Source organism: Curtobacterium sp. GD1 (assembly GCF_020882855.1).
GTDB lineage: Bacteria > Actinomycetota > Actinomycetes > Actinomycetales > Microbacteriaceae > Curtobacterium.
Genome location: NZ_JAFEVQ010000024.1, coordinates 1 through 56858, shown reverse-complemented (window position 1 = coordinate 56858; position 56858 = coordinate 1). Strand labels below are relative to the sequence as shown.

Annotated in this window: 54 protein-coding genes and 1 tRNA gene (1 of these 55 running past the window's edge); 34 read left to right on the top strand and 21 right to left on the bottom strand. The window is 70.8% G+C overall.

Going from position 1 to position 56858, the window contains the following annotated elements:
- From JSX79_RS13670 to scpB, 9 genes are all read left to right on the top strand, one after another.
- Positions 1–362, top strand: partial view of a LysM peptidoglycan-binding domain-containing protein gene (locus tag JSX79_RS13670; protein WP_070416501.1) — the 3' portion only. It extends 4 nt beyond the left edge of the window; the window shows 362 of its 366 coding nt (coding positions 5–366); its start codon lies beyond the left edge, outside the window; the stop codon is at positions 360–362.
- Between the two features lie 52 nt (positions 363–414).
- Positions 415–1539 carry a histidinol-phosphate transaminase gene (locus JSX79_RS13665; protein ID WP_070416500.1) on the top strand — a complete coding sequence of 375 codons (1125 nt, stop codon included), beginning with the start codon at positions 415–417 and terminating at the stop codon, positions 1537–1539.
- Positions 1536–2138, top strand: a complete 603-nt coding sequence (gene hisB / locus JSX79_RS13660) for an imidazoleglycerol-phosphate dehydratase HisB (protein WP_071301667.1) — start codon at positions 1536–1538, stop codon at positions 2136–2138. The genes JSX79_RS13665 and hisB overlap by 4 nt, the downstream gene beginning before the upstream one ends.
- A complete protein-coding gene (gene hisH / locus JSX79_RS13655; protein WP_070416498.1) occupies positions 2135–2776 on the top strand; it encodes an imidazole glycerol phosphate synthase subunit HisH in 642 nt (213 codons plus the stop codon). The genes hisB and hisH overlap by 4 nt, the downstream gene beginning before the upstream one ends.
- A gap of 63 nt (positions 2777–2839) precedes the next feature.
- Entirely contained in the window at positions 2840–3586 is a 747-nt protein-coding gene (priA, locus tag JSX79_RS13650; protein WP_229086688.1) for a bifunctional 1-(5-phosphoribosyl)-5-((5-phosphoribosylamino)methylideneamino)imidazole-4-carboxamide isomerase/phosphoribosylanthranilate isomerase PriA, read from the top strand.
- Positions 3587–3590: 4 nt separating this feature from the next.
- Complete coding sequence (locus tag JSX79_RS13645; protein WP_229086687.1) at positions 3591–4427, top strand: SseB family protein; 837 nt, start codon at positions 3591–3593, stop codon at positions 4425–4427.
- Between the two features lie 71 nt (positions 4428–4498).
- The gene (locus JSX79_RS13640; RefSeq protein WP_070416496.1) at positions 4499–5377 is read left to right on the top strand and encodes a ParA family protein; all 879 of its coding nucleotides are present in this window, start codon (positions 4499–4501) and stop codon (positions 5375–5377) included.
- Complete coding sequence (locus JSX79_RS13635) at positions 5361–6299, top strand: ScpA family protein (RefSeq protein WP_229086686.1); 939 nt, start codon at positions 5361–5363, stop codon at positions 6297–6299. The genes JSX79_RS13640 and JSX79_RS13635 overlap by 17 nt, the downstream gene beginning before the upstream one ends.
- Entirely contained in the window at positions 6289–6978 is a 690-nt protein-coding gene (gene scpB / locus JSX79_RS13630) for an SMC-Scp complex subunit ScpB (protein WP_229086685.1), read from the top strand. The genes JSX79_RS13635 and scpB overlap by 11 nt, the downstream gene beginning before the upstream one ends.
- 85 nt (positions 6979–7063) lie before the next feature.
- Here scpB and JSX79_RS13625 read toward each other — a convergent pair whose 3' ends face one another.
- Entirely contained in the window at positions 7064–7870 is an 807-nt protein-coding gene (locus JSX79_RS13625) for a hypothetical protein (RefSeq protein WP_229086684.1), read from the bottom strand.
- 234 nt (positions 7871–8104) lie between these two features.
- Here JSX79_RS13625 and JSX79_RS13620 point away from each other — a divergent pair, with 234 nt between their 5' ends.
- The 6 genes from JSX79_RS13620 to JSX79_RS13595 all read left to right on the top strand — a co-directional run bounded on the left by JSX79_RS13620 (position 8105) and on the right by JSX79_RS13595 (position 13794).
- Positions 8105–8860 (top strand): pseudouridine synthase, encoded by a 756-nt coding sequence (locus tag JSX79_RS13620; RefSeq protein ID WP_229086690.1) that lies wholly within the window; start codon positions 8105–8107, stop codon positions 8858–8860.
- Between the two features lie 19 nt (positions 8861–8879).
- Positions 8880–10004, top strand: coding sequence for a prephenate dehydrogenase (locus JSX79_RS13615; protein ID WP_229086683.1), 1125 nt, complete (start codon positions 8880–8882; stop codon positions 10002–10004).
- Positions 10005–10171: 167 nt separating this feature from the next.
- Positions 10172–10855, top strand: a complete 684-nt coding sequence (gene cmk / locus JSX79_RS13610) for a (d)CMP kinase (protein ID WP_267484435.1) — start codon at positions 10172–10174, stop codon at positions 10853–10855.
- 68 nt (positions 10856–10923) lie between these two features.
- Positions 10924–12444, top strand: a complete 1521-nt coding sequence (gene der, locus JSX79_RS13605) for a ribosome biogenesis GTPase Der (protein ID WP_229086682.1) — start codon at positions 10924–10926, stop codon at positions 12442–12444.
- 20 nt (positions 12445–12464) lie between these two features.
- Positions 12465–13118 carry a hypothetical protein gene (locus tag JSX79_RS13600; RefSeq protein WP_229086681.1) on the top strand — a complete coding sequence of 218 codons (654 nt, stop codon included), beginning with the start codon at positions 12465–12467 and terminating at the stop codon, positions 13116–13118.
- Between the two features lie 136 nt (positions 13119–13254).
- A complete protein-coding gene (locus tag JSX79_RS13595; protein ID WP_229086680.1) occupies positions 13255–13794 on the top strand; it encodes a hypothetical protein in 540 nt (179 codons plus the stop codon).
- 127 nt (positions 13795–13921) lie between these two features.
- Here the strand turns inward: JSX79_RS13595 and JSX79_RS13590 are convergent, their stop codons facing one another.
- Complete coding sequence (locus tag JSX79_RS13590) at positions 13922–14842, bottom strand: helix-turn-helix domain-containing protein (protein ID WP_229086679.1); 921 nt, start codon at positions 14840–14842, stop codon at positions 13922–13924.
- Positions 14843–14944: 102 nt separating this feature from the next.
- Here JSX79_RS13590 and JSX79_RS13585 point away from each other — a divergent pair, with 102 nt between their 5' ends.
- Both JSX79_RS13585 and JSX79_RS13580 read left to right on the top strand, forming a co-directional pair.
- Positions 14945–15814: an oxidoreductase gene (locus JSX79_RS13585; RefSeq protein ID WP_229086678.1), complete on the top strand. Its 870-nt coding sequence runs from the start codon at positions 14945–14947 to the stop codon at positions 15812–15814.
- Between the two features lie 108 nt (positions 15815–15922).
- Entirely contained in the window at positions 15923–16264 is a 342-nt protein-coding gene (locus JSX79_RS13580) for a hypothetical protein (protein WP_229086677.1), read from the top strand.
- Between the two features lie 8 nt (positions 16265–16272).
- Here the strand turns inward: JSX79_RS13580 and JSX79_RS13575 are convergent, their stop codons facing one another.
- Together JSX79_RS13575 and JSX79_RS13570 are read right to left on the bottom strand one after the other, a co-directional pair.
- On the bottom strand, positions 16273–18411 hold the full coding sequence (locus JSX79_RS13575) for an ATP-dependent DNA helicase RecQ (protein ID WP_229086676.1): 2139 nt from the start codon (positions 18409–18411) through the stop codon (positions 16273–16275).
- A 77-nt stretch (positions 18412–18488) separates the two neighbouring features.
- Entirely contained in the window at positions 18489–19997 is a 1509-nt protein-coding gene (locus JSX79_RS13570; protein WP_229086675.1) for a hypothetical protein, read from the bottom strand.
- 188 nt (positions 19998–20185) lie between these two features.
- Here JSX79_RS13570 and JSX79_RS13565 point away from each other — a divergent pair.
- From JSX79_RS13565 to JSX79_RS13535, 7 genes are all read left to right on the top strand, one after another.
- A tRNA-Pro gene (locus tag JSX79_RS13565) sits at positions 20186–20259 on the top strand.
- A gap of 257 nt (positions 20260–20516) precedes the next feature.
- Positions 20517–20939, top strand: a complete 423-nt coding sequence (locus JSX79_RS13560; protein WP_229086674.1) for a hypothetical protein — start codon at positions 20517–20519, stop codon at positions 20937–20939.
- Positions 20940–21443: 504 nt separating this feature from the next.
- Positions 21444–23384, top strand: coding sequence for an ATP-dependent endonuclease (locus JSX79_RS13555; RefSeq protein WP_229086673.1), 1941 nt, complete (start codon positions 21444–21446; stop codon positions 23382–23384).
- Positions 23381–25036, top strand: coding sequence for a UvrD-helicase domain-containing protein (locus tag JSX79_RS13550; RefSeq protein ID WP_229086672.1), 1656 nt, complete (start codon positions 23381–23383; stop codon positions 25034–25036). The genes JSX79_RS13555 and JSX79_RS13550 overlap by 4 nt, the downstream gene beginning before the upstream one ends.
- Before the next feature lie 117 nt (positions 25037–25153).
- Positions 25154–25798, top strand: coding sequence for a GIY-YIG nuclease family protein (locus JSX79_RS13545; RefSeq protein WP_229086671.1), 645 nt, complete (start codon positions 25154–25156; stop codon positions 25796–25798).
- 380 nt (positions 25799–26178) lie between these two features.
- Positions 26179–27543, top strand: coding sequence for an ATP/GTP-binding protein (locus JSX79_RS13540; protein ID WP_229086670.1), 1365 nt, complete (start codon positions 26179–26181; stop codon positions 27541–27543).
- 1 nt (position 27544) lies between these two features.
- Positions 27545–28177 carry an RloB family protein gene (locus JSX79_RS13535; protein WP_229086669.1) on the top strand — a complete coding sequence of 211 codons (633 nt, stop codon included), beginning with the start codon at positions 27545–27547 and terminating at the stop codon, positions 28175–28177.
- Between the two features lie 402 nt (positions 28178–28579).
- On the opposite strand, the gene JSX79_RS13530 is transcribed toward JSX79_RS13535, so the two are convergent.
- Both JSX79_RS13530 and JSX79_RS13525 read right to left on the bottom strand, forming a co-directional pair.
- Positions 28580–29614, bottom strand: coding sequence for an LLM class flavin-dependent oxidoreductase (locus tag JSX79_RS13530; RefSeq protein WP_229086668.1), 1035 nt, complete (start codon positions 29612–29614; stop codon positions 28580–28582).
- A 57-nt stretch (positions 29615–29671) separates the two neighbouring features.
- Complete coding sequence (locus tag JSX79_RS13525; protein WP_229086667.1) at positions 29672–30517, bottom strand: hypothetical protein; 846 nt, start codon at positions 30515–30517, stop codon at positions 29672–29674.
- Positions 30518–30751: 234 nt separating this feature from the next.
- Here JSX79_RS13525 and JSX79_RS13520 point away from each other — a divergent pair, with 234 nt between their 5' ends.
- Positions 30752–31861 carry an acyl-CoA desaturase gene (locus JSX79_RS13520; RefSeq protein WP_070416482.1) on the top strand — a complete coding sequence of 370 codons (1110 nt, stop codon included), beginning with the start codon at positions 30752–30754 and terminating at the stop codon, positions 31859–31861.
- A gap of 14 nt (positions 31862–31875) precedes the next feature.
- Positions 31876–32088 (top strand): cold-shock protein, encoded by a 213-nt coding sequence (locus JSX79_RS13515; protein ID WP_070419121.1) that lies wholly within the window; start codon positions 31876–31878, stop codon positions 32086–32088.
- A 22-nt stretch (positions 32089–32110) separates the two neighbouring features.
- On the opposite strand, the gene JSX79_RS13510 is transcribed toward JSX79_RS13515, so the two are convergent.
- Positions 32111–33067, bottom strand: a complete 957-nt coding sequence (locus JSX79_RS13510; RefSeq protein WP_229086665.1) for a zinc-binding dehydrogenase — start codon at positions 33065–33067, stop codon at positions 32111–32113.
- A 49-nt stretch (positions 33068–33116) separates the two neighbouring features.
- On the opposite strand from JSX79_RS13510, the gene JSX79_RS13505 reads away from it, so the two are divergent.
- Positions 33117–33758, top strand: coding sequence for a TetR/AcrR family transcriptional regulator (locus tag JSX79_RS13505; RefSeq protein ID WP_229086664.1), 642 nt, complete (start codon positions 33117–33119; stop codon positions 33756–33758).
- Here the strand turns inward: JSX79_RS13505 and JSX79_RS13500 are convergent.
- The 4 genes from JSX79_RS13500 to melA form a co-directional block, all read right to left on the bottom strand.
- Positions 33751–34629, bottom strand: coding sequence for a carbohydrate ABC transporter permease (locus JSX79_RS13500; RefSeq protein ID WP_229086663.1), 879 nt, complete (start codon positions 34627–34629; stop codon positions 33751–33753). The genes JSX79_RS13505 and JSX79_RS13500 overlap by 8 nt on opposite strands.
- On the bottom strand, positions 34629–35588 hold the full coding sequence (locus JSX79_RS13495; RefSeq protein WP_229086662.1) for a carbohydrate ABC transporter permease: 960 nt from the start codon (positions 35586–35588) through the stop codon (positions 34629–34631). Before JSX79_RS13495 ends, JSX79_RS13500 begins: the two co-directional genes overlap by 1 nt.
- Positions 35572–36876, bottom strand: coding sequence for a sugar ABC transporter substrate-binding protein (locus JSX79_RS13490; RefSeq protein WP_071303648.1), 1305 nt, complete (start codon positions 36874–36876; stop codon positions 35572–35574). The genes JSX79_RS13495 and JSX79_RS13490 overlap by 17 nt, the downstream gene beginning before the upstream one ends.
- A gap of 127 nt (positions 36877–37003) precedes the next feature.
- Positions 37004–38428 (bottom strand): alpha-galactosidase, encoded by a 1425-nt coding sequence (melA, locus tag JSX79_RS13485; RefSeq protein WP_229086661.1) that lies wholly within the window; start codon positions 38426–38428, stop codon positions 37004–37006.
- Between the two features lie 163 nt (positions 38429–38591).
- Here melA and JSX79_RS13480 point away from each other — a divergent pair, with 163 nt between their 5' ends.
- Positions 38592–39416 carry a helix-turn-helix domain-containing protein gene (locus JSX79_RS13480; RefSeq protein ID WP_229086660.1) on the top strand — a complete coding sequence of 275 codons (825 nt, stop codon included), beginning with the start codon at positions 38592–38594 and terminating at the stop codon, positions 39414–39416.
- Positions 39417–39438: 22 nt separating this feature from the next.
- Here the strand turns inward: JSX79_RS13480 and arr are convergent, their stop codons facing one another.
- Genes arr through JSX79_RS13465 form a run of 3 tightly spaced genes read right to left on the bottom strand, consistent with a single transcriptional unit; the run spans position 39439 to position 41653 of the window.
- A complete protein-coding gene (gene arr, locus JSX79_RS13475) occupies positions 39439–39849 on the bottom strand; it encodes an NAD(+)--rifampin ADP-ribosyltransferase (RefSeq protein WP_229086659.1) in 411 nt (136 codons plus the stop codon).
- A 38-nt stretch (positions 39850–39887) separates the two neighbouring features.
- Positions 39888–41111 carry an MFS transporter gene (locus JSX79_RS13470; RefSeq protein WP_308061386.1) on the bottom strand — a complete coding sequence of 408 codons (1224 nt, stop codon included), beginning with the start codon at positions 41109–41111 and terminating at the stop codon, positions 39888–39890.
- Entirely contained in the window at positions 41108–41653 is a 546-nt protein-coding gene (locus tag JSX79_RS13465) for a helix-turn-helix domain-containing protein (protein WP_229086657.1), read from the bottom strand. Before JSX79_RS13465 ends, JSX79_RS13470 begins: the two co-directional genes overlap by 4 nt.
- Before the next feature lie 146 nt (positions 41654–41799).
- Between JSX79_RS13465 and JSX79_RS13460 the strand changes: the two genes are divergently transcribed.
- From JSX79_RS13460 to JSX79_RS13450, 3 genes are all read left to right on the top strand, one after another.
- A complete protein-coding gene (locus JSX79_RS13460; protein ID WP_070419118.1) occupies positions 41800–42717 on the top strand; it encodes an ABC transporter ATP-binding protein in 918 nt (305 codons plus the stop codon).
- Positions 42714–43559 (top strand): ABC transporter permease, encoded by an 846-nt coding sequence (locus tag JSX79_RS13455; RefSeq protein ID WP_229086656.1) that lies wholly within the window; start codon positions 42714–42716, stop codon positions 43557–43559. Before JSX79_RS13460 ends, JSX79_RS13455 begins: the two co-directional genes overlap by 4 nt.
- Positions 43560–43629: 70 nt before the next feature.
- Positions 43630–44112, top strand: a complete 483-nt coding sequence (locus JSX79_RS13450; protein WP_229086655.1) for a hypothetical protein — start codon at positions 43630–43632, stop codon at positions 44110–44112.
- On the opposite strand, the gene JSX79_RS13445 is transcribed toward JSX79_RS13450, so the two are convergent.
- Positions 44113–44715 (bottom strand): dihydrofolate reductase family protein, encoded by a 603-nt coding sequence (locus tag JSX79_RS13445; RefSeq protein WP_070416472.1) that lies wholly within the window; start codon positions 44713–44715, stop codon positions 44113–44115.
- Positions 44716–44804: 89 nt separating this feature from the next.
- Between JSX79_RS13445 and JSX79_RS13440 the strand changes: the two genes are divergently transcribed.
- Together JSX79_RS13440 and JSX79_RS13435 are read left to right on the top strand one after the other, a co-directional pair.
- Entirely contained in the window at positions 44805–46685 is a 1881-nt protein-coding gene (locus JSX79_RS13440) for a family 43 glycosylhydrolase (protein ID WP_229086654.1), read from the top strand.
- Between the two features lie 76 nt (positions 46686–46761).
- Positions 46762–48150, top strand: coding sequence for a serine/threonine-protein kinase (locus JSX79_RS13435; protein ID WP_229086653.1), 1389 nt, complete (start codon positions 46762–46764; stop codon positions 48148–48150).
- Between the two features lie 13 nt (positions 48151–48163).
- Here the strand turns inward: JSX79_RS13435 and JSX79_RS13430 are convergent, their stop codons facing one another.
- The 6 genes from JSX79_RS13430 to JSX79_RS13405 all read right to left on the bottom strand — a co-directional run bounded on the left by JSX79_RS13430 (position 48164) and on the right by JSX79_RS13405 (position 55539).
- Positions 48164–48649 carry a tetratricopeptide repeat protein gene (locus JSX79_RS13430; protein WP_229086652.1) on the bottom strand — a complete coding sequence of 162 codons (486 nt, stop codon included), beginning with the start codon at positions 48647–48649 and terminating at the stop codon, positions 48164–48166.
- Complete coding sequence (locus JSX79_RS18720) at positions 48646–50598, bottom strand: DUF6807 family protein (protein ID WP_229086651.1); 1953 nt, start codon at positions 50596–50598, stop codon at positions 48646–48648. Before JSX79_RS18720 ends, JSX79_RS13430 begins: the two co-directional genes overlap by 4 nt.
- A complete protein-coding gene (locus JSX79_RS13420) occupies positions 50595–52286 on the bottom strand; it encodes a hypothetical protein (RefSeq protein WP_229086650.1) in 1692 nt (563 codons plus the stop codon). Before JSX79_RS13420 ends, JSX79_RS18720 begins: the two co-directional genes overlap by 4 nt.
- Complete coding sequence (locus JSX79_RS13415; RefSeq protein ID WP_229086649.1) at positions 52286–53206, bottom strand: carbohydrate ABC transporter permease; 921 nt, start codon at positions 53204–53206, stop codon at positions 52286–52288. The genes JSX79_RS13420 and JSX79_RS13415 overlap by 1 nt, the downstream gene beginning before the upstream one ends.
- On the bottom strand, positions 53203–54177 hold the full coding sequence (locus JSX79_RS13410) for a carbohydrate ABC transporter permease (protein ID WP_229086648.1): 975 nt from the start codon (positions 54175–54177) through the stop codon (positions 53203–53205). Before JSX79_RS13410 ends, JSX79_RS13415 begins: the two co-directional genes overlap by 4 nt.
- Before the next feature lie 78 nt (positions 54178–54255).
- The gene (locus tag JSX79_RS13405) at positions 54256–55539 is read right to left on the bottom strand and encodes an extracellular solute-binding protein (RefSeq protein WP_229086647.1); all 1284 of its coding nucleotides are present in this window, start codon (positions 55537–55539) and stop codon (positions 54256–54258) included.
- Positions 55540–55787: 248 nt separating this feature from the next.
- Between JSX79_RS13405 and JSX79_RS13400 the strand changes: the two genes are divergently transcribed.
- On the top strand, positions 55788–56828 hold the full coding sequence (locus JSX79_RS13400) for a LacI family DNA-binding transcriptional regulator (RefSeq protein ID WP_070416467.1): 1041 nt from the start codon (positions 55788–55790) through the stop codon (positions 56826–56828).
- Positions 56829–56858 lie beyond the last annotated feature (30 nt).

The window sequence follows — 56858 nt, the reverse complement described above, 5'->3', positions numbered from 1 at the left end:
GCACCATCGCCATCGCTGACATCCAGCGCACCGCGCCCGCCGTGCGTACGCGCCTGCGCCTCACGCGTCGCGGCCGGGTCGTCCTGACGACGCTCGCCGCGATCCCGCTGCTGATCGGTGTGGCACTCGCCGTGCTGAACGGCGGACAGGCATCGGCCGGCAACACCGAGTCGCACGCCCACTTCGAGACCGTGACCATCCAGCCGGGCGAGACGCTCTGGCAGCTGGCGGAAGAGACCGCCCCGAACGCCGACCCGCGCGACTTCGTGCAGGACGTCGTCAGCCTGAACGCGCTCGACGGCTCCGGGCTGCAGGCCGGGCAGGAGATCTCGATCCCGGCGCAGTACACCGCCGCGCACTAGCACCGTCCGGACGGCCGGTCACCATACCGTTCGAGCGGCCTACGATGGATCGGTGGCATTCACGCTCGAAGACCTCCCGATCCGAGACGACCTGCGCGGGCAGAGCCCGTACGGCGCCCCGCAGAAGCACGTGCGCGTGCAGCTCAACGTCAACGAGAACACGCATCCGGTGCCGGCCGACGTCGCCGAGGACATCGTGTCGTCGATCCGCCAGGCGCTGACGACCGTGAACCGCTACCCCGACCGTGAGTTCACCGAGCTGCGGCAGTCCCTCGCGGACTACCTCCAGCGCGACCTCGCGCCGGGGCAGGCGCTCGGTCCGGAGCAGATCTGGGCGGCCAACGGCTCGAACGAGGTGCTCCAGCAGCTGCTCCAGGCCTTCGGTGGGCCGGGCCGCACCGTGCTCGGGTTCCCTCCGACCTACTCGATGCACTCGATCCTCGCGTCGGGCACCGGCACGACCTGGATCCCGGCGCAGCGCGACGACGAGTTCCGCATCGCGCCCGAGACCGTGGTGGCCGCCATCCGTGAGCACCAGCCGGACATCGTGTTCCTCTGCGGGCCGAACAACCCCACGGGTACGCCGCTCCCGATCGAGACGATCGAGGCCGCCTACGCCGCGACCGACGGCATCGTGATGGTCGACGAGGCCTACGCCGAGTTCATGCCTGCCGACGCCCCGAGCGCACTCACCCTGTTGCCCGGGCGGGAGCGTCTCATCGTGTCCCGCACGATGAGCAAGGCGTTCGCGTTCGCCGGTGCCCGCGTGGGCTACATGGCCGCCCACCCGGCCGTCATCGACGCGATCCGACTCGTCCGGCTGCCGTACCACCTCTCCGCGCTGACCCAGGCGGCAGCGGTGGCGGCGCTCCGGCACGCCCCCGCGATGCTCGCGATGGTCGACGACATCACGCAGCAGCGCGATCGCATGGTGACCGAACTCCGGGCGATGGGCTACCGCACGTACGAGACGTGGTCGAACTTCGTCCTGTTCGGCGGCGTCGCCGACCCGCACGCCGCGTTCGAAGCGCTGCTCGAGCAGGACGTCATCGTGCGCGACCTCGGCATCCCGAACCACCTGCGGGTGAGCGCCGGCACGGAAGAGGAGACCACCGTGTTCCTCGACGCCATGCGCCGCGTCGCCGCCGATCAGCCGCCGGTTAGGGTTGCAGCATGACCGCGCGCACCGCCACGATCAGCCGGAGCACGAGCGAGTCGAGCATCGAACTCGAACTCGACCTCGACGGCACCGGCACGTCCGACATCTCGACGAGCGTGCCGTTCTTCGACCACATGCTGACGGCGTTCAGCAAGCACTCGCTCATCGACCTCCGCGTGCGGTCGACCGGCGACACCCACATCGACGTCCACCACACCGTCGAGGACACCGGCATCGTCCTCGGCCAGGCGCTCAAGCAGGCCCTCGGCGACCGTGCCGGCATCGGTCGGTACGGGGATGCCCTCGTGCCGCTCGACGAAGCGCTCGCCCAGGCCGTGGTCGACGTCTCCGGCCGGCCGTTCCTCGTGCACTCCGGCGAGCCCGCGGGCTTCGAGTTCCACCGGATCGGCGGCCACTTCACCGGCTCGATGGTCCGCCACGTGTTCGAGGCGATCACCTTCAACGCCGGCATCACGGTGCACGTCCGCGTGCTCGAGGGCCGCGACCCGCACCACATCGCCGAAGCCGAGTTCAAGGCGTTCGCCCGGGCGATGCGCACGGCGGTCGAACTCGACCCCCGCGTGGACGGCATCCCGTCCACCAAGGGCACGCTGTGACCGCCGGGGCGAAGCCGAACGTCGTCGTCCTCGACTACGGGTCGGGCAACGTCCACTCCGCCGCCAAGGCCCTCGAACGCGCCGGCGCCGACGTCACCCTGACGTCGGACAAGCAGGCGGCGCTCCGGGCCGACGGACTGCTGGTCCCCGGCGTCGGGGCGTTCGGAGCCGTGGTCGAGCAGCTCGAGGGCGTCCGGGGCGGCGAGATCGTCGACCACCGTCTCGCCGGCGGCCGTCCGGTCCTCGGGATCTGCGTCGGCATGCAGGTGCTCTTCTCGCGCGGCATCGAGCGCGGTGCCGACGTCGAGGGGCTCGGTCAGTGGCCGGGCACGGTCGAGCAGATCCAGGCCGACGTCCTGCCCCACATGGGGTGGAACACGGTCGACGCTCCTGCGGACTCGGTGTTGTTCGAGGGCCTGCACGACGAGCGCTTCTACTTCGTGCACTCGTACGGCGTGACCGACTTCCCGCTCGAGGCGTACGGGCCGTTCCGGGCGCCGCGCCTGACCTGGGCCGAGCACGGGCAGCGCTTCGTCGCCGCGGTCGAGAACGGTCCGCTCACCGCCACCCAGTTCCACCCCGAGAAGTCCGGCGAGCCGGGCATCCGACTGCTCCGCAACTGGGTGCAGTCGCTCTGAGACCCGCGGCGACACGTCGCGAACGACGACGCGCCCGACGACCCCCGCAACGAAGACAGGACCATGACCGAGCTCTCCACCACCACGCCCCTCGTCCTGCTGCCCGCCGTGGACGTCGTCGACGGTCAGGCGGTGCGCCTCACCCAGGGCGAGGCCGGCAGCGAGACCTCCTACGGCGACCCGGTGACGGCGGCCCGGACGTGGCGTGACCAGGGTGCCGAGTGGATCCACCTCGTCGACCTCGACGCGGCGTTCGGCCGCGGTGACAACCGCAAGGTCATCGCGCACGCCATCCGCGAGGTCGAGGGCGTCGCCGTCGAGCTCTCCGGCGGCATCCGCGACGACGCCTCGCTCGAGGCAGCCCTCGCGACCGGTGCGGCACGCGTGAACCTCGGCACCGCCGCGCTCGAGGACCCGGAGTGGGCTGCCCGCGTGATCCGGACGTACGGCGAGCAGATCGCCGTCGGGCTCGACGTGCGCGGCACGACCCTCGCCAGCCGGGGTTGGACGGAGGACGCCGGCGACCTGTGGGAGGTCCTCGACCGCCTCGAGGAAGCCGGCTGTGCCCGGTACGTCGTGACCGACGTGACGAAGGACGGCACGCTGCAGGGCCCGAACGTCGACCTCCTCCGCGAGGTCTGCGACCGCACCGACCAGCCCGTCGTGGCCTCCGGCGGGATCTCGACGCTCGACGACCTCCGTGCACTGCGTGCGCTCGTGCCGCACGGGCTCGAGGGCGCGATCATCGGCAAGGCGCTCTACTCGGGGGCGTTCACGCTCCCGGCCGCGCTCGACATCGCCTCGGAGTAGGCGCGTGGCGGGCATCTCGAACGGTCGCGGCACCGGACCCGACGGGCCCGCGGGCGACGGGCACCCGGACGACGCGCACACCCCCGGTGGGGCGGCGGACTCCGCGGGCTTCGCCTGGGCCGGGCGCACGTTCGACCAGCACGACACGACGTTCGACGACGACGACGGTCTGGCCGACCCGGCCGTCGTCGCCGCGATCACGGCGCTGCCGGACGGGGGGTCGCAGCGGGCGGTCGTCGACGCGCTCCGCACCGCACGGCTGCTCATCCCGCTCATCGCCGAGGCCGGAGACATCGGGCACACCGACGCCGGCAAGCTCGTCGACAAGACGCAGGAGCTCTCCATCGTGACGGTCGCCGGGCCGGACGGTCGCAGCGTCATGCCCGCCTTCACCTCCGTCGAGGCGATGCGCTCCTGGGACGCGGACGCCCGACCGGTCCCCGCGGACTCCCGCCGCGTGGCCATGGCCGCGGCGAGCGAGGAGACCCAGCTCGTGGTCCTCGACCCGACGGCGCCGACCGAGTTCGTTCTCCGTCGCCCCGCGGTGTGGGCGATCGGGCAGGACCTGCCCTGGACGCCCTGCTTCGAGGACCCGGAAGTGGCGCGGGCCTTCGCGGACTCCGTCGTGGGGGAGCGTGCGGTGGCGCGGGTCGAGCTGGCCCCGGGGGACCCGCTCGGACGGTTCGCCGGTGCGGAACTGACGGTGGGGCTGGCGCTCCACCCCGGACTCGACCAGACGCAGGTGCAGGAGCTCGTGGGGCGCCTGCAGCAGCGCTGGACGGCGGACGCCGTCATCGCGGAACGCGTGGACAGCATGCGGGTGGCGCTGCGCCCAGCGTGAGTCGCGCCTCCTGGCCCCGACCTGCGGCGGTGCGGCCCGGCCCGGCGGCCGGTCGCCGGTACGATGACGGGGTGAGCACGAACCCGACGACCACCCCCGGAACCGGCGAGACCACCTACGGTCCGACCGGACGGCCCGTCCGGCAGTTCGCGGTGCCCGAGGAGCTCGACGGCCACGGTCCCGCTCGCATCATCGCGCTGTGCAACCAGAAGGGCGGCGTCGGCAAGACCACGACGTCGATCAACCTCGGCGCGGCGCTGGCGGAGTACGGGCGCAAGGTCCTCGCGGTGGACTTCGACCCGCAGGGTGCGCTGTCGGCCGGCCTCGGCGTGCGGACCCACGACATCCCCACCGTCTACGACCTGCTGATGGGGTCGATCAAGGACCCGAACCAGGTCATCCAGCCGACGAACACGCCCTACCTCGACGTGATCCCGGCGAACATCGACCTCTCCGCGGCCGAGGTGCACCTCGTGAACGAGGTCGCGCGCGAGCAGATCCTCGCGAGCGTGCTCCGGAAGGTCGCGAACGACTACGACGTGATCCTCGTCGACTGCCAGCCGTCGCTCGGGCTGCTGACCGTGAACGCCCTGACGGCGGCGCACGGCGTCCTCATCCCGCTCGAGTGCGAATTCTTCGCCCTGCGTGGTGTGGCGCTGCTCATCGAGACGATCGACAAGGTGCGCGACCGGCTCAACCCGGCGCTGCAGCTCGACGGGATCCTCGCGACGATGTACGACTCGCGCACGCTGCACTCGCGCGAGGTCATGGAGCGCGTCGTGGACACCTTCGACGACCGCGTGCTCGACACCGTCATCGGCCGGACCGTGAAGTTCCCGGACGCCACGGTCTCGGCGCGGCCGATCACGCAGACCGCGCCGGACCACGCGGCCGCACACGCGTACCGGCAGCTCGCCAGGGAGCTCGTCGAGCGTGGCGCCGTCGCCTGACCCCGGCCCTGCCGGACAGCCGGCCCCCGGACCGGCCGGACAGCCGGCACCCGGACAGCCGGCACCCGGACCGGCCGGGCAGCCGGCCCCGGCCGGACCGGCCGGACAGCCGGCACCCGCCGGCACGCAGACCGCGGCCGGCTTCCGGGTCCGGCTCCGCAACTTCGACGGCCCGTTCGACCTGCTCCTCTCGCTCATCACGAAGCACGAACTCGACATCACCGAGGTCTCGCTCGGTGCCGTGACGGGCGAGTTCATCGAGTACGTGCGCCAGGCCGAGTCCCAGGACGAACTCGACGAGGCCAGCGAGTTCCTCGTCGTCGCCGCCACGCTGCTCGACCTCAAGATCGCCGGACTCCTGCCGCAGGGCGAGCTCGTCGACGCCGAGGACGTCGCCCTGCTCGAGGCCCGCGACCTCCTGTTCGCCCGACTGCTGCAGTACCGGGCGTTCAAGCAGGCCGCCGACTGGTTCGGCTCCCGCTGGCTGACCGAGTCCCGACGCCACGTGCGGAGCGTCCGGCTCGAGGAGCGGTTCCGTGCCCGGACCCCCGAGCTCGTCTGGACCCTGTCGGTGCAGGACTTCGCCGCGCTGGCGACCCTGGCGTTCGCGCCGCGGGAGCTCCCGACGGTCGGACTCGACCACCTGCACGCCCCGCTCGTCAGCATCCGAGAGCAGGCCGCGATCGTCGTCTCGATCCTCCGCACGCGTGCCGACGAGGACGTCTCGTTCCGCGAACTGGTCGCCGGCGTCTCGGAGACGGGTATCGTGGTGGCTCGCTTCCTCGCGATCCTGGAGCTGTACCGGAACGCATCCATCTCGTTCGAACAGTTCGAACCGCTCGGGGAGCTGACGCTGCGCTGGACCGCCGACGACTGGTCCGACGAGAGCCTCGCCAACCTGGGAGCCGACTATGACGGATGACGTGCACGACACGTCCAGTGCCGAACCCGGCGGCGCCGACGAGATGGCCGACGCCCGCGCGATCGAGCGCGAGATCCACGAGGCGCACGAGCGTGCCGCCCGGCCGGAGATCCCCGTCGACCGACAGCTCGAGGCGATCCTGATGATCGCCGACGAACCCCAGTCGCTCGTGTCCCTCGGCGCGGCCGTGGGGGCTCCCGTCCCCGCCGTCAGGCAGGCCATCGAGCGTCTCGTGGCGGACTTCGACGGGGTCGACGGCACGATCCGCCGCGGGTTCGAACTCCGCGAGGTCGGCGGCGGCTGGCGCTTCTACGTCCGGCAGGACCTCGACGACGTCGTCGAGCAGTTCGTCGAGGCCGAACGCCCCTCCCGCCTGTCGCAGGCGGCGCTCGAGACCCTCGCGGTCGTCGCGTACAAGCAGCCGATCACCCGTTCGCAGATCGCCTCGATCCGCGCCGTCAACGTCGACGGCGTCGTCCGTACGCTCGTCGCGCGCGGCCTCATCGAGGAGTCGTTCACCGACGCCGAGACCGGCGCCATCAACTACGTCACGTCCGACCTGCTCCTGCAGCAGCTCGGCATCAACTCGCTCGACGAGCTGCCGCTCATCTCGCCCCTCCTGGACGACGGTGCCGGCGGCTTCGAGCAGAACGAAGGGATCCCCGATGGCCGCGTATGAGGAAGAACGACGAGGCGGCCCACGGGGTGGCGCGGGCCGGGACGGCGCGGGTCGCCGGGACGGCGCGGGTCGTCCTGGAGGCGCGTCACGCGACCGCACCGCCGGCTCCGGCCGTGCGGGTGGCCGGTCCGAGAGCGCTGGTCGCGACGAGCGCGGAGGCTACCGCGGGCGTGACGAGCGTCCTGCTTCCGGTGGGTACCGGGGCCGTGACGAGCGTCCGTCCTCTGGCGGTGGGTACCGGGGTCGTGACGACCGTGCGGGGTCCGGCCGGCGTGACGACGACCGCGGGGGCTACCGCGGCCGTGACGAGCGTCCGTCGTCCGGTGGTGGGTACCGGGGTCGTGACGACCGCCGTGATGCGCCGCGCCGTGACGATGACCGCGGCGGGTACCGCGGGCGCGACGAGCGTCCTGCTTCCGGTGGGTACCGCGGCCGTGACGACCGCCGTGATGCTCCGCGCCGTGACGATGACCGTGGTGGGTACCGCGGGCGTGACGAGCGTCCGGCGTCCGGTGGTGGGTACCGGGGTCGTGACGACCGCCGAGATGCCCCGCGCCGTGACGACGACCGCGGCGGGCACCGCGGGCGTGACGAGCGTCCGGCGTCCGGCGGCGGGTACCGGGGTCGTGACGACCGCGGGGGAGACCGGGGTCGGTTCGTCGGCCGCGAGGACGACCGCCGCGGCAGCGACCGCGGCGGGTTCAACCGCCGTGACGACGACCGCGGCGGGTACCGGGGTCGTGACGAGCGCCCCGCGTCCGGTGGGTACCGCGGCCGTGACGATCGGCGCGACGACCGTCGTGACGCCCCCCGACGCGACGACGACCGCCGCCGCGACCCCGCCCGCGAGGACCGCCGTGCCCCGGACGGCCGACCCAGCACGGTGTGGCACAACGGCCGACGCTACGTCGGCGGCACCACCACGGCGCGCAACGGCGACCGGCCCCGGAACACCGGCCCGCGCGGCACCGACCGCCGCACCACCCCGCAGCCCGAGGGCGCCCGCGACCAGCAGGGCCAGCCGCTCGAGGGCACGCCCGAGCGCCCGATCATCCCGGACTGGGACGCGGCGGACGGGACGGCGACCGCCGGGGCCGCGCCGCGCCTCCAGGCAGAGGGGGAGCGCCTGCAGAAGGTGATCGCCGCTGCGGGCGTGGCATCTCGCCGCGTCGCGGAGAACCTGATCGTCGAGGGCCGCGTGACGGTCAACGGCGAGGTCGTCGACGCGCTCGGCCGGCGTGTCGATCCCGAGACCGACCAGATCGCGGTGGACGGCGTCCCGGTGCAGATCGACAGCTCGCGCCGCTACGTGCTGCTCAACAAGCCGACCGGCATGGTCTCGAGCCTGCAGGACGAGCGTGGACGGCGTGACCTGTCCGAGTACGTCGACCGGTACGAGGAGCGCCTGTTCAACGTCGGGCGGCTCGACACCGAGACGTCCGGGCTGCTCGTGCTGACGAACGACGGGGACCTCGCGCACGTCCTGGCGCACCCGTCGTTCGGGGTGACGAAGACGTACATCGCGAAGGTGCGCGGCAACGTGAACCCCGCGACGGTGCAGCGGCTGCTCGACGGTGTGGAGCTCGAGGACGGTCCGATCGCGGCCGACAAGGTCCGCCTGCTCGAGTCCTCGCGCGGGGAGTCGCTCGTCGAGATCACGCTGCACTCCGGTCGCAACCGGATCGTGCGCCGCATGCTCGACGAGGTCGACCACCCCGTCCTCGAGCTGGTCCGGCGATCGTTCGGGCCGCTGCACCTCGGGTCCCTGCCGATCGGCAAGACCCGGGAGCTGTCGACGGTCGAGCTCGGTTCGCTCCTCCGCATCGCCCGTGAGGCGAAGGGTTCTCCCCAGGCCTCGGACGGCGAAGTGTCCTCGGACTGACGATCGGTAGGCTTGCGGGGTGACCGACGCCACCACCCCGCTCGCCGAACCGGCCATCGACCGGCGGCTCCGGGGACCCGTGCGGATCGTCGGCGCGGGCCTGCTCGGCGCGTCCATCGGCCTGGCGCTGCGTGAGAAGGGTGTCGAGGTCGTCCTCGACGACGTCTCGCCCGCAGCCCTGGCGCTCGCCGTCGACTACGGCGCCGGGCGTCGACCGGCTCCCGGTGACCGTCCGGAACTCGTCGTGGTGGCCGTCCCGCCGGACGTCGTCGCGACGGTGGTCGAGCGCGAGCTCGCTGCCTTCCCCGGTGCCGTCCTCACCGACGTGGCGAGCGTGAAGTCGGGGCCGCTCGCCTCGCTCCGGGCAGCCGGCGCCGACATCTCGCGCTACATCGGCTCGCACCCCATGGCGGGCCGCGAACGCAGCGGGCCGACCGCCGCGCGCGCCGATCTCTTCCTCGGGCAGCCGTGGGTGATCGCCGGGCACGACGACATCACGTACCAGCGTGCCGCCGTGGTGGAGGACCTGGCGCTCGACGTCGGCGCGACCGTGGTCCCGATGGAACCGGAGTCGCACGACCTCGCGGTGGCGTACGTCTCGCACGCACCGCAGCTGGTGTCCACGCTGATGGCCTCCCGGCTGCGGGACGCCCCGGACGGCTCGCTCGGCCTCGCGGGCGGCGGCGTCCGTGACGTGACCCGCATCGCCGCGAGCGACCCGGGGTTGTGGGTGCAGATCATCGGTGCGAACGCGTCGCGCATCCGGCCGGTGCTCGCGGACCTCCGCGACGACCTCGACCGGGTGCTCGCCGCACTCGAGGACCCGACCGCGCCCGGTTCGCCCCGCGCCCTCGCCGAGACCATCGCTGCGGGCAACCGCGGCGTCGAACGGCTGCCGGGCAAGCACGGCACCACGAAACGCTTCGCCCAGGTGGTCGTCCTCGTCGACGACACCCCGGGCCAGATCGCCGCCCTCCTCACGTTCATCGGGGAGATCGGCATCAACCTCGAGGACATGCGCCTCGAGCACTCACCGGGCGCGCAGATCGGCATCGTCGAGGTGTCGGTCGTGCCCGAGCAGGAACAGCGACTCGTCGACGAACTCGAGGGTCGCGGATGGAGGATCGCAGCAGCATGGGCCTGAACAACGACGACTCCGGCGTGACCGGTGGACCCGACGGACCCGACACGGGGCTGCCCACGCCCGGCGACCAGCCCGGCCCGATCGGCGGCGCCGGCGGTGCGGGTGGCGGTCTCGACGGGCAGGGTGGCGGCGAGCCCGGTTCGACGCGCGACCCCCTGCCGGCCGGACTGCCGGACGGCGCCTTCGTCGCGAAGTTCGTGATCGCGGTCGACGGTCCCGCGGGCAGCGGCAAGTCGAGCGTGTCCCGTGCCGCGGCGCGCGCGCTCGGCTTCGGCTACCAGGACACCGGTGCCGCCTACCGCGCGCTCGCCTGGCACGCACTGCAGCAGCAGGTCGACCTCGACGACGCCGCCGCGGTCCTGGCGAGCTGGGACACCTTCGACTACGAGATCGGCACCGACCCGGACGCCTACTTCGTCCAGGTGAACGGCACCGACGTCACCGACGCCATCCGAACGCCCGAGGTCACCGCCGCGGTCGCCCACATCGCGAAGCTGCCCGAGGTCCGGCAGCGGCTCGTGCAGCTCTTCCGGAACGTGATGCGCAAGGCCGAGGGCCGGGGCATCATCACCGAGGGGCGTGACATCACCACGGTCGTCGCGCCCGATGCCGAAGTCCGGATCCTCCTCACGGCCGACGAGTCCGTTAGAATGGCTCGGCGCTCGGCTGAGGTCACCACCCAGTCGGCCGCCGAGACCTCCGCCGCACTCGCTCGTCGCGACGCGGCGGACGCGAAGGTCGTCGACTTCATGAACGCCGCCGACGGCGTCACGACGCTCGACTCCACCGACCTCGACTTCGACCAGACCGTGCAAGCGGTCGTCGACCTGGCCCGCGCGACCGGGCACTGACCACCAGGGCCACGCGCGGCCACGCACTGACAACACGCGGCCGAAGGGTCGCCGGCAAGGACACCCACATGGCGCAGCTGGACAACCCAGAACACGACGACTTCCCCGAGTACGACGACGCCCTCGGCGAGCGGATCGCCGGGCTCGACGAAGCCGAGGCCGAGCAGCGGGCGAACGCGCTCCGCGCCGGGCTCGAGGACTACGAGCTCGACGAAGAGGACGTCGCCCTGCTCGAAGCCGGGCAGCTCGGCGAGGACGGCATCACGTACCTGCCGGCCTACCCGGTGCTCGCGATCGTCGGGCGACCGAACGTCGGCAAGTCGCAGCTGGTGAACCGCATCCTCGGTCGCCGCGAAGCCGTCGTGCAGGACACCCCCGGTGTCACGCGTGACCGCGTCGCCTACAAGGCGGAGTGGAACGACAAGCGCTTCACCCTCGTCGACACCGGCGGGTGGGAGCCCGACGCCAAGGGCATCAACGCCTCCGTCGCCGCCCAGGCCGAGGTCGCGATCGACCTCGCCGACGCGGTGCTCTTCGTCGTGGACGTCACGGTCGGCATCACCGCCACCGACGAGCACGTCGTGAAGATGCTCCGCGGTACCGACCGTCCCGTCATCGTCGTCGCGAACAAGTCGGACGACGACCGGCGCGACCTCGACGCCTACGAGCTCTGGAACCTCGGTCTGGGGCAGCCGTACCCGGTGTCGGCGCTGCACGGTCGTGGCGTCGCCGATCTCCTCGACCTCATCATCACGACGCTCCCCGACACCTCGGCCGTCGCCAAGCAGGAGGTCGGCGGACCCCGTCGCGTCGCGATCCTCGGCCGTCCGAACGTCGGCAAGAGCTCGCTCCTGAACAAGGCCGCCGGCGAAGAGCGCGTCGTCGTCAACGAGCTGTCGGGGACGACCCGCGACCCGGTGGACGAGCAGATCGAGCTCGGCGGCCGTGTCTGGCGCTTCGTCGACACCGCCGGCATCCGCAAGCGCGTGCACCTGCAGCAGGGGGCCGACTTCTACGCCTCGCTCCGCACGACCGCGGCGCTCGAGAAGGCCGAGGTCGCCGTGGTCGTCCTCGACGTCACCGAGCCGATCTCCGTGCAGGACCTCCGCATCATCGACCTCGTCCTCGAGTCCGGTCGTGCGCTGGTGCTGGCCTACAACAAGTGGGACCTGCTCGACGACGACCGCCGCCGCTACCTCGAGCGCGAGATCGAGCAGGACCTCGCGCACGTGGCGTGGGCCCCGCGCGTCAACATCTCCGCACGCACCGGTCGCCACCTCGAGAAGCTCGTGCCGGCCCTCGAGACCGCGCTCGACTCGTGGGACACCCGCATCCCGACGGGCAAGGTCAACGCCTTCATCGCCGAGCTCGTGCAGGAGCACCCGCACCCGGTCCGTGGTGGCAAGCAGCCCCGCATCCTGTTCGGGACCCAGGCGTCGAGCCAGCCGCCGACGTTCGTGCTGTTCACGACGGGCTTCCTCGACCCGCAGTACCGACGCTTCATCACGCGTCGACTGCGCGAGGTCTGGGGCTTCTCGGGCACGCCGATCAACGTCAACATGCGGGTGCGCGAGCGCCGCAAGCGCTGAGGTCGATCAGGAGATCCGAGATGACGAGGGCGAGTCGACGATGGCTGTTCGCAGCGGTCGCTCTGCTCGCCCTCGTCGCGGTCCTGGTCGCTTGGCGCGCCATCCAGACCGAGCGTGGCATCGACGCTGCGGAGCCGGTCGCGACGACGACCCCGCTCGCCGAACAGGGTGTGCAGGGCGGCACGCTCGTGTCCCCGTCGAACACGCTCGGCGCCCCGGTCCCCGAGCCCGCCACCGATGACCATGCCGACGGGTCGCCCATCGACCCGTGGTGGCGGCGCGTCCCGCCGGTGGCCGGCGACCTCGTCCCGATCGCTCCGATCGACGGGATCGCCTCGGAACACGACCGGTCCGCCTCAGGACACGTCCGGATCGCCCGAGCCGGGGAGCACCTGCTCGTCAGGATCACGGACCTCCGGGTGGCGTTCTCCGACACGGAGCTGCCAGGGGTCCGGGTGGTGCTCTCCGAGGGCACGGTCGTCGGCGCGCGGCCCGGGCTCTGGACGGGCCACGAGGACGATGACGACCTCGGCACGATCCCGTCCGACGTGGGGACGATCACCTTCGACCTCGAGGCACCCCGCGGCATCCCGGACCCGGTCCGCTCGCTCGTCCTGCTGGACCCCGACTCCGGTGCGGTCCTCGGGGGAGCCGCGCTCCTGCCGACCGACTGAGGCGTCGCCGGTCTGGAGGCGCGGTGCCGGTTCGTGCCGCGGGACACGGCTGGGTGGTGCGGTGCCGGTTCGTGCCGCGGGACACGGCGGGTGGTGCGGTGCCGGTTCCCACCGCCGGATACGGCACCATGGGAGGGTGACGCAGCAGAACGCCGGGCTCGGTGCCCTCGCCGACCGCCTGTGGTGCCGTCTGCACCTCGACCGACTGGCCGGCGGACGGCAGGCGGACTACGTCATCCGCGAGGACATGCTCGACCACCCCGAGACCGTCCGCTCCTTCCGGTGGATCCGGTGGCTGCTCGTCGCCGAGACCGTGGTCGGCCTGACGGCGATCGTCGTGGCGATCCTCCTGACGCACGCCGGGCAGACGGTCCCGTGGGCGGTGTGGTTCCGTGCGACCGTCGTCCTGCTCATCACGCTGACGCTCTACGTGTTCGCGTGGCGGGCGCAGCTCGGGTACTACTGGGCATACCAGCGGCTGCGGTTGTTCAGCCGGATCTTCCCGGTCGTGACGCTCGTGGTCGCGGCGATCCCGGGGCTCTACCCGTTCTGGATGGTCATCGAGCAGATCGTGTTCTCGCTGCTGATGATCGGCATCGGGGACGTGCTGACGACCGACCACATGCGGGCCGCGTTCCCGAAGCCGGCGCGACGCTCGGGGCCTGCGGCGGGCTGAGGGGGCGGTGGCGGCGCGCGGTGATGGCGCTGGGTGGTGCCGAGCCGGTGCGACATCGTCGACGTCGTTCGACACCGGTCTTGTCGCTCGTTGCGGACGCGCACCGTTGCACGCGCGGGGGAGCGACTCAGTCGAGGTCGTACGACGTCGACGATGTCGTTCCGAGTCGGCCCGCCGCTCCGCCCGCCGCGCCGCCCGCGCCGCCCGCCGCCCCCGCGGCCAGGCTCCCGAGCAGCGCCAACGCCCCCGCCGAGGGCGACCCCGGTTCGGCGTGGTGCAGCACGAGCAGCTGCCCGTCCGTCCCGCCGATGCCGAGCTTCTCCCGCCGGAGCTCGAGCTCGCCCACCTCCGGGTGCCACATCCGCACGGTGCCCCCGGCGAGCGGCCGGACGTCGTGTCGCGCCCACAGCCGACGGAAGTCCTCGCTGCCGAGCGACAGTTCGCCGACGAGCGAGGTGATCGCCGGATCGTCCACACGAGTCCCGATGGAGGACCGGAAGGCGGCCACCATGCCGCCCATCTGCTGCTCCCAGTCCGGGTAGCGCCCCTGCTCGGTGTGGCCGAGGAACATCGTGCGCAGTCGGTTCTCGCCGGCACGCATCCCCGGCGCCAACGCGGACGCGAGCCGGTTCGCGGCGAGCACGTCGAACGCACGGTTCTCGACGAAGGCGGGCAACCCGACGACGTCGAGCAACTGCAGCGTCCCGGTCGGGACCCGGTCACTCCGGCCTCCGCGGGATCCCCTGGCCCGGTCGGGCGCAGCGGCACCCGACCCGGATGCGCTGGCCAGACCCCGCAGGTACGCGGTCGCCGTGGCGTCGAGGCCGAACACCCGTGCGATCGCGTCGAGCACCTGCCCCGACGGGTTCCGGTCACGCCCCTGTTCGAGACGGAGGTAGTAGTCCGCGCTGATCCCGGCGAGCGTCGCCACCTCCTCGCGGCGCAGCCCCGGCGTGCGTCGGACGCCGGTGACGCGCAGCCCGGCGTCCTCCGGGCGCACGAGCGCACGCCTCGCCCGGAGGTACTCGCCGAGGGTGTTGTCGCTCACCCCTCGATGCTACGGACCCGGCGCGGTCCGATCCTGGTCCCCGTGGTCCCAGGGTCGACGGGGACCTGTCCGTCCCGGCGGACCGGGAGCATCGTGGTGGACATGACCGACACCACACTCCCCGGCGGTTCCTTCCGCCTCGCCGACGACCTCGACCTCACCCGCGTCGGGTACGGCGCCATGCAGCTCGCGGGCCCCGGCGTCTTCGGGCCGCCCACCGACCGCGACGAGGCGATCCGCGTCCTCCGCACCGTCGTCGAGCTCGGGATCACCCACATCGACACAGCCGACTTCTACGGCCCGCACGTCACGAACGAGGTCATCCGCGAGGCCCTCCGCCCGTACGCCGACGGCCTGCACATCGTGACGAAGGTCGGCGCCCGGCGCGATGCGGACGGCGGATGGCCGCATGCCCGCGAGCCGCACGAGCTCGTCGAGCAAGTGCACGACAACCTGCGGCACCTGGGGCTCGAGCAGCTCGACGTGGTGAACCTCCGCGTCGGCGGGTTCGACGCCCCGGAGCCGGGCAGCCTCGCGCCGCAGTTCGAAGCGCTCGCCGAACTCCGGCAGCAGGGACTCATCAAGCACCTCGGCCTGTCGACCGTGAACGCCGAACAGCTCGCCGAGGCGCAGTCGATCGCCCCTGTCGTCTGCGTGCAGAACTTCTACAACGTCGCCCGCCGCGAGGACGACGCGATGGTCGACAGCACGGCCGCGCAGGGCATCGCCTACGTGCCGTACTTCCCGCTCGGCGGCTTCTCGCCGCTGCAGTCCGGTGCGCTCGACGCCGTCGCGGAGCGGCTCGGAGTGTCGCGGCTGACCGTGGCGCTGTCGTGGCTGCTCCAGCGCTCGCCGAACATGCTCCTCATCCCGGGGACCTCGTCCGTCGCGCACCTGCGCGACAACGTCGCGTCGGCGGGCTTCGCCCTGCCGTCCGACGCGCTCGCCGAGCTGGACGCGATCGGCGCCTGAACCGCACCCCGGCGGACTGGAGGCGCGGTGCCGGCCCGCACCGCGCCTCCGGTGTGCGACGATGACCGCCGGGGCGGCGCCCATCGGGGCGTCCGGGGGAGGTCCGACATGACAGCACGTTCGTCCGGCGACCGCACGATCGGCGCGAGCAGCTGGTGGCTGGCTGCGCCCGGGGCCGTCGCACTGATCGCCGGCGTCGCACACGCGGTCGGCCTGGCGCGCGTGTTCACCGAGGGGTTCCCACCGTGGTGGGTGGTGACGGGGATCGTCTCGCTCGCCGCGCTCCTCGCCACGGTGGTGGCCCTGTTCCGGGTGCCCGGGCCGCGTCCGGCAGCGGTCGTCGTCGCAGCGGCCGGGTTGTTCGTGGCAGGCGGGACGCTGCTGGTCGACGTGGCCGTCGTCGTCTTCCTGCAGTGGGTTGCCGACGGCCTGAGCAACCCGAACGGCTGACGACCGGCTCAGGCGACCGTGGCCAACGCGAACGGCAACACGGCCGACGCCCCCGCCCGCCGCAGTTCGCGGCCCGCCACGGTCATCGTCCACCGACTGTCGACGAGGTCGTCCACGAGCAGCACCGGCCCCTCGTGCGACTGCAGCGCGGCCCCGAGCGCAGGATCGACCACGAACGTGTCCCACACCCCCGACAAGCGGTAGGCGCTGTTCGTTGCACCGTCGCCGCGTGGCGTCCCACCGTTCCGGCCGAGCGTGCCGAGGAACTGCAACCGCCCGATTGAGGACAGTGCCTGCGCGAGCGACCCGACGAGTTCGGGCCGTGACCGCGACGACATCGCGACGACCCCGGTCGGACGGGTCTCCCACGGCCAGTCCTTGAGCGCACGGACGCACCCGTCGACGAGCTCCCGCGAGATCGGGGCATCGGGGACCCCCGGTGCGAAGAGGGCACGGAGCGGCCCACCCCACCCGAGGTCGGTGAGCCGGGCGACGGCGCGTCCGGGCTGGACGAGCTCGTCGGCGCCGATCTTGCCGCGCACGGGGACGCCGAGCGACGACATGCCCGACGGCCACTGGGCGCGCGGGGCGATCTCGACCCCGACCTTGTCGAGCGCCGCGGCGGCACCCGAGGCGTCCGACGACGACACCGACGTCGGGTACCAGGCGTCGGTGCAGTTGTCGCAGCGACCGCACGGTTCGGCGGACGGGTCGTCGAGGTCCTGCTGCAGGAGCTGCATGCGGCACTGCGACGTGGACTCGTAGTCGAGCATCGACGCGGCCTCGGCAGCGCGGGCAGCGGCGACCCGCTCGTAGCGGGGCGCGTCGTACTCCCACGGCTGCCCCGTGGCGACCCACCCGCCGGCGACGCGCTGGACGGCGCCGTCGACGTCGAGCACCTTGAGCAGGAGTTCGAGGGTGGAGCGCTTGATGTCGACCAGTCCCTCGAGGGCGACGGTCGACATCGCGGAGTCGCGGGACAGTGCGTTCAGCACCGCGGACGCCCGGGACTCGGTCGGCATCGAGGCGCTCGCGAAGTACTGCCAGATCTCTTGGTCTTCACGCCCGGGCAGCAGGAGCACGTCGGCGTTGTCGGTGGCGCGACCGGCACGACCGATCTGCTGGTAGTACGCCACGGGGGAGGACGGCGCCCCGACGTGGACGACGAAGCCCAGGTCCGGCTTGTCGAACCCCATCCCGAGCGCACTCGTCGCGACGAGGGCCTTCAGCTCGTTGCCCTTGAGCTGCTGCTCGAGCTGCTCGCGCTCGTCGGTGTCGGTGCGCCCGGTGTAGGCGCGGACCGCGTACCCGTTGTCGCGCAGGAGCCGGGCGATGTCCTCGGCCGCGGAGACGGTGAGCGTGTAGATGATGCCGCTGCCCGGCAGGTCGCCGAGGTGCGCGAGCAACCAGCCGAGCCGCTGTCGAGCATCGGGGAGCGACAGCACGCCGAGCCGCAGCGACGCCCGCGCGAGGGACCCGCGGATGGTGAACACGGGGTCGTCGGGGCCGGCGGTCAGCTGCTCGGCGACGTCCTCGACCACGCGCTCGTTCGCCGTCGCGGTGGTGGCGAGGACGGGCACGCCGTGGGGGAGCGACCGGATGAGCTCGGCCAGCCGGCGGTAGTCCGGCCGGAAGTCGTGCCCCCAGTCGGAGATGCAGTGCGCCTCGTCGACGACGAGCATGCCCATGCGGGCGATGAGCGTCGGCAGCTGGTCGTCGCGGAACCTCGGGTTGTTGAGCCGCTCGGGGGAGACGAGCAGGACGTCCACCTCGTCGCGGGCGAGCGCCGCCTGCGTCTCACCCCACTCGTGCGCGTTCGCCGAGTTGATCGACACCGCACGCACCCCGGCCCGGGCAGCCGCGGCGACCTGGTCGCGCATGAGTGCGAGCAGCGGCGACACGAGCACGGTCGGGCCGCCCCCGCGTCGCCGGAGCAGCAGGGTCGCGAGGAAGTACACGGCGGACTTCCCCCACCCGGTGCGCTGCACCACGAGGGCGCGCTGCCGGTGCTCCACCAGCGCCGAGATCGCCTCGAGCTGCCCGGGGTGGAACACCGCGTCGGGCCGCCCGGTCAGGGCGTGCAGCGCCTCCTGCGCCTCCGCAGCGATCGCAGCGGACGGCGGAGCAGGTGGTGGGGCAACAGACATGACCCCATGCTGTCAGCACCGACCGACGAAACCCGACCCGCGCCTCCCGTCTGTGGAGAACTGGCCGAGGCGATCCGCTACTGGTACGTGATCAGCGACGGTGTCGGCGCCACGTCCGCCATGGTCTGCTGCGGCGTCAGCATCGGCTGGTCCTCGTCGTAGAAGTTCTTCCATCCCCAGTGGATGCCCGCGGGCGCCCCGACGTGCAGCGCCTTCCACGTCGCCTGCTTGTCGGGCTGCGATCCCTGCCCGTCGACGTGCACGAGCATGTCGAGCTCCGGGTGCTGCTCGAGCGACGCGCGGTCCTGGATCATCGACAGCCGGAACTGGTGGAGCACGAACGCCTTCGGGGGGAGCCCCTTCGAGCGGACCAGGTCCGCGAGCCACGAGGACACCTCGTTCACCTCGGAGGCCTTCACGCTCCCGATCTGCTCGAGCGGGACCTGGTCGTGCCCGAGACGCCACTCGGGGTCGAGCGCCAGCCACACGCCCGGCTTCGACAGCAGCGACTCGTACCGCTTCGCCTGCGACAGGAAGTCCGCGCGCCCCGGCTGGAGGTCGAGGATCACGGGCATCCCGGCGTCGTGCGCGGCATCGACGTAGGGCTCGAGCGTCGACACGGGCAGCTCGGTCGAGTAGTCCCCGTCCGCGCCGGCGTCCCCGGCGGCGACGGTCGCGATGACCTCCATCGCGGGTGTGATCGGCACGTCGCCGAGCCCCTTGTACGACGCCGCGACGGACTTCGCGCGCTGCACCGTCGCCGTCGGGTCCTGCTCGCCGAGGACGCCGAGCGCGGGCGCCCCCGGCGCGCCGTAGAGCGCCACGTACCGGTGGCCGTCGAACGGCCGCTGACCGCCGTCGGGCAGCTGCCACCCGTTCTCTGCGGCGCGGACGGTCCACTCCGGGTCCGGCAGGTCGGCGAATGCCGCCCCCACCAGCACCGTCGGGTGGTTGCTCCGCTCGTGCAGTGCGGTCACGACGTCCGGCGCGGCCGCGGGGTCCGTCACACCGTCCGGCATCGTCACGACGCGGGCACCCGCCGCCTTCGCGGTCGCCACGGCTGCGGCGTCGGCGGTCGCGTCCGCCACGACGACGGTGGCCTGCCTGGAGGCGCGGCTCGGCTCCGGCGCGTCCCCGCCGTCCGGCGCGTCCTGCTCCGGGACGTCGGTGTCGATCGCGACGTCGCCCTCGGCCTGGTACCAGCGGGCGCCGAGCCGTTCGAGCTCGTGCGCCGCCGGCGACCCGTCCTTCGCCGTCGACTCGCCCTTCCCCGTCGACTCGTCCTTCCCGGTGAGGAGGACCGGGACGTGGGCCGCCTCGGCGGCGCTCGCCGCGGACCGCACGGCGTCGGCGTCGTCGGCGGGCGCGACGACGGCTCCGGGAGCGGACGCGAACAGCGCGCGGCTCGTCCGGACGGATCGCTCGGCGGCGTCGGACTCGGCCGCGACCGACACGGACTCCGCCGTCGCCTTCGCCAGGGTCGGCCGGGGTGTCTCGGTCTGTGACCCGGTGCACCCGGCGGCTCCGAGCAGCAGGCCGGCTGCTGCGAGTGCGAGGAGGACACGGGAGGTGGGACCGGAACGCATCGGGCCACCCTACGAGCCGGGCGTCGGAGACCCTGGGAATCCGACGGGTGTCGTGTGGAGCCGCGACGCGCTGGACGACTCGCGCGGGACGACACCGCGTGGCGCGGGAGGGGTCCGGCGTCCGCTATGCTGGTCGGGTTGCTCCGCGCTCCGGTCGGACGCGGGCGACGTGGGTCCCTCGGGGCTCGCGGGCTGTGGCGCAGCTTGGTAGCGCACTTGACTGGGGGTCAAGGGGTCGCAGGTTCAAATCCTGTCAGCCCGACCGGAGGGGTGTCTTAAGAACTGTCTTGAGAACTCAACACCTAAGAGAGGCCCGCAGCCGTCAGGCTGCGGGCCTCTCTTAGTCCTCGTTCTTCAGTCTCAGGCTTGCGTGGGTGCCGCCTTTGCTCGCTTCGATCGGCTGGTCGTCGCAGCGATCCGGTCATCGATCGAATGATCAGCTCGACCGATCCTGACACTCGGAAGTCGGGAGGCGAGCTCGGAGCGTTCGCAGCAACAGAGTGGCAACGTCCTGAATTGATGCAGCGCATCTTCGACTCCGAAGCAGAAGTCCGCGCCGGAGCAGCATCACTGTGCGCAGCCCGCGTATCCCGCGCCTCCGACTCAGCCCCCTTGATCTCGGCGTTGACAAGGCTCAGTAACGACCCGGATGAGCCGGTCAGGAAGGCCGTCAGCGAGGTCGTCCGCGAGCTTCGCGACCAACCCTTGCAACCGCTGCGGCAACTGCTTCGGGCTCTCATCGATTCGCCGAGCTACACCCACGCCACACCCCAATTGCTGATCGTTCTCCAGAACGCGAAGGACAAGGTCGATGACCTGGTCGACAAAGCCGCGCACGCCTTCCTCGCCGTGCATCGGGAGGAAGTCTCGGATCCGCACTGGAGCGGCTGCCGATGCGCACTACATCGCGGACCTCGTCGTACGGGGATTGGCGCAGGCTAGCGACGCGAAGCGCGTATCGAGCTTGCTGGACATTTTGGACAGGCTCGTGGGGCTCGGAGGGTACGGGGTCGACCGTGCGATCGAGAGCGCTGACCGAGCGTGATGGCTAGGCGATTCGGACTGAGCGCTCTACTGCAGACTGCGTCGAGTTGGCGACGAGACGTGCTGAACATGGGCCTGCTGAGGGTTCGGCCGGATCGTCGCGCCGCCACGACGCGCGACCCGTTCACGTCTCCGCGAACTCCTCCGAAAACGGCTTCGGCGTGACGACCATCCTTCCAGCGAGAGTCAGACCCTCACAAATCGGGAGTCAACCGAACTCGCAGAATCTCCGGCCCATAGGCACGGCGCGTCTGACGCGTCACAACCAAGCGCCCAGAGGAGAATGAGCAAAGCACAGTTGTGCACTCTGAGCACCAACCCGGTGTAACCCAATCGCACTAAATCGACTGTCCGCCTGGCCTGGGGAGCCTCTTCGCGCGCGCATCGAGACGAGGACGCCTGATGCAGATCACCCACCTTCGAATCTCCGGCTTCCAGTCGTTTGGCCCGGACAGGAAGGAGATCGCGCTGCGGGACGTCACCTACGTCCTGGGCCCCAATGGTTCTGGCAAGACGGCCGTGCTCGAGGCGCTCTCGCGGCTCTTCAGCCCGCTGCCGGTGCAGCGCAGAGTTCGTCACTCGGACTTCCATATCCCGAACGGACAGACGGCAGCCGAGGTGCAGGCCGCTGGACCCGTGATGTGGATCGAGGTGGATATCGAGTTTCCAGAGTCGGGTGCTTCAGGCGACCACGCCTCGATACCGCCCAACTTTGCGCACATGCGCATAGCCACAGAGGACGGCATCCCGCGCATCCGCGTGCGCCTCACCGCCACCATCGCTGCCGACAACGTGATCGAGGAGAAGCTCGAGTACATCCTCGAAGCGGATGCGGAAGGCGAGCCGCTGCAGCGAGCTGACATGTCGCGCTTCGATCGCGCCAATGTCGAGGTGCACTACTTGCCTGCGCGCCGCGATCCGGCCGAGCACATTTCCTACACGACCGCATCGCTCGTTGGGCGGGCGCTTCGTGCCGCAGACTGGACGACCGAGCGTAGGACGCTCGAGATGCTTTCGAAGAACCTCACCGAGGCACTTGCCGACAACGACGCCGTCAAGAGCATCGGCGTTCAGCTCGCGGGGGAATGGAAGGGGCTTCACTCAGGCTCCTTCTTCACCGACCCGTCCATCGCGTTCGGCAGCGGCGATCTCGAGAGCGTGCTCCGCCAGCTCACTATCTCGTTCGCACCGTCCCCAGCTGACTCCTCGCTTCCGTTCGAACGACTCAGTGACGGGCAGAAGTCGCTGCTCTACATCTCTTTGGTTCTGGCCTGGCAAGCTCTCGCGCGGGAAGTGCTTGGTGGCACAGAGACCTCGTTCGATCAGCACCGCCTGCGCCCTCCGGTGCACACCGTCATCGCGCTCGAGGAGCCGGAGAACAGCCTGGCTCCGCAGTACCTTGGCCGCATCATTCGGCAGCTCCGAAAGGCTGCGGAGCCTGGCGACTCGCAGTCTCTCATCGCGACACACTCGCCTGCCCTACTCCGCCGGGTCGATCCAGAGTCAATCTGCTTCCTGCGCCTCGACAGCAGCCGCCAGTCCCAGGTTCGGCGCATCCTCCTGCCAACGACGAGCGACGAGACGGCGAAGTACGTGCGCGAAGCCGTGCTCGCATTTCCGGAGCTCTACTTCTCGCGCTTGGTCGTTTTCGGCGAGGGAGACAGCGAGCAGATCGTGCTGCCACGTGTCCTCGCGGCGGCCGGCATTGCCGAGGATGACGCCTCGGTGTCAGTGGTTCCGCTTGGTGGGCGTCACGTCAATCACTTCTGGCGCCTCCTGAAGGAGCTTGAGATCCCGCACGTCACGCTCCTCGACCTGGACTCAGGACGGCACCAGGGCGGTTGGGGTCGCGTTCGGAACGCGCTGAAGCAGTTCAATAAGCTGAATCCGGACACCTTTGCTGCTGCGCTCATCGATGGTCTCCCGAAGTGGAACGACACCATCGACTTCCCGGAACTCGTAGATCCGACGATCGTTGGCGGCGTGGGTCCTGTTAACGCCCTCGAAGCTAAGGGCGTTTACTTCTCCCACCCCGTGGACCTTGACCTCATGATGCTCGAGGCGTTCCCTGACGCCTACGGAGTCGAATCGGTCGGTACGCCGGACGACAAGACCATCGCCGCGGTGCTCGGCAAGTCTCACGCGAGCGAGGATCGCCTCCCAACACACACCCTCGAGCTCTTCGACGACTATCACCGGCTGTTCGATCTGAAGAGCAAGCCCGCGTCGCACCTTCGCGCGATGGCGGCGCTGACCGACGAGGAACTACTCGAAGACCTTCCGGAGGTACTCGAGCGGCTCGTTATTGACGTGCGCGCAAAGCTTGGGGCGCTTCCCGAGTGATCCATCCCGATGACTGGCATCCCGTCGGCGGACTGGACCTCGAACCGAACGCACTGAAGGCCGTGCGCGAAACCGGCGCGAACCTCGTTGTCACCGCCGGCCCTGGTGCGGGCAAGACCGAGCTGCTGGCGCAGCGCGCAGACTTCCTCTTCCGAACAGGCGCGAGTCCCTATCCCAAGCGGATCCTCGCAATATCATTCAAGGTCGATGCGGCACGCAACCTACAGTCTCGCGTTCGTCTGCGATCCGGGTCGCAGTACGCGGCTCGGTTCGACAGCTTCACCTTCCACGCCTTCGCCAAGCGACTAGTCGATAACTTTCGTCCGGTGCTTACCGGCCAGAATGCCCTCAAGCCAATGTACCGGCTCGACGCGAGCACTCGGATTCAGAATGAGCAGATCACCTTCGACGACCTTGTGCCGCTCGCCCTCGAGATCCTCGAGAAGAACGAGTACGCACGTGGCGCGCTTCGGCAGACCTACAGCCACGTCTTCATGGATGAGTTCCAGGACGCCACGACCGCGCAGTACGCCTTCCTGAAGAAGGCGTTCGAAGGAACCGGCGTACATCTCATCGGCGTCGGCGACACCAAGCAGCGCATCATGCGCTTCGCAGGCGCGCTCGAAGGAGTCATGGCAACGTTCGCTACAGACTTCAGCGCGATCGACCTCCAGCTCTATCAAAACTTCCGGTCGAAGCCACGCCTGCGCCGGATGCAGAACCGCATGATTCTCGAGATGGACCCGGGCGCCGCGAGTCGCGACGCTGACCTCGTTGGGGAAGAGGGCGAAGTTCAAGTGCTGCGCTTCGACAACAACGAGGACGAAGCGGCCGCAGTTACGGCGATGATCAAAGGATGGCTCGAGGCCGGTGTGCCACCAAGGGAGATCACCGTGCTGGCGCGGCAGCAGCCCCACCTCATCACGAGCGTCCTTAGCGAGCATCTCAGCACCGCCGGCATCCCGTATCGCAACGAGCAGCAGTCGCAAGACCTGACAACGGAGCCCGTCGCGGCACTGATCTTCAACTACCTTCGCGTCGTTGCGGACGACGGGCGACCAGCGGCCTACACCGAACTCGTGCGCGTCGTAACCCACGGCGGAATCGAAGAGGTGGACGGGGTACTGGACAGCAAGCTCCGCGCGCTCCTTCGCGACGCCCGCCTTACCGTGCGCGCAGCAGGCTTCGACGCCGCCAAGTACTCGTCATGGACCCCACTCATCACTTCGTTCCTGAAGTTCGTGACTCGCCCATCGCTCAATGCGCTGTCTCCGTCGTATCAACAGGGGGACCGGCTGAACGACGTGATCAAGGAGGCCGCCGGCGCTTTCAAGCGCGAGCTAGCGTTCGACGGCGATCCGATCGCGGCACTCGACCGGCTATCAGAAGAGGACAGCATCCGGATCCTGACGGTGCACAAGTGCAAGGGGTTGGAGTTCGAGAAGGTCGTCGTCTTCGGAGTCGAGCCTCAGTTCTTCTGGGGCGATGACAACGACGTGAAGTCGGAATTCTTCGTCGCAATCTCGCGAGCCAAGGACGAACTGGTGCTCACCACGGCTCGTCACCGTACGAAGCCTTACGGCGCGAACGCCTACTGGCGTGAGGACTCGCCTCCGTACAACGCGCTATTGAAGTATGCCGATGAGTCCTGAATCCGCTGAGCTCGGTCCATTCCCGGAGACATCGAGTACGACCCCTATCTCGGAGAACCTCGTGACGCTGTCAACCGATCGGTCGCACTCGCGGCCCAAACCAACGAGTCCACAAACGTGACGGTCTTTGACCTCGCTGCGGATGCGATCGCCGCACTGACCGGCACCCGCTGGTCGATCACCGATGCGCCGGCACACGTGCCAGCGAGACCAGGCCTCTACGCGATCTACGGCGACGAGCAGGCGCACCGAGAGTTGGGGCTCCTCGAGGACGCCGAGGTCCGCAGCGCGCCGGAACTCCCGCTCTACGTTGGCAAGGCCGAGGCGAGCTTCGTAGAGCGCGATCTGAAAGACCACTTCGCTGCGGTATCGGGCAGCACAGCACGCACGGGCGGATCCACTGTGCGGAGGTCGTTTGCTGCGCTGCTGCGGGGTCTACTTGAGCTTTGTGCCGTTCCGCGGAACCTGGACAACCCGATGTACTTCTCTATGTACTCGCTGGCAGGCGATGGCGATGCACAGCTCACGGCGTGGATGCACGAGCACCTCTCGCTCGCGGTCTGGGCGGCACCGGTGCAGCGGAGCGTGAAGCTCGTTGACGTCGAGACTGCCCTCATCCGACACTTCACGCCGGTGATGAACATCGACAAGAACCCGCGGAAGCTCGCCCGGCTTACAGTGGCGCGCAAGGCGATGAGTGCCGAGGCGAAGGAGTGGCGGCCGCCTACACAGGCCGCTCGCGAAGCGGAGCGTAACCAGTGAACGGCACACGTGGGGACGCCGAGCGGTAGCGGCCCGACGCGGCGCTCCTCGCCGAGGAGGTCGTCTCGGGTGTCGCCGAGGCGAAGACGATCATCCCGTCAACCAACGGGTTGCTCTTCGTGTCCGCGGCATGTGTGCTCGCTGGAAGGATGTCGATACTCAGTTCGTCGTGGGCTCGGAAGAGCCTTTCGTAGGAGACGGCCTGGCGGGCGCTGCTGGGCTGCACTCCGCTGAAAGCCTTTGGGAGGTGCGTCGCCCGCACTCGCCCACACCCAGCGGAGTGGGTCCGGATCCAGCAAGAGCCCACTTCTCACTCCTGGAGTGCGCGCTCACGGCGAAAAACGCGCCGAGAGTTGAGCTCAGGACTCTAGGATGGGCTCATGATCCTTCTGAGCTTCACGGTGCGCAACCACAAGAGCATCCGCGACGAGGTCACCATCGATTTCATGAAGTCTTCTTTACGCACTCTCGCGCTGAAGGAAGGGACCTGGGCCGACTACACGTACCCACTCGTGGGAATCTTCGGACCGAACGCCTCCGGCAAGTCCGCGGTGCTGGATGCCTTCCACTATGCGATCGCCGCCGTAAAGTACTCGTCCACCGCATGGCAAGCCCGGCCAACGTTCACGAGAGAGCCGTTCAAGCTCGATGCTCACTCGGAGCAGGCGTCGAGCTTATACGTATTCCAGTTCGTTCACCGAGAACATCGGTACGAGTACGGCTTTGAGGTCGACGCCAAGGGCGTAGTGAGTGAATGGCTCCGCGAGGCGCCGCTCCGGTGGCGGACTCTACTTGAGCGTCACCGCGGCGAGAAGCCAGTCAAAACCCAACGTGCGCTCCTGGCGCTCGGTAGCGTCAGTGATAGAGAGCTCGCCCTCAGCCGCGCGCTCGTGATCGGGGATGACGTTCTTGCACCGATTGCTCGCGACCTAACCGATTCGTTCGACATCGTCTCGGTCAAGGATGTGCACCGCGAGAGCCGGCTGCGGAGCATCGCCGAGTCGCTAGTTGACGGCTCCGTGTCGCCGCTCGACATCGAGACCTTGCTGCAGGTCGCCGATATCGGGGTCCAAAAGGTCACAGTCGAAGAGAACGATCTGCCGGCCAACGTCCGGAAGGCGTTAACGCAGTTCAGGCGCGCTCTCAAGGTCGAGCCGGAGAACGATGCTGGCGATGGCGCCGATGAGCCAGATCCATCCGAAGATGAAACGGAACGGCCCGTTATCGACTCGGGCGAGCTAGACGAGGAGGACTCGAAGCAGATCGTCCGGAACCTGCTGTTCACGCACCGTGGCGAGTCTGCCGACGTGAAGCCGTTCTCGGTGGCGAGTGAGAGCGACGGGACGATCGCATGGCTCGCACTCATGGTTCCGGTCATCGACACACTCCGGAACGGTGGCCTGCTGCTCGTCGACGAACTCGACTCCAGCCTGCACCCGCACCTACTCGACGTCGTTCTGGGCCTCTTCACGGATCCAGCGCTGAATAGAAACCATGCACAGTTGCTATTCACCAGCCATGAGACGTACGTGCTCTCGCCTTTGAGCGATACGCGACTCGCGTCGGAGCAGGTCTGGCTCACCGACAAGAACTACGAAGGAGTGACGGAGCTCACGTGCCTCGCCGACTTCTCGCAGCATGCGGATGCGAATGTTGCGAAGCGCTACCTGGCCGGCCGCTATGGTGGCACGCCGAGGTTAGCGCCGAGCATGTTGGCGTCGCTCCTCGTGACTGGGGAAGCCTGAAGTGGCGGGCAAGGCCAAGGCAGCAGGGTCAAGAGGGTCGAGCACATACGGGCGCTCGAGTAGACCGAAGCGGCAGATGTACCGCCGGATCCTCGTCGCAAGTGAAGGTGAGATCACCGAGAAGCAGTACGTCCAGCGCCTGAGTCAGGTCTTGCGCTCGAAGGGCGTCAACGTGTCCGTTACAGCGGTGCATGGGTCATCTGATCCGGTCTCGGTCGTTCAGAAATGCATCGACGAGCGCGACCTAGAGAAGGAGTCCAAGCGAGAACCTTTCGATCATTGTGTGTGCCTCGTGGATGTGGACACCCATGCACATCTTGACGACGCGATTACTTTGGCCCGGGCGCACGGCATCCAGCTCATCGTCACAAACCTGAAGTTCGAGGCCTGGCTTCTCTGGCACGTCAGCGATAGCCTCGGAGCCAAGACATCGAGTGAGCTCGACGCGCTTATGAGAAAGCACGCGCTCTTCCAGAAGGAAAAGCACCTCGCTCAGGAGTTCCCGTTCGACGGCGTCGACCGCGCTGTGACTAACGCATACAGCGCCGATCCGGATCTTGCTGCCAACAGGAGGGGCCCGGACCCGTCGAGTGCGATGCCTGTGCTCATTCAGCTGATGCGAGGAATTCTGTGAGTTGCGACTCAGACGTGGGGCTTCTCGATGCAGTTGCCGCGAGCTCGTTGATATACCGATTCAAGAGTCCGCCGACCCTTCCGGTGAGGGCGTCGTCGTCGAGGATCACGCTCTCATCGCGGGCTCCGTCTCAGTATCGGTCGGAAGCATCCGTTCGCGGACCCGCGCGACTAGACCGAGAAGTAGAAACCGCTGGTCAGCGGGCGTATTCACACCGCACCGTCCGTCGCCAGAGGATAGCCCGACGTCGCGAGGGCCCCTCGGCCGCCAGCCGTGAGCCGCACCACTTCAGGCCTTGGCGAGTTCTTAAGACAGCCCACCGGAAAGCCCCGACGGAACGATGGTTCCGCCGGGGCTCTCGTGTTCTCCGAGCGGAACACGCTCCGTCGGCACTCGCAGGCGTCAGCGTCCCGCGGCCGCCGCCCCCGGCGCCCACCCGAGCGCCGGCCCGAGCCGCTCCGCCATGTCCGTGATGATCTGCGCGTAGTCCTCCGCCTCGAACGAGAACGGCAGCGCGAACGCGACCTCGGTGGCCACCTGGTACCCGGCGTCCGCGCGCAGCCGATCAGCGATCTCGGCCGACGTCCCGACCAGGTCGGCGGCGAAGAGCAGCTTCCCGGGCCCCATCGGCACCCCGACACGGCCAGACCGACCCTCGACGTACGAGCGGTACCGAGCCACCTGCGAGGGTGTCGCTGTGTCGGTGGGGATCACGACGAGGCCCTGCGAGACACGGGCGGTCCCAGGCGACGGGTGCGCCTCCAGGTACGCCTCGATCTGCGCGCGCTGGTTCGCCGCGAAGTCCGTGCCGATCTCGCTCCGCGTCACGCTCGAGGTCAGCAGGTGGAAGCCGTTCTGCGCCGCCCACACCGCTGACCGCGTGCTGCCCGTGCCGTACCAGAGCCGGTCGGCGAGGCCGGCGCTCTGCGGCTGGACGGTCGTGGCGAACTCCTCGATGCCGCGCTGCTCGGCGACCTCGACGATCGGGTCGCCCCGGACGAGGTCACGGAAGCGCAGCAGCCGGCCGTCACCGAAGTCCTCCTGCTCGGCGGTGTCCGGGTAGAGCGCCTCCCGGTAGAGGTCGTAGTTCATGGGCGTGCCCGACGAGAAGCCGGGGTTGAGCCGACCGCCGAGGAGCACGTCGACCGTCGCCAGGTCCTCAGCGAGACGGAACGGGTTCTCGGCGCCGATCGGGGTGACGGCCGTCCCTAGCGCGATCCGGGAGGTCCGCTGTGAGGCGGCGGCCATCAGCGCGACGGGGGAGGAGATGCCGTGCTGCAGGTGTCGGTGCCGCAGCCACGCGCTGTCAAAGCCCAGGGCCTCGGCGCGCTCGAGGACCCGGAGCGTCTCCTCGTGACCGAGCCGGGGCCGTGCCGGGTCGAACGACCCGATGGTGAGGAAGCCGAGGCGTTCGAGGGGACGTCCGTCGAGGGGCATGCGTCGATCGTCGCAGATGAACCGGTGCGAGGGGCGTCGGCGGTCGTGTCGGGTGGGTCAGGGGACGCGGACGGTCCGGCACCCGAGGTCGATGCCGCTCGTGCCCCAGTAGGGGTCGGCCGCGGTGATGCACACCCGGTGTACCCCCGACGCCGCCCGGACGACCCCTCGGAAGCCGTGGTCGCCGGTCACGTGCAGCGCGCGGTCGACGTCGGCGCGCGGCCTCGTCGTGGTCAGCAGCGCCGCCTGGGTACCGTCGACGTCCACGGCGACGTCCATCGGGTCGGCGGCGCGCTCGACGTCGACCGCCCAGCCCGACACCGTGATGCCACCCGTGGTGCCCGCAGCGCTGTCGAACGCGCCGTGGGTCGGGACGATCGTGGTGCCGCTGATCCGACTGTCGTACGGCACTTCGGGATCGGACGAGCCGCGCACTGCCTGGAACTCCCAGCCCGTCAAGCGTGTGGTCCGGGTGTCCCAGACCTGCCGCGCCGTGGTCGTCATCGTCACGGAAGCGCCGGGGCGGAGCGCGGGCAGGGTGCAGGTCGTCACCCGGGCGACGGCGTCGACCGTGCAGCGGCCGGAGGAGCTCGAGACGGCGACGTGGTCGAAGGCTCGCAACGACGCCTTGTCCGGTGGGTTGGTACCGGTGTCGTAGGCGAAGCGGAGCCGGACCGGCCCCGCCGTGGCCGCGGTCCCGACGTCCTGCACCGTGAAGGCCCACTTCGCCGTGTCGTGGAACGCCACCTGGGTGGTGTCGACGGCGTCGATCTGGAGCCCGGCGGGATCGTCGGCCGCAGTCGCCGCGACGGAGGCAGCGAGTGCGCCCCACGGGACGGCGATGCCCATGAGGACGACCATCGACAGAGCGACGCGTCGGGGACGTGTGGACTTGACGGGCATCGGCGCCTCCTTGTCGGGTGCGACGAACGCTACGGCGCGGGTGCGGTGCTGTCCGGCGTGGACCGTGAGAGCTGGCTCAGCCCACGACGTACCCGGGACACCGCGCAGTCCCACCGACGCAAACCGGACTCCCAGGCGAACACGCATGTTCCGCCCTTAGTGTCGCGCCAAGCGCAAACGCGTGAACTCACTCGCATTGGTTGAAGGACCGATCCGTACCGGAAGGCGGTCCTCATGACCACCACTCCGCTCGCACCGGGTTACACCCGCACCCGTCCCGCAACAGGTCCCCGCAAGGGCACCTCGACCTACTCCGCGCTGCTGGCGCAGGTGAAGGACAACGGCCTCCTGCGCCGCCGCACCGGTTTCTACTGGTCCCTGTTCGGAACCCTCATCGGCACCCTCGCCCTCGCCTGGGTCGCGTTCGCGTTCCTCGGCGATTCGTGGTTCCAGCTCATCGTCGCCGGAGCCCTCGGCGTCCTCTTCACGCAGTTCGCGTTCCTCTCGCACGAGGCCGCGCACCGCCAGGTCTTCGCCTCGCAGAAGTGGAACGACCACGCCGGCCGCTGGCTCGGCACGTTCATGGTCGGCCTCAGCTACTCGTGGTGGATGAACAAGCACACCCGCCACCACGGCAACCCGAACACCGTCGGCAAGGACCCGGACATCGCGCCGGACGGCATCCGCTTCCTGCCGGAGGACGCCGCGTCGGTGAAGGGCCCGCTCATGACCACGTTCATGCGCTTCCAGGGCTGGCTGTTCTTCCCCCTCCTCACGCTCGAGGGCCTGAACCTGCACCGCTACGCCGTGATGAGCATCGTCACGGGCAACGGCACGAAGGCCGACGTGAAGCACCGCTGGCTCGAGGCCGGCCTGCTCGTCGCCCGCTTCGGCATCTACCTGACGATCGTGTTCTGGTTCCTGCCCTTCGGCATGGCGTGCGCGTTCCTCGGGGTCCAGCTCGCCGTCTTCGGTGTGATGATGGGCGCCTCGTTCGCCCCGAACCACAAGGGCATGCCGACCATCGCGCACGACGCCAAGGTCGACTTCTTCTCGCGCCAGGTCCGCACCTCCCGCAACATCCGCGGTGGCTGGTGGGTCTCGTTCCTCATGGGCGGCCTGAACTACCAGGTGGAGCACCACCTGTTCCCGTCGATGCCGCGTCCGGCGCTGAAGCAGGCCCGCCTGCTCGTCCGTGACCACTGCGACACGCTCGACGTGCCCTACACCGAGACCACCCTGCTGCGCTCGTACGGCATCGTCGTCCGGTACCTCAACCGGGTCGGGCTCGCTGCTCGTGACCCGTTCGCCTGCCCGATGGTCGCGCAACTGCGCATCCACTGAGAGGGGTGGCTCTGATGCCCACCGGAACCGTCAAGTGGTTCGACAACAACAAGGGGTTCGGCTTCATCACCCCGGACGACGGGTCCGACGACCTGTTCGCCCACTTCTCCAGCATCGTCGCGTCGACGGGCCTGCGCTCGCTCGAGGACACCGACCACGTCCGCTACGTGGTCGGCCCCGGCAAGAAGGGTCCGCAGGCCGACGAGATCTCCGTGATCCGCGGCTGACGTCACCAGGTGACGGACGGGATCAGGGCGTCAGGACGATCCGTCCGAAGACCTCGCCGTCGTCCATGCGGCGGTGCGCTTCCGCAGCGTCTGCGAGCGGCAGCACCGCGTCGACGACCGGGGACAGGGTCCCCGCGGCGGCCGCGCGGAACAGTTCCGTCCGCGCCGACGCCAGGGCGTCGCGCGGCACGGAGTCGAGACTGAGGGTCGCGACCGACCGCGACTGCTGGAAGCCGCGGAGCAGGTGCGCACCGAAGTCCGCCGGCGGCATGCCGGCCACGGCGCCGACGAGGACGAGCCGACCGTTCGGTGCCAGACGGTCGATGAACGCGGGCATCGCGGGGCCGCCGACGACGTCGATGACCACGTCGTAGGAGTCCGGCCCGTCGCCCGCGCCCTGTCGGTCGAGCACGTGGGTGGCGCCGAACCCGCGCAGCCGGTCGCCTCGCTCGGCCGAACCCGTCGTCACCGCGACCGCCGCGGCACCGGCCTGTGCGGCGAGCTCGACGGCGGCGATCCCGATGCTGCCGGCGGCTCCGCGTACCAGCACCCGTTCGCCCGGGGCGAGGTGCGCGTGCGCCAGCGCGAACCGGGCGACTGGGGCGGCCGACCCCAGGGCGACGGCGTCCACGGCGTCGAACCCGTCCTCGAGCGGTGTGAGGTCCCCGGTCCCGGCGACGACACGCTCGGCGTACGCGCCACCGACGCCCGTGAACGCCCAGACCCGGCGGCCGAGCCAGTCGACGTCCCGCTGGTCCCCGACGGCGACGACGCGCCCGGCGACCTCGCTGCCCGGGACGTACCCGGGCTCGAGTCCGGGGCGCGCGATCGTCCCGCGCCGGATGACGGCGTCCACGCCGCCGACGCCGATCGCCTCGACGTCGACGAGGACCTGGCCGGGCGCGGCGACGGGTTCGGGGAGCTCGGTGGGGACGAGGCCGTCCGGCGGACCGAAGGACTGGATGGTGACTGCGTGCATGCTCGCGACGCTAACGGACGCCCGCGTCCACTTGACTAAAGTGGGAGCGATGACCGACGAGACGTCTCACCTCCGATCCGACGCACGCGAGAACCGCGACCGCGTGCTGCAGGCCGCGCGCGAGCTGTTCGGCGCGCGCGGCCTCGACGTGACGATGCGGGACATCGCCCGGCACGCGGGGGTCGGGCCGGCGACGCTCTACCGGCGGTTCCCGACCCGGCAGGACCTCGTCGACGCAGCGTTCGACGACGAGCTCGAGCTCTGCCGGAGCATCGTCCTCGAGGGTGCCGCGCTCCCGGACCCCTGGCTGGGCCTGCGTTCCGTCGTCGAGCGGACCGTCGAGTTGAACGCCCGCAACCAGGGCTTCGTCGATGCGCTCGTCGCCGCGGGCCAGGTGTCCGACCGGCTCGCCCGGCACCGCGCCGAGCTCCTGCACGCGATGGCGGGCCTGGCGTTGCGAGCCAAGGCCGAGGGACGGTTGCGGCCCGACTTCGTCGTCGACGACCTGCTCCTCGTGCTGCTCGCGGCGCGGGGGCTGGGCGGGGACGACCCGGCCGAGCGACTCGGTGCCGCGCGGCGGTTCGCCGCGCTCGCTCTCGACTCCTTCCGGGCGTCGGCCACGAACGAGCGGCTGCCGGAGCCCGCGCGCGTCGCGGGGGCCGTGCTCCGCGCCGCGGCGCGGCCTACTTGATCCCGGTCGAGGCGATGCCCTGCACGAACTGCCGCTGGAACGCCATGAACACCACGAGCAGCGGCAGCACCGTGACGGTGGCGATCGCCATCACGGCACCCCACGGCGAACTGAACGCCGGGTTGTTCGTCAGCGTCGACAGCGCGACCGGCACCGTGAGGTTCTCGTTCCCCTGCAGCACGACGAGCGGCCAGAGGAAGTCGTTCCACCGCGTCATGAACCCGAGGATCACGAGCACCCCGACGAGGGGACCGCAGGTCGGCAGCACGACCCGGAAGAACGTCTGGAACTCGCCGGCACCGTCGAGCCGCGCGGCCTCCATCAGTGCGTCCGGCACCCCGAGCATGAACTGCCGGGCGATGAAGATCCCGACCACGTCGAACACCGTCGGCAGGATGACCGCCCAGGGGGAGTCGACGAGCCCGATCTTCGCGACGACGAGGAAGCTCGGCACGAGGGTGACCTGGATCGGGATCATGATCGTGACGAGGAACGCCGAGTAGAGCAGCCCCCGCCCGACGAACCGGAACTTCGCCAGGGCGTACCCGGCCATCAGCGAGACGACGACGCTCAGCGCGGTGCCGACACTGGTGATGAGCGCAGAGTTCCCGAGCCACCGCCAGACCGGCTGCGTGCTGAACACCTGCGTGTAGTTCTCGAAGGTGGGCCGGGTCGGGAAGAGCGAGAACGTGCCGCTCTGCGACTGGCCGCCAGGGGTGAGCGCGGAGACGACCATCCAGTACAGCGGGAAGACCATCAGGATCGCCAACGCGGTGAGTGCGGCGACGAGCACCCAGCGGCCCGGGCGCGGCTTCCGCCGCGCGGCGGTCGGACGGGAGGCGCGGGTCGACCCCGCAACGGACAGTGCCATCAGATGGCCTCCTCAGCCTTCTTGTTGGCCCGCTGCCGGAGCAGCGTGAACACGAGCAGGATCGCGACGAGCACCAGCCCGAGCGCCGCGGCGTACCCCATCCGCGCGTCGATGAACGCGGACCGGAACACGTACTGGATGAGCACCGTGGTGGAGAAGCCGGGGCCGCCGCCGGTCATCACGTAGATGACGTCGAACGCCTGCAGCGAGAACACCACGTTGAGGATGAGCAGGATCGACGTCGTCGGTCGCAGGAGCGGCCACGTGATCGTCCGGAACCGCACCCACCGCGAGGCACCGTCGATCGCGGCTGCCTCCTTGAGCTCGGCGGGCACGGACTGCAGCGCGCCGAGGTAGATCACCATGCAGAACCCGATCCGGGTCCACACGACGACGATCACCAGGGTCGCCATCGCCCAGCCGGGCGCGGTCAGCCAGGGCACGCGGCCGAGACCGAGCGCCTCGAGCAGGTTGTTCACCACGCCGTAGTCACCGTTGAAGATCCACGACATGATGACGCCGACCACGACGCCGGCGGCGACCATCGGCACGAAGAAGAGCGCACGGAACACCGAACGCCCGGGCAGCGGTCGGTTCAGCGCCACCGCCAGGGCGAGGCCGATCGCCATCGCGGTCGGGACGGTCCCGACCGTGAAGACGAGCGTGTTCCGCAGCGCCGTCCCGATGAGCGGGTCGGAGCCCATGTCGACGAAGTTCTTCCCGCCGACCCAGGTGCCGTCGCCGAGCGAGGTGCTCGAGTCCTGGAAGCTCAGGGCGATCGCGGTCACGATCGGGATGAGCGAGAAGCCGAGGAACAGCAGCGCCGCGGGGCCGACGAACACCCAGGGGACGAACCGGCCCTGGCGTCGTCGTGCGGCACCACCGACGGGGAGCCCACCGGTCGGCGGGGCGGTCGACGCCGTGGTCCGGACCGGCGCGGTCTCAGTTCGCAGTGACACTGCGCATCGCCTCCATCATCTGGCTCGAGGCCTCCTTCGGGCTGAGCTGCCCGAGCAGGCACAGGTCGAGGTAGTCGGCGAACACCGCGTTGAGCGACGAGAAGTACTGCCCGCTCTCGGCCTTCACCATCGACAGCGGGATGGTCGACCCCTGGTCGATGAACCGCTGCATGGTGTCCGAGTTCGCGGCGTACCCGATGTCCGCCGCGTCGAGGGACTCGCGGGCGGGCAGCCAGTTGCCGTCGTGGCAGAACTGCTGCATCTTCGGCCGCGAGGTGATCATCGCGACGAGTTCGGCCGCGAGCTCGGGGTGCTTGCTCGACTTCGTGACGGCGAGGGCGTTGCCGCCGAGGTCACTCGCCTCACCGACGTTGCGGATCATCGGCGCCGTGCCCCAGTTGTCCCGCATGTCGGTGTCGAGCTGCACGATCGACTCCGGGTTGTTGAGCATCATGCCGATCTGCCCGGTCAGGAACAGGTTGCGGGAGACGTCCCCGCCGCCGCTCTTCGACAGGTTGCCGGTGGTGGCGAGGCCGTCGGCGTACCACTTGCGCCCGAACGCCAGGGCGTCGATCGCCTCGGGGGTGTCCATCGAGGGGGTGGCACCGTCCTCGCCGAGGAACGCGCCCCCGTTCTGGTAGACGAACGGCAGCCACCGGTAGGCGGTCTCCGGCGCGGACCAGCCGTACCCGAACGCGTACTTGCCGGTGACCTGCTTGACCTCTTTCGCGACGTCGAGGAACTCGTCCCACGTCCACGCGTCCGCGAGGCGCTCCGGCGGGGTGACCCCGATCCGGTCCATGACCTCGCGGTTGTAGTAGGTGATGAAGTTGTCGGTGTGCTGGAAGACGCCGTACACACCGTCGTCCCGGGCACCGATCGCCCAGAACGGCGTGCTGTAGTCCTGCTGGTAGTCCTTCGGGATCGAGCCGGAGATGTCGACGAGGCTGCCGTTCGCGGCGTACCGGCCGATCTGCTGCGGGGTGATCCGGATGACGTCGGGCGCGAGGTCCGCGGCGAGCCGGGTGATGAACCACTGGTGGAACTGGCCCGTGGTGACCTCGACGGCGACGCTGGTGCCGGGGTGCGCCGCGACGAACTCGTCGGCGATCTGCTGGTAGCTCGTGATGTCCGTCGGGATGTTCCAGGTCGACAGACGGATGTGCTTCGTGCCGCCGTGGGCAGCGGTGCCCTGGCCGGCGCAGGCGGCGAGTGCGCCGGCCATCGAGATGCCGGCCAACGCGAGGAACCCGCGTCGGGCCAGCTGGGTGGGTGGTCGGGTCGGCATGGTCCTCTCCTTCGAGGTCGTGGTGCCGTGGTGGTCCAGGAGGCGCGGTGCGCGTCCCGGGGTCCGGGTGCGTCCGTGACGGGGCCGGGTCGCGCGGTGGACCCGGCCCCGCCGGCGGACGGGGCGGTCAGACGAGGGCGGGTCGCGCCTCCTGGACGGCTCCCTGCTCGGCCGGTGCCGCGGTCGCCGGACGCAGCGACTCCGGGAGCAGCGCGGCGTGCGCGTGCAGCAGCTCGTCGGTCATCTCGGCGATCCGGTCGAGCGTGAGGTGCGCCGCGGTGAGGGGGTCGAGCGCGACCGCGTGGTGGACGTGCTCGACGCTGCCGGTCAGCGCCGCGCGGACCGCCAGCGTCTGCACGTTCGTGTTCGTCCGGTTGATCGCCGCGAGCTGCGGGGGGAGTTCGCCGAACGAGATCGGGGTGACCCCGTTGCCGTCGGCCAGGCAGGCGACCTCGACGCAGGCGTCCGACGGCAGGTTGGCGATCACGCCGGTGCGGTTCGGGACGTTGCCGTAGACCACCGCGGGGACGCCGGTGACGATCGCGTTGACGATGCTCGCGCCGTACTCGACCGACGGGGAGAGATCGGCCTTGAGCTTCTCGAGCTGCTGGTCGACGTCGCCCTGCTCGTCGTGGGCGAGGCAGATCTCGTAGTAGTCCCAGCGCTCCGGGATGTACTCGAGCACGGTCTCCGGATCCTTGCGGAAGTACGGCACGTACTCGCTCGCGTGGTGGCTCGACTCGGTCTCGAAGTACCCGAACGACCGCATCAGCTGCGTGCGGACCTGTTCGTTGCCGCCCTCGTAGTTGCTCGCCGCCGCAGCCGCCTCGCTGTGGTCGCCGTCGTCGTCGTGCAGGTCGGCCGCCGCGACGCCGCGCCGGTGCTTCGCGGTCATCACCTCGCGGAGGCGCGGGTACAGGTCCTCGCCGTTCCGCCGCGTGAACTCGAGGATCCAGGCTTGGTGGTTGATGCCGGCGCTGACGTACTCGACCTCGTCGTACGGCACGTCGAGGGTCCGGGCGAGCATGCGCGTGGTGCCCTGCACGCTGTGGCAGAGGCCGACCGTGCGCAGGCCCTTCGCGTTGAGGAACGCCGTGGCCATCGCCATCGGGTTCGCGTAGTTGATGAACTGGGCGTCCGGGCAGAGCTCGAGCGCGTCGCGGGCGATGTCCTCGTAGGCGCGCACGGAGCGCAGGAAGCGGAACACGCCGCCGGGTCCCACGGTGTCGCCGACGGCCTGGTCGATGCCGTACTTCCGGGGGATCTCCACGTCCCACTTGTACGACTCCACGCCGCCGACCTGGAACGTGATGATGACGACGTCCGCGCCGGCGAGGGCCTCGCGGCGGTCGGTGGTCTCGAGGACCTCGGTGCCGAGGCCGTGGTGGGCGACGAGCTCGCGGGCAGCGCTCGCGGTGCGGGCGACCCTGCCCGCGTCGAGGTCCATGAGGTGCAGCGTCGCGCCCTGCAGTGCGGGGAAGGAGACGAGGTCGCCGATGAGGCGGAACGGGAAGACGAAGCCGCCGGCGCCGATGATGGTGATCTTGGTCATGCAACGACGGTAGGAAGCGGGGGCGGGTGCGGGCCTCCGGCTTCGGACGGCGGGGTTCCAGGATCCTCGGATGGGCGCGCTCGGGTCGCTGTCGGTCCCGGGGGTCGCTGTCGGGCCCGGGGGTCGCTGTCGGGCCGGCGGGTCGCTGTCGTAGGCTCGCGGTGTGCTCGACGTGGAGACGATGGAAGCGGCGTACTGGAGCCACCGTGGCCCGGCGCCGCTCATGCCGTCGTCCCACCGGCACGACGACCTCGAGATCAACCTCGTGCTCGACGGGCACCTCGACTACCGCTTCGGCGGCGCCCCGGTCAGCGTGCACGCCGGCGAGATCGCGCTCTTCTGGGGCTGGACCCCGCACCAGCTCGTCGGCGACGGGACGGGGACGGGGGAGTTCCGGTGGGTGCACATCCCGCTCGGCGAGGTGCTCGCGTGGGGGCTGCCCGACCACGACCTCGGCGCGATGCTGCTCAACCGGCCGGTCGTCGTGCCGACCGAGGCCGCCGGTCGTGACGTCGAGTCGATGCTCGGCTCGTGGCAGCGGGACTTCGCGGACGAGGGTGCCGAGACCATCGCGAACCTCGAGGCCCAGGCGCTCGTCCGACGGCTGCTGCGGCACCACCGGGACGCCGTCGACCTCCGCCCGGGCGGCGGGCACGGCACCGCGGACGCCATGCACCGGGTGATCGACATGGTGCGGTTCGTGGTCGACCGGTTCCGTGAGCCGATCGAGGTGGCCGACGTGGCCGCGGCGGCGCACCTGCACCCGCACTACGCGATGTCGGTGTTCCGGCAGGACGTCGGGACGACCATCCTCGAGTACCTCACCCGGTGCCGGGTGGCCGAGGCGCAGCGGTTGCTCGCGACGACCTCGATGACGACGACGGAGATCGCGCACGCAGCGGGGTTCGGGTCGCAGTCGAGCTTCTACGCGCACTTCGCCCGGGCGTGCGGCGGGCCGCCGGGGGAGTACCGGGCGCGGTCGCGCTGACGGCCTCCGCCGCGCGCGGCGGTCAGTTGATGATCTCGCCCCGCTCGTCCGCGCGCAGCGCCGCCAGCCGATCGCGCCACGCCTGGAGTGCCTCCGGCGTCAACCGCGGCCAGTCCGTCACCTCGCCGGTGATCCGGAGCGGCGCCGTGCTGCGGTAGGAGCGCGTCGGGTTGCCCGGGAACTTCTTGTCCGTCACGTTCGGGTCGTCCTCGAAGGCGCCGGTCGGCTCGACCTCGTACACCCGGGGGAGTCCGTCGCCCGCCGCGAGCTCGGCCGCGAGCCCGGCGCCGTCACGGAGCGCGGTGAAGTACACGTGGTTCATCACGACCTCGGGTCGGTAGTTCGAGTGGAACCCGGCGGTCAGCAGGTCGCCGACGTGCAGGTCCGCCCTGGTCCCGTGGAAGAACGGCCCGTCGTCCAGTGCGTCGCTCACGGCGTCAGGGTAGCCCCGGCGCCGGCTGCGGCGGCACGTCAGGCAGCGGTGACCTCGACGCGCCGGACGCTCCGGGTCGACGCGGCGACGGCGGTGGCCAGCACGATCACGACCGCGCACCCGACGAGCGTCGCCGGGGTGCCGACCACCCCCGCGAGGGGTCCGACGAGCGCCTCACCGAGCGGCACGGCGACGAACGACCCGACCATGTCGTACGAGTACACCCGCGAGAGCAGCTCCCGCGGCACGTTCGTCTGCAGCGCGTGGTCCCAGGCGATGGAGAACAGTTCGAGGGCGGTGCCGCCGAGCAGGAACGCGACGAGGAGCACGGGGAGGGTCGGTACGAGTCCGAGCGCCACTGCGGGCAGCGCGGTCACCGCCATCGTCGCGACGCCGATGCCGAGCGCTCGCCGGGGGCGCCACTGCAGCGCCACGACCGCACCGAGCGCGAGCCCGACGGTCTGCGCGGACACCACGAGTCCCCAGGCAGCCCGACCGAAGGACCCGTCGGCCACCACGGGGCCGAGCACGGTCGTCGCACCGACGAAGGCGGCGTTCAGGACGGTGAACTGCGCCACCACGGTCCAGACCCACCGGCGCCGGGTGAACTCCGCCCAGCCGTCCCGGAGGTCGGCGAGCACGGACGTCGGCTCGGCGTCGACGTCCCGCACGCGTCTCGGCAGCCGGATCCGCGTGAAGAGCAGCGCGGCGAGCGCGAACCCCGCCGCGTCGATCGCCAGCCCCCAGCCGGCACCGACGACGGCGACGACCGCCGCACCCGCCGACGCACCGACGATGGTGCCGCCGTTCAGCGCGAGCCGGATCACCGCGTTGGCGGGACGGAGTTCCGTCGCCGGGACGGTCTCCGGCACCATCGCCGCGGTCGTCGGCAGGCTCACCGCGGCGACCGCGCCGTTCAGGATGCTCAACAGGACGAGCAGCGGGACGGTGGCGCTGCCGGTCAGGACGAGCGCGGCGATCGTCGCCTGGGTGGCCGCGGCCGCGAGCGACGTGACCACGAGCAGCACGTCACGGGGCAGCCGGTCGGCCAGCACGCCGCCGACGAGCAGGACGGCGACGTTCGCCACCGATCGCGCCGCCACCACGAGGCCGAGGTCGACGGGGGAGCCGGTCAGGTCGAGGACCGCGAACGCGAGGGCGATGGGTGCGACCGCGTTCCCGACGATGCTCACCGTCCGGGCGGTGACGAGCCACCGGAACGGGGCGTGCCGCAGCGGCCCGGTGCCCCTCGGCGTCCTCACGGTCGCCGCAGCGGGAACATCGAGACCGTCATCGAGACCGGCACCGTTCCCGGCGTCCGCGGTGGTCGGGCCGCGGCGTGCAGGAGCGCGGCCGCGTCGCCGACGTGCTGCACCACGCGGCGCCAGGTGTCCGGTCCGACCCAGAGCTCGGCGTCGGTCGAGGTCGACGGACCGGTCGTGCGGTCGTCGGTGCGCCGGAGGAGCTCCTGGACCAGGGCCTCGACGTACACACGCTGGTCGTCCGCGGGGACGACCTCCGGAGAAGCACTCCCGTCGCCGTCGTCGAGCCGGAACCGCCGTGCCGACGACTCGTGCCGGTACCGCTTCGCGTCACCGCCCCGGAGCCGCACGGTCTCGACGACCCGCACGAGTCCAGCGCGTTCGAGCATCCGCAGGTGGTAGCTCGCCGCGGCCTGGGAGACGCCGAGCTCGCGCCCGGCCTCGGCAGCGCTCATCGCCGCACCCGTGACGAGCGACAGCAGTCGCAGACGGACGGGGTGCGCGGTCGCCCGGAGGCTCTCGATGGTGGACACGAGGGCCATCGTGGTCGGACCCGGCGCGACCGTCAAACGGGTCTTTGGGGGTCGGGCGCCGAGCCGAGGTCGCGACGGAGTCCCCCGAGCGGTCCACCCCATCTCCCCCTCAGGGTGGACGCGGCCGACTCCCAGGTCCCCGTAGCGTGGCCGCCGTGATCGAAGTCGAGCACCTCACCAAACAGTACGGTCCGAAGACCGCCGTCGACGACGTCTCGTTCGTCGTGCGGCCGGGCAGCGTGACCGGCTTCCTCGGGCCGAACGGCGCCGGGAAGTCCACCACGATGCGCATGATCATGGGGCTCGACCGCCCCACGGCCGGGCGGGCGACCGTGAACGGGCAGCCGTACACGACCTTCCGCGACCCGCTCCGGCAGGTCGGGGCGCTGCTCGAGGCCAAGGCCGTCCACCAGGGCCGCAGCGCCTACAACCACCTCCTCTCGCTCGCGGCGACCCACGGGATCCCGAAGTCCCGCGTGCACGAGGTCATCGACATGACCGGCCTCGACTCCGTCGCGAAGAAGCGCGTCGGCGGGTTCTCGCTCGGCATGGGGCAGCGACTCGGCATCGCCGCGGCACTGCTCGGCGACCCGAAGACGCTCATCCTCGACGAGCCGGTCAACGGCCTCGACCCGGACGGCGTGCTCTGGGTGCGGCAGCTCGCCCGGCGCATGGCCGCCGACGGTCGCACCGTGTTCCTGTCCAGCCACCTCATGAGCGAGATGGCGCAGACGGCCGACCGCGTCGTCGTCCTCGGCCGCGGCCGGGTCCTCGCCGACGCCCCCATCCAGGAGTTCGTCGCGGCGGGCGGTGGCACCGGCGGCAGCCGCGTCGTCGTCCGCACGCCGGCCCCCGACCAGCTGTTCCAGGCGATCGGCCCGAACGCCTCCGTCACCCCGCGCGAGGACGGCACCTTCATGGTGGTCGGCCCGGACGCGACCACGGTCGGGAACATCGCCGCACAGGTCGGCGTCCCGCTGCACGAGCTCACACCCGTGGGCGCCAGCCTGGAAGAGGCCTACATGGCGCTCACCCGGGACGACGTCGAGTACCGATCGGAGGGCACCCGATGACCGCCACGACCCTGCCGCCCACGACCCTGCCGCCCACGATCGGGCTCGGCTTCGGCCGGCTCGTCCGCAGCGAGTGGATCAAGCTCCGCAGCATCCGCTCCACGATCTGGTGCCTGGCGATCCTCGTCGTGGTCACGATCGCGATGGCGGTCCTCATCGGCAACGCCCTCGACGTCGGCACGCCCGTCGCCCAGGACTCTGCGAACGGCACCCTCGTGACGATCAACACCGCGAGCGTCTCCCTGACGGCACTCGTCGTCGCGGTGCTCGGCGTGCTCATCATCACGGGGGAGTACGGCACCGGCCAGGTCCGCTCGACCTTCACCGCCGACCCCCGCCGGACGGGTGTGATCCTCGCGAAGGCCTCGGTCCTCGCGGTCACCACCTTCGTCGTCAGCGCGGTGTCGATCTGGATCGGGGTGTTCGCCTCGGCAGCCCTGCAGGCGGGCAAGGGCGTGCACGCCGACCTCGCCGATCCGTCGGTGTTCATGCCGCTGCTCGGCGCCTCGGTGTACGTCACGCTGCTCGCCCTGCTGGCGTACGGCATCGGACTCCTCGTCCGGTCGAGCGCCGGCGGGATCGCGATCACCCTCGGGCTCCTGCTCGTCGTCCCGATCGTGCTGTCGCTCATCGCGAGCGTGCTGCAGGCGCAGTGGCTCCTCGACGTCACGAAGTTCCTGCCCGACCAGGCCGGGATGCAGCTGTTCACCTACTCGGCCGGCGACGCCGCGCCGCAGGAGGGCATCGTCCTGAACGGCTGGGGCGGCTTCGGCGTGCTCGCGGCCGAGGTGGCCGTCGTGGGCGCCCTCGCACTCGTGGTGGCACGCCGACGCGACGTCTGACGCCACCATCCCCCGGACTGGAGGCGCGGTGTCAGCTGGCGTCGCGCCTCCAGTTCCGTAGGCTCGCACCGTGCACCGCCCCCACCTCCTCGTGCCGCCGCTCGCCGTCCTGCTGCTGCTGGCCGGCTGCACGGCGACGCCGACGGTCGACGAGGAGGCGCTCGCCGACTGGCGGAGCGCGCAGGAGGCGGCGACGGAGACCGACCCGGACGTCCTCGGCGTGCTGACCGCAGACATCCAACCCGGCGACGAGGACCCGTCCGAGGTCGGGACCGGCGTCACGCTGCGGTTCCCGGCCGCGAAGGAGATCGACCACCTCGAGTTCTCGTGCTTCGGCAACGGGCACATGCGGGGGATCGTCCGCATCGAGTCCCGGGGCGGATCAGGCGACTTCACCGTCGACCCCGTGGCCTGCCGGGACAGCCCGAACCCGATCCGTCTGACGCGGCTCGCGAGCACGGACGTCGACTCCGTCGCGTTCAACGGCTTCGACAGCGACCGGTCGAGCGCGTGGCGGCTGGTCATCGTCGGGACGGCACCGTCCGCCGGCTGATCAGCGCCGGAGGTCGTACCGGTGCAGCGTCACCCCGTTGTCCCACCGCTGCTGCTCGAGCAGGTCGAGGACCAACGGCGGTCGCGCACCCGACGGCGGCGGGTCGAACAGCGGCCGCCCACGCCCGAGGACGGCGGGGTGCGTGAAGACCATCAGCTCGTCGAGGAGTCCGGCGTCGAGCAGCTGCGTCGCGATGCTCGGACCGCCGACACCGACGTCGCCGTCGGACTCGGCGCGGATGCGGGCGAGCTCGTCGATCGCATCCTCGTCGCGGCCGATGATCCGCGTGTTGTGGTCCGCCGCCGTCCGCGACCGGGAGACCAGGACCTTCGGCTGCTCGGTCCAGATCTCGCCGTACTCGCGCATGTAGGCGGGCAGGGACTCGTCGGTGCGGGCGTCGGGCCAGAACGGGTCCATCATGTCGTGGACGATGCGGCCCTCGACGGACAGCGTCATCGCCCGCGCGCGGCGGTTGAACTCGCGGTGCACGGTCTCGTCGATCCGGATCCACTCCGGTCCCTCGACGCCGCTGTGCTCACCGGCCTCGGTCTCGACGAAGCCGTCGAGCGAGGCGTTGATCCAGTACACGAACCGTGCGGGCATCTCGCGACTCCTTCGTCGGACGGGCCGGTGGGCGTGAGCGTACGCTCGCGCTCGTCCGCACGCTCCTCGACGACGAGAGCAGGTCCATCGTGCGCCGGTCACTCAGAGCAGTCCTCGCGATCGCGACGGTCGCGGGACTCGCGACCACGTTCCTCCAGGTCGGTACCGGTGGTGCGCCCGCCGTCGCCGCGGAGACCACGTCCGCACGGGGCGGTGCCGCGCCGACCCACCAGAACCCGATGACGCTCGCCCTGCCGGACGGCCAGACCGCGGCGAGCTGCGCCGACCCGACCGTCGTGCGCGGGGTGGGACGCGACCGGAACTGGTACCTCTACTGCACGACCGACGCCCTCACGGCGACGGAGCAGAACCCGGACGGGTCGCTCGTGCAGCACGGGGTCCCGACGTACCGGTCCACCGACCTGACGCACTGGACGTACGTCGACGACGCCTTCCCCACGAAGCCGGCCTGGGTGGGCGACGCGAACGGCATCTGGGCGCCGGACGTCGTGTACCGCGCCGGGACGCACGGGCGCCCGGGCACCTGGTACCTCTACTACGCGGCGTCCGACACCCCCAGTGGCACGGCACCGACCGGCGGCGGATCGGCCGTCGGTGTCGCGACGAGCCCGGGCCCGACCGGACCGTGGACGGACTCCGGCGGACCCGTGGTGGCACCCCAGGCGGCACCGAACGGCACCGGGCAGCGGTGGGAGTTCGACCCCGAGGTCATCACCGACCGCGGCAGCACGTACCTGTACTTCGGCAGCTACTTCGGCGGGGTGAACGTCCGCCGGCTGAGCAGCGACGGCCTGCGGTCGATCCCCTCGACCGAGCGGCAGATCGCGATCGACAACCGCTACGAGGGCACGTACCTGATGCGGCACGACGGCTGGTGGTACTTCATGGGGTCCGCGACGAACTGCTGCAACGGCGCCCTGACCGGGTACGGCGTGTTCGTCGCCCGGTCGCGCAGCCCGCTCGGCCCGTTCACCGACCAGGACGGCGTGCGGATCACGAGCACCCGGGTAGGTGGCACGCCCCTGCTCGCCCAGAACGGCAACCGCTGGGTCGGCACCGGGCACAACACGGTCGTCACCGACCTCGCCGGGCAGGACTGGATCGTCTACCACGCCGTCGACCGGGACGACCCGTACTACGCGGGCCAGGGCACCTACACGAAGCGGCCCGTGCTCATCGACCCGCTCGACTGGGTGCACGGCTGGCCCGTGGTCCGCGGCGGAGCCGGCCCCTCGGACGGCGTGCAACCGGGGCCGGTGGCGCAGCCCGGTCAACGGCCGACGTACCGCGCCACCGCCGCACCGGTCGACGTGCCCGGTCGGACGATCCGTGCGCTGTCCACCGACTTCGACGGGACGACCCTGCCGCCGGCGCTCCGCTGGACCCGTGAGCCCGATGCCTCCGCGTGGACGGTCGCCGGGGGCGCCTTCCGGTGGCGGACGCAGGACGCCGACATCCACCCGCCGCAGACACCGCTCGCCTCGGTCCTGTCCGAACCGGCTCCCCGGGGCGACTGGGTGGCCGAGACCACCGTAGCGGTCGACACCCCGGCGACCGGCGACGGCGTGAACTACGTGCAGGGCGGGCTCATCGTGTACGGGAGCGACAGCGACTCCGTGCGCCTGACCTCGAACTCGATCTTCGACACCCGGCAGACGGAGTTCGGCAAGCAGGTCTCCGGGCAACCGGCCGGTGCCCCGACCTACGGGAACATGGTCGTCGGGCCGGTCGGGGACACCACCACGCTGCGGATCGTGCACCGGTTCGTGGCCGGGGAGCACCGCTACACCGCGTACACCAGTGTCGACGGGCGGCACTTCGTGCGCGGCGGGACGTGGACGGCGGACCTCGGGACCGAGCCGCGGATCGGGCTGATCTCGCTCGGCGGTGCGGGCTTCACGAGCACCTTCGACGACCTGCGGGTGAGCACGGTGGCGACGGGCCGCTGAGCGCGTCGACGGAACACGATCCCCGCCGGGATGCGAAGATGCATCGTTGCCTGCCGGAACCGAGAACGAGGGTCAGATGAGTCCGACCGAGGACACCGCGTCCACGGCCCCACTGCTCGACGGGCGGTACCGGCTCGAACACGCCATCGGCCAGGGCGGCATGTCCGTCGTGTACCGCGGGGTCGACGAGAGCCTCCACCGGCCCGTCGCCGTGAAGGTGTTCCACGCCGGCACCGTCGACGTCGCCCGGCAGGAGGCCGAGCTCGGCGTCCTGGCGTCCCTCGAGCACCACAACCTCGTGAGCCTGCTCGACACCGGCGTCGTCACCGGCCACGACGGCACCCGCCAGCGGTACCTCGTGATGGCGCTGGTCGCCGGGCAGGACCTCGAGGACCGGCTCTCCGTCGGCCCGCTCGCCTCCCGCCACATCGCCGAGATCGGCTACGACATGGCCGAGGCGCTGCACTACATCCACAGCCACGGTGTCGTGCACCGCGACATCAAGCCGTCGAACATCCTGCTCGTCGACTACGGCAACGACTCCGACCGTGCACGCGCCCGGTTGACCGACTTCGGCATCGCGCTCGCCGCCGGTGTCGAGCGGCTGACGGCCGACGGCGTGACCACCGGGACCGCCGCCTACCTCAGCCCCGAGCAGGCGCGGGGCGGCGAGGTCGGTCCGCCGAGCGACGTCTACTCGCTCGGGCTCGTGCTGCTGCAGTGCTTCACCCGCCGTCGGGAGTTCCCGGGGTCGCTCGTCGAGTCCGCGGTCGCGCGGTTGTCCCGCGACCCGGTGCTGCCCGAGCCGCTGCCCGAGCACTGGAAGGTCCTGCTCCGGGCGATGACCGCGCAGGACCCGGCAGCGCGCCCGGCCGGTGCCGATCTCGTGACCATGCTGCGCGACGTCGTCATCGCGGAGACCACCGCCGCCGACCACGTCGTCGAGGCGCCGCCCGTGGCCGAGGCTGCTGCGCACGCCGACCGTGCCCGCCCAGCGACGCTCGACAGCCTGCCCGAACAGGCGCTGCAGCGCACGACGGCGATGGCCGCGCGGCTGTTCGACGCCCCGATCGCCCTGGTCGAGGTGCTCGACGAGGACCGTGCCTGGTCGCAGTCGTACATCGCTCCCGGTGTCGACGACGCGGCGCGCCACATCAACTTCCGCAACGGGTTCGCCCCGGTGCCGGTGCCCGTCGTGATCCCGGACGGCCAGACGCACCCCGAGATGCAGCACAGCCCGCTCGTCACCGGCCCGCTCGGCATCCGGTTCTACGTCAGCGTCCCGCTGGTGAAGCACGACGGCACCCCGATCGGCACGCTCGCGGTGCTCGACACGAAGCCGCGCCGGACGACCGGGGCGGACCTCGCGAACCTGCACGACCTCGCCGCGCTCGCCGTCACCCAGCTCGAGATCCGTCAGGAGTCGCTCCGCACGACGAGCGACGCGCTGCCACTGGCACCCTGACGGGTGGTCGCGGTCAGGAGTCGGTGAGGGCTGCCGCGTAGGCCCGGACCGACCGGTGGTACCGGGGGAGCGTCGGCTCCACCGCCTCGATCGCGACCCGGAGCGCCTCGTCGTGGCGACCGGCACTGTGCAGCGCGAGTGCGAGGAACACCTTCGGCGCTGCGCCGGTCGCCGGGTGCTCGGGGGCGTCGCGGAGCATCGTGATCGCCTCGTCGACCCGGCCGAGGTTGCGGAGCGTCGAGGCGTGCTGGACGACCATCCGCGCCGCTCTCGCCGGATCCACGGTGTCGAGCCCGGCTGCCGTCGCGGCCGTGTAGTGGACGTCGGCCTCGGCCTCGTGTCCGCCGGAGTCGTTCGCCCCGCCGAGCTCGAACGCGCCCAGCGCCGGGTGGGGTGCGGCGTCGGCGAGGACCCGCATGCGGTCGATGCGCTCCTGGTCGTCGATGGTGTCGTCGGCCCAGAGTGCGGCGACGCGGGCTTCCCAGTCCTCGGTGCTCATCCCACCAGCGTATTGGCGGACCGGTCCGGGCCGTCCGCGACCGTCGCCCGGAACGACCGGACGAGGGGCACCCCCGGGTGCACGAGCACCGGGGTGCGCCAGGCGAGCGCCGAGCCGACCGCGGGGTACTCGGCAGCGCGGACGAACCACGGGTCGTCGTGGTCGAGGGCCTCGAACCGGACCGTGGCGCCGACGCCCTCGAACACGGCCGACCACTCGACCCACGGCGCGACCGATCCGTGCACCGCGTCCTCGCCGCTGGCCGTCGCCGTCCGGACCGCGATGTCGGCGCACGGCGGGAAGCGCCAGGTGAAGCCGCCGTACCCGGCCCCGACCCGACCGTTGCTGCCCGGGCCGCCGAGCCGGACGACCGCGTCCCCGGGCACGCGGAACGACGACGACCACGTGAGCTCCCACCCGGTGTCGACCGCCCGCCAGGCGAGGGCCCGGTCCTCGTGCAGGGCGACGTGGCCGTCGGGACCGCGCCAGACGACCTCTTGCCGCAGGGAGGGGCCGTGGTGCTCGGCGTGCACGACCGTGGCGCTCCCGTGGTCGTCGCGCCAGACGTAGCCCTCGCCGTGGACGTACGTCCGTCCGCCCCAGCAGTTCACGCCGTCGAGGTCGGGGATCGCGAACCCGACGCCGCAGTGCCAGTCGTGGTCCGGCGGGTGGTGGGCGCTCACGACCGTGCCGCCGAGGGTCCGCACCGGGTGCAGGTACGGGCGGGGCGACGACGTCGGGATCGTCCCCGCGCCGTCGAGGACCGACGCGACCGCGACGCCGTCGACGACGAGCTCGTCGAGCACCTCGTCGCGGTCCGCTTGCGCCCAGGGCGCGCCGACCTCGGAGAACAGTGCGCCCTGGTCCGCCGCGCGGTCGACGACCGACTCGACGTCCGTGACGAGCGGCCGACGCGCGGGCCCCTCGCCGTCCCACGTCACCCACGGGTGGTCGATCTGCACCGGTTCGGTCGCCCGCACGGCTTCGAGCACCTCGACGAACGCGCCGGTCGACACGAGCGGCACGAGCAGCGCGTCGCCGCGGGACCGGTGGGCGAGCAGGTTCTCGAGCAGGTCGGTGCGCCCGAGTCCGTGGGTCACCCCGTCGATCGTGACCTCGTCGGTCGTGTACCCGAGGACCGCGCTCCCGGTCGTGCCGCGGACCCGCACGCTCGGGAGGACCTCGGTCGGCCCGCACAGGGTGAGCGCCGCGGTCGCCTCGCGTCCGGCGGTCGTCGTGACCCGGACGGCCGAGGTGTCGTCGCCCTCGATCGCGTTCGCCCGGTACAGCTCCACCTCGACGCGCGCCACCTCGTCGGCTCGACGGCAGCCGACGACCGCGAGGGCGGTCGCCACGGCGTGGGCGAGCGGGTTCGTGACGACGCCGTCGAGGACGTCGACCCCGTCCACCCGGCGACGGCCGGCCCAGGCGGAGCGGTCCCAGTACGCCTGGTCGCGCGTCCAGGTGCCGACGGCCGCGGCGGACCGGACGGTCCCGACGAGCGACCCATCACGGAGTGCGGGCAGCGCGTGCGACCCGAGGCTCTGGAACCCCACCTGGACCACGCGCCCGCTGCGTCGTTCGGCGTCGAGCAGGGTCGCCAGGTCCGCGCGGCTCGTGACCGGCGGCTTCTCGAGGAGGACGTCGGCGCCGCTCTCGAGGGCGGCGAGGGCGAGGGGGAGGTGCGCGGCGATCGGGGCGGCGACCACGACGACGTCGACCGGGCCGGTCGCGCGGGCTGCGGCGACGTCGTGGACGACCGGCACCCCGCCGTCCTCGTCGGTGTCGAGGGTCGGGTCGACGACGGCCGTCAGCGTGCAGGCCCCGAGGCCGACGAGCCGGTCGATGGTCGCCCGGTGGTGCAGGCCGTAGCCGCGCGCGCCGACGAGGACGATGCCGGGAGGCGCGGTGCGGCTCGGGTCCCCGGCCGCCGGTCGCTCCGTGGTCACGACCCCACCGACGGGGTCCCGATCACGACACGGGTCCGGCCCGGCGCGCGTCCGGTGACGTGGACGTGCGAGCCCGTCGGCCGGTCCGTCCCGCCGAGGAACGCGTAGTCCTGACCGGGCGCGTAGAACGCGGGTTGCCCGGGGCCGGAGCCGTTGCCCGGCCCGAACGTCACGGTGTCGGTGCCGACGCGGTACGAAGCGGTCCCGGTGACGAGGACGCGTTCGGCGGTGGCGGCATCGGTGCTCACACCGGAGAACGTACCCCCGTCGCGGAACGTCAGCTGGAGCGACCACGGGACGTCGGCCCCGGCGGTCTCGATGTCGAGCGTGACCGCGTCGGCCGTCAGGGCGACGTCGATCGTCGTCGTGAGCGCCACCTCGTCGGCGGTCCGGCTGCCGAACGCCATCGACGCCGAGAACCGCCCCTCGTCGGCGAGCGCGTAGTCACCGTCGGCCAGCCGGTGCTCGGGTGCGAGCGGCTGGTGGTAGCCGGCCGACACGCGTTCGGTCAGCCGGAACCGGCCGGCGCCGAGGTCCTCGAGCCTCGTCGGGCGGAACGGGCCGAGGCCGAAGAACTCCCGCGAGAGCCGGACGTCGGTGAGGACGACGGCGCCGGCGACGACCCGCAGGAACGTCGGGCTGTTCGCGAGCCCGGAGCGGACGTGTCCGGCCGCCGGGACGTCCGAGCCGGCGAAGAGCACGACGTCGCGGTCGGCCTCGCGGACGTGGACGAGCCGTGCCGCCCGGAACGTCGAGGTGCCCCGGGGGAGCGGTGCGCCCGCCGGCAGCGGCCGCTCGAGCACCGGGTCGGTCATCGCCCGTGCGGCCACCGCGCCGGGCTGCCAGGTGTCGGCGACCGCTGCCCGGGCGGCGACGGCGGCGAGGTCGGCTCGGCCGTCGAGCACCGCGACGTGCCAGAGCAGGGGTGCGAACGGTCCGATCCCGAACGGCTGCGACTGGTCCTGCCGTCGGGACTGCACGGTCTCGACGGTGTCGTCGGGCAGGAGCAGCGCGAGCGTCGCGTCGAGCGAGCGGCGCACCGGGTCGAGCAGCTCGGGCCGCCCCAGCACCGACGCCAGCACGAGGAAGGACGGGCACGAGACCGCCGCGGCGTAGTTCGGGCTGCGCTCGGACCACAGGCCGTCGGCGTCGATGTCCGGTCCCTCGGCGAGCCACTCGTCGATCCGCTCGACGAGGGCCGGGTCGGGGTGGAGCCGGTGGACGCGGGCGAGTGCGGCCGCGATCTCCCACCGGTGGTTCGGGGTGTGCACGCCACCCGTCAGCAACGCCGGGGTCGCGCGGTGCACGATCTCGTCGAGGTCGTCGGCCAGCGCCGCGGCCGTCGGCACGGTCGCACGGTACGGCGCGAGGAGCTCGAGCGCGTCGCACACGTCGTTGACCGTGAACGCGGAGTCGGGTGGGGAGAGGACGTTGTCGCCGCCGACGAACGTGCCGCCGGGGGACTGCCTGGTGGCGAGGTGCCGGACCCAGCCGTGCGCGGTGGCGAGGTCGTCGTCGGTGGGGCGAGCCGCGCCTCCCGTCCGCTCGTTCCGGACCCACGCCCCGACCAGGGTGAGGGCGCGCGCCATGAGTTCGCGGTGCTGCAGCGTCTCCGGGGCGTCGGTGGCCTGCCGGAGCCGGGCCGCGTCGGCGTCGGCCGCGGTGCCGGCGAGGTCGAGGAAGCCCATCAGTCCTTGAGGCCCGCGTTGAGGTCCGCGCCGTTCACGTACTTCTGGAAGACCAGGTAGATGAGGACGAGCGGGATGATCGAGATCACCGAGGCGCCGAGCAGGACCGTCCAGTTGACGTTCTCCGCGCCGACGATGCTCTGCAGCGCGATCTGGATCGTGAACTGGTGGGGGTCGTTGAGGACGAGCAGCGGCCAGATGTAGTCGTTCCACCGCCACTGGAACGAGAAGATCGCGAGCGTCAGCATGATCGGGCGGGAGATCGGCAGCATGATCCGCCAGAAGATGCCGAACTCGCTCGCGCCGTCGATGCGGGCGGCTTCGACGAGGTCGTCCGGCACGGTGAGGAAGAACTGCCGGAACATGAAGATGCCGGTCGCGGTGATCACCGACGGCACGATGATCCCGGCGAGCGAGTCGTACATGCCGAGGTCGCGGATCACGATGAACGTCGGCGCGAGGATGACCTCGGTCGGGAGCATCGTCGTCGCGAGGATGCAGACGAAGAAGACCTTGAGCCACCTGTTGTCGTACTTCGCCAGCGCGTACCCCGTCGCCGCGCTCGCCAGCACGGTGAGGACGGTGGTGACCAGCGCGACGATGACGGTGTTGCCGAAGTAGCGGGCGAAGTCGTAGCTCGCCCAGGCCTCCGTGAAGCCGCTGACCGACCACGTCTTCGGGAACAGGGTGAGCGGGTAGGAGAACAGCTCGCCGCCGGGCTTGAACGCGCTGAGGACGAACCAGAGCACGGGGAAGCCGAACGCGATGATGAAGACCCAGAGCAGGGCGGTGGCGGCGATGGCCCTGGGGCGGGGCGGGCCGTCGAGGCGCTTGGTCCTGGTCGTGTTCTTGTTCTTGGCGGTCCCCGACGTGACGTCGGTCGCGGGTGCGCCGGAGGCGCTGGGCAGGGTGGCGGTCATCGGCGGGCCTCCGTCCGACGGTTCACGGCCAGCTGGATGAGCGCGATGGCCATGAGGATGAGCATGAGGACCATCGACGCCGCGCTCGCGTAGCCGATGTGGGCGTTCTGGAACCCGTTCGTGTAGATGTACTGCACGAGCAGGTTGTTGTCGGTGCCGGGACCGCCGCCGTTGAGTGCCTGGATCGTCGCGAACTCCTTGAAGGCGCCGAGCGACGACAGCAGGACCACGATGAACGACGTCGGTGCGATGCTCGGCAGCGTGATGTAGCGGAACTGGTGCCAGGCGCCGGCGCCGTCGAGGGACGCCGCCTCGTAGTAGGACTGCGGCACGTTCCGGATCGCGGCCACGAACAGCAGCATGTTGAAGGCGGCTCCGGCCCACGCGGTGGCGAACACCACGACGAGCAGCGACAGGTCCGCGTTCGACTGCCACGGGACGGCCTTGCCGCCGAAGGACTCGATGACGAAGTTCGCGAGCCCGAAGTTCTCGCCGAACATCCACCGCCAGATGACGCCGGTGACGATCGGCGAGATGAGCCACGGCACGAAGAAGACGATGCGAGCGACGCTCCGGCCCTTCGCCGCGGGGCTCGTGAGCATGAGCGCCATCGACAGGGAGAGCACGAAGCCGAGCGGCACCGCCACGATCGCGTAGAGGAACGTTCGGAGGAGCGCCGCGTAGAAGGTGTCGTCGGCGAACAGCTCGAAGTAGTTCTCGAGTCCGATGAACTTCGGGGCGACGACACCGTTGTAGTCGGTGAACGAGTAGCCGAGGCCGATGACCGCGGGCCACACGAAGAACACGACGAACAGCACCGCGTTGACGCTGACGAAGAGGATCGGGGCGAGGACGGGCTTGCTGACGCCGGAGCGGCGGCGCTTGGTGGTCCTCGCGGCGGCGGGCCGGCGGGGCGGCACCGGGGTGGGCACGGCGGTCTGCACGTCGCCGGCTGCGGTGGGGATGCTCACGATGATCCTCTTCGTTCGTCGCGGTGTTGCTGGGGGGAAAGACGCCGGGGTCGGGTGCGTGCACCCGACCCCGATCCGTCATCCGACGTGCTCTTCGTAGTACTTCGTGATCGTCTCGAGGGTCTTCTTGGCCGACTGCTGCCCGTTGATGAGCTTGCCGACCTCGGCGGTGGTGGGGTCGGTGCCGAGTTCCTTGCCCTCGACCGCCCACTTCGCGCTCTCCTTGGCGTAGGAGCTCGAGATCGGGTCCGCCGCGTCGATCTCCTTCTGGTAGAGCGCGAAGGAGTCCTTGGCGGCCTGCGACTCGAACGGGTAGCTGATGTCCAGTCCGGTCTCCACCGGCAGGAAGCCGTTCGTCGTCACGAGCTTGGCGTAGTTCGTCGGCTCGTACATGTAGTCGATGAACTTCTTCGCCGCGGTCCCGCGGGCGTCCGAGTTCTCGAAGCCGACGATGTTGCCGCCGTAGTTGATCTCGGTGGCGTGCGTCGGGTCGGCCGGAGTCGCGGCGCTGGCCCAGTCGAAGTCGGTGATGTTCGACGCGAAGTCCGACGACTGCCAGACGCCCGAGAAGTAGGCGACGACCTGGCCGCTCTTGAACAGGGCGTTCGGGTCCTGCCCGCTCGTCCACACCGACTTCGGCATCGTGGAGTCGTCGTTCATGTCGGCGAAGTCCTGCAGCGCCGAGACGGTCTTCGCGTCGGTCGGGAAGGAGCCGTCCTTCTCCTGCTGCATGAAGTCGGTGCCCTTGGTGAACATGTAGGCGCGCAGGCGGGACGGCGAGGAGTCGAACACCAGGTCGTACTTCGCGCCGGTCTTCGCCTTCACCTGGTCGGCGGCCTGCAGGAACTCGTCCCAGGTCCAGGCCTTCGCGGGGTCCGTCGGGTAGGCGATGCCGGCCTTGTCGAACAGCGACTTGTTCACGAACAGGCCCGCCGCGGTGACGTCGGACGGGATCGAGGTGACCTTGCCGTCGTCGTCCTTCGCGATGATGTCCTTGTCGATCTTGTTCGCGTCGTCGTCCACGATCGAGGCCAGGTCGACGGTCTTGCCGGTCCAGATCGGGTCGATGCCCGCGGCTCGCACGACGTCGGGCAGCGAGTTCGCCTGCGCCGACTCGCGGAGCTTCGTCTGCAGCCCGTCGTACGGCAGGTTCACGATCTTGACCGTGACGCCGGTCTTCTTCTCGTAGTCGGTCGCGAGGTCCTGGTAGCCCTTCTCCTGCGCCGTCGACGTGGAGAGCCAGAAGGTCAGCTGGTCGACCTTGCCGCCGTCGCCGGAACCGCTGCCGGAGGCGCAGCCGCTCAGGAGCGCCAGTGCGGCGATGCCGCCGGCGAGCGCGAGCATCTTCTTGGATGACTTCATCGTCACTGCTTTCGTTCGGGACCACTGGCGTCTGCCGTGGGCGAGCGTTCGGGGTGTCTCGGCCGAGGAGACAAGGTCTACACGACGCCCGGTGATTCTGGCAAGCGCTTTCCTGCAGAATGTTTGGACATTGTGACGTGACGGCTCGGTCCGTTGCCGCGGCTCCGCCCCGGCGGGCGGGAAATCGCTATCCTCGCCACAGACAGCCCTCGCCACACAGCGCGGAGCCGACGGACTGGAGGCGCGACATGCCCGAACGGAGCTCGGTCACCCTGGCGGACGTGGCTGCGCGGGCAGGCGTCTCGCTCGCGACCGCGTCGCGCGCGCTCAACGGCAGCGTGCGGAAGGTCCGGCAGGAGTCGGTCGACCGCGTCCACGCCGCGGCCCAGGAGCTCCGGTACACCGCCAACGTGCAGGCCCAGGCGGTCGCCCGCGGGACCACCACGACGCTCGCGCTCGTCGTGGGTGACATCGCCGATCCGTACTTCGCGGCCATCGCCGCCGGGGCCATCCGCGCCGCCGACGACGCCGGGCTCGTCGTCACGATCACGTCGACGGGAGGGGACCCGTCGCGCGAGGCGGCCGTCCTCGGCGTCGTCGCGGGGCTCCGGCCGCGGGCCGTGGTGCTCGCGGTGAGCCGTCGCCTCGGTGGTGGCGCCGAGCTGGCGTCGGCCGTCTCCGGACTCGTCGCGGCCGGCGCGGGGGTGTCGGCGCTCGTGTCCGACCTCGACGGCGCCGTGGCAGGCGTGTCGGGAGTGCAACCACTCGTGATCCGGAACCTCAGCGGTGCTGCGGCGCTCGCCGGGGCCCTGGTGGAACAGGGGCACGACTCGTTCGCGGTGCTCGCCGGGGATCCGTCGCTCGCCACCGCGCACGCGCGCTACGAGGGCTTCGTCGCGGGCCTCGCCGCCCACGGGATCCGGGTGCCCGACGACGCCGTGGTGCCGTCGGAGTTCACGCGGGACGGCGGGTACCGGGCGATGGTGTCGCTGCTCGACCGGGCTGCGGCGGGCTCGGGGGCGTTGCCGCGGTGCGTGTTCGCGGTCACGGACCTCATGGCGGTGGGGGCGGTCGCGGCGATCCGGGAGCGCGGGCTCGTCCCGGGGGTGGACGTCGGGGTCGCGGGGTTCGACGACGTGCGGATGCTCGCCGACGTCGTGCCGGCGCTGAGCACGGTGCGGTTGCCCCTCGAGGAGATCGGGGAGCGGGCGGTGCGGCGGGCCCTCGGGCTCGAGGCGGACGGCGCCATCGACGGCGAGGTCGTGCTGCGCGCGAGCACGGCGCGCTAGCGGGCCCGGCTCGGGCGCGCCGGGCCCGCT

What these genes read in the sequence shown, in the direction of transcription:
- hisB (WP_071301667.1), top strand. Translation starts at nt 1,536, where the DNA reads ATGACCGCGCGCACCGCCACGATCAGCCGGAGCACGAGCGAGTCGAGC.
- priA (WP_229086688.1), top strand. Translation starts at nt 2,840, where the DNA reads ATGACCGAGCTCTCCACCACCACGCCCCTCGTCCTGCTGCCCGCCGTG.
- scpB (WP_229086685.1), top strand. Translation starts at nt 6,289, where the DNA reads ATGACGGATGACGTGCACGACACGTCCAGTGCCGAACCCGGCGGCGCC.
- der (WP_229086682.1), top strand. Translation starts at nt 10,924, where the DNA reads ATGGCGCAGCTGGACAACCCAGAACACGACGACTTCCCCGAGTACGAC.
- JSX79_RS13600 (WP_229086681.1), top strand. Translation starts at nt 12,465, where the DNA reads ATGACGAGGGCGAGTCGACGATGGCTGTTCGCAGCGGTCGCTCTGCTC.
- JSX79_RS13585 (WP_229086678.1), top strand. Translation starts at nt 14,945, where the DNA reads ATGACCGACACCACACTCCCCGGCGGTTCCTTCCGCCTCGCCGACGAC.
- JSX79_RS13580 (WP_229086677.1), top strand. Translation starts at nt 15,923, where the DNA reads ATGACAGCACGTTCGTCCGGCGACCGCACGATCGGCGCGAGCAGCTGG.
- JSX79_RS13575 (WP_229086676.1), bottom strand. Translation starts at nt 18,411, where the DNA reads ATGTCTGTTGCCCCACCACCTGCTCCGCCGTCCGCTGCGATCGCTGCG.
- JSX79_RS13570 (WP_229086675.1), bottom strand. Translation starts at nt 19,997, where the DNA reads ATGCGTTCCGGTCCCACCTCCCGTGTCCTCCTCGCACTCGCAGCAGCC.
- JSX79_RS13560 (WP_229086674.1), top strand. Translation starts at nt 20,517, where the DNA reads ATGCAGCGCATCTTCGACTCCGAAGCAGAAGTCCGCGCCGGAGCAGCA.
- JSX79_RS13555 (WP_229086673.1), top strand. Translation starts at nt 21,444, where the DNA reads ATGCAGATCACCCACCTTCGAATCTCCGGCTTCCAGTCGTTTGGCCCG.
- JSX79_RS13540 (WP_229086670.1), top strand. Translation starts at nt 26,179, where the DNA reads ATGATCCTTCTGAGCTTCACGGTGCGCAACCACAAGAGCATCCGCGAC.
- JSX79_RS13530 (WP_229086668.1), bottom strand. Translation starts at nt 29,614, where the DNA reads ATGCCCCTCGACGGACGTCCCCTCGAACGCCTCGGCTTCCTCACCATC.
- JSX79_RS13525 (WP_229086667.1), bottom strand. Translation starts at nt 30,517, where the DNA reads ATGCCCGTCAAGTCCACACGTCCCCGACGCGTCGCTCTGTCGATGGTC.
- JSX79_RS13520 (WP_070416482.1), top strand. Translation starts at nt 30,752, where the DNA reads ATGACCACCACTCCGCTCGCACCGGGTTACACCCGCACCCGTCCCGCA.
- JSX79_RS13515 (WP_070419121.1), top strand. Translation starts at nt 31,876, where the DNA reads ATGCCCACCGGAACCGTCAAGTGGTTCGACAACAACAAGGGGTTCGGC.
- JSX79_RS13510 (WP_229086665.1), bottom strand. Translation starts at nt 33,067, where the DNA reads ATGCACGCAGTCACCATCCAGTCCTTCGGTCCGCCGGACGGCCTCGTC.
- JSX79_RS13505 (WP_229086664.1), top strand. Translation starts at nt 33,117, where the DNA reads ATGACCGACGAGACGTCTCACCTCCGATCCGACGCACGCGAGAACCGC.
- JSX79_RS13500 (WP_229086663.1), bottom strand. Translation starts at nt 34,629, where the DNA reads ATGGCACTGTCCGTTGCGGGGTCGACCCGCGCCTCCCGTCCGACCGCC.
- JSX79_RS13490 (WP_071303648.1), bottom strand. Translation starts at nt 36,876, where the DNA reads ATGCCGACCCGACCACCCACCCAGCTGGCCCGACGCGGGTTCCTCGCG.
- melA (WP_229086661.1), bottom strand. Translation starts at nt 38,428, where the DNA reads ATGACCAAGATCACCATCATCGGCGCCGGCGGCTTCGTCTTCCCGTTC.
- JSX79_RS13465 (WP_229086657.1), bottom strand. Translation starts at nt 41,653, where the DNA reads ATGGCCCTCGTGTCCACCATCGAGAGCCTCCGGGCGACCGCGCACCCC.
- JSX79_RS13455 (WP_229086656.1), top strand. Translation starts at nt 42,714, where the DNA reads ATGACCGCCACGACCCTGCCGCCCACGACCCTGCCGCCCACGATCGGG.
- JSX79_RS13445 (WP_070416472.1), bottom strand. Translation starts at nt 44,715, where the DNA reads ATGCCCGCACGGTTCGTGTACTGGATCAACGCCTCGCTCGACGGCTTC.
- JSX79_RS13435 (WP_229086653.1), top strand. Translation starts at nt 46,762, where the DNA reads ATGAGTCCGACCGAGGACACCGCGTCCACGGCCCCACTGCTCGACGGG.
- JSX79_RS13430 (WP_229086652.1), bottom strand. Translation starts at nt 48,649, where the DNA reads ATGAGCACCGAGGACTGGGAAGCCCGCGTCGCCGCACTCTGGGCCGAC.
- JSX79_RS13420 (WP_229086650.1), bottom strand. Translation starts at nt 52,286, where the DNA reads ATGGGCTTCCTCGACCTCGCCGGCACCGCGGCCGACGCCGACGCGGCC.
- JSX79_RS13415 (WP_229086649.1), bottom strand. Translation starts at nt 53,206, where the DNA reads ATGACCGCCACCCTGCCCAGCGCCTCCGGCGCACCCGCGACCGACGTC.
- JSX79_RS13405 (WP_229086647.1), bottom strand. Translation starts at nt 55,539, where the DNA reads ATGAAGTCATCCAAGAAGATGCTCGCGCTCGCCGGCGGCATCGCCGCA.
- JSX79_RS13400 (WP_070416467.1), top strand. Translation starts at nt 55,788, where the DNA reads ATGCCCGAACGGAGCTCGGTCACCCTGGCGGACGTGGCTGCGCGGGCA.